This is a genomic window from Rubneribacter badeniensis, from assembly GCF_002899695.1.
In the GTDB taxonomy this organism is placed as follows: domain Bacteria; phylum Actinomycetota; class Coriobacteriia; order Coriobacteriales; family Eggerthellaceae; genus Rubneribacter; species Rubneribacter badeniensis.
Genome location: NZ_PPEL01000012.1, coordinates 1 through 46,443, shown reverse-complemented (window position 1 = coordinate 46,443; position 46,443 = coordinate 1). Strand labels below are relative to the sequence as shown.

Genomic DNA, 46,443 nt, shown 5'->3' with positions numbered 1-46,443 from the left:
GGGAATGTGACATTATCCCCGTCCCTCTGTCACCCCGCCACCCCATCTCCCCGCCGCCCGCCGTTCGGTGGAACTACGGGACGACGAAACTACGAGACACCCCGGTAAAGATGGCCGCTCGTGGTGCCGGACACCTTGCCGATGGCGTTGCCGCTGGCATGGGCGACGCTGCGGGCGCGCACGGCGCGGGCGACGGCTCTCGTCGTCTCCTCGACGTTCATGAGTGTGGCATCCACCATGAGGACGCTCACCCCCGCGTGCACGAGATCGGGAACCGCATGCGCCACGTCAAGCTGCACGCCGTTGTACAGGTGGCTGCGACCGAGCGCGTCGGTGACGACGGGGAACTCGTACTCCTTGCGGTCGCGCAGGAAATGCGGGCTCTTGCGGCGCGGGCACGCGTCGCACTCCTCGTCGCAGGGGCCTTGGCTCATGAGCAGGCAGTGCTCGGTGACCATGAGCTCTTGGGATCCGATGATGGTCAGGCCGAGCTCCACGGGAGCGTCCTCGGCAAGGTCGGCGATCTGGCCAAGCGTGAGCTCGGGCGAAAGCCATACGCGCGAAGCGCCGAGATCGGCCGCAGCGGCGAGGGACAGCGTGTTCGTCACAGGCACATGGGGACCGAGTTCGACCTCGCATCCAAGATCGGCGGCGCGCACGAGCGCGCCGAGGCTCTCGGCCATCACGGGCTTGCCGGGCTTGACGAAGCGCCATGCGTCGAAGCCGAGCCTTGCCTCGCGCGTACCGGGAACCGGATCATGCTCGATCACGGGCAGCACGGGAATGACCTGCTTCGGATAGCCGGCCTGCTCCGCAGTGGCGCTGCGCTGGCCGGCGATGACGGCCTCGCCCCGCTTGTAGTTGAGCGCAGGCACGTAGATGAGGTCGGCTCCGGCGCGCTTCGCGGCGCGCGCGCACGCGGGGTTCGTGGCCCACACGGCGATGCGGCAGCCGCGGGGCCGCGCGGGCGGCAGCGCGGGGCGCGCGCTCACTCGCGGCAGCGCACGGTCGCGCGATCCGGCGAGCAACTTGCCGCGCAGATCCTCGAGGGCGGCGGCGCGCACGCGATGCAGCTGGGAGAAACCGACGCCTGCGCCCTCGTCCAACTCGACCTCAAGTTCCGTCAGCTCGAACGGCGTTTGGCCGAGGCGGTCGATGTGGGCGCGCACGTCTTCGACGGCGACGGGCTTGGTGCGGGCCGGCTCGACGGCCTCGCCTTCGGCCGTGCCCACGATGTCCAGAGCGTCCGCGCCCATGCGCCGCGCAGCCTTCGGAGCAAGCGAGAACTCCACGCGCAGGGGCTTGCCAAGGCGCAGCTTCGCCAGGCCGCGCACGGGCACGCGGGGAAGCTGCGGGTCGTCCTCGTAGGCGGCTTGCGCGCTGCGCACGCGGAATACGCGGTCGCCCTTCCCCACCGGACGGTTGGGAGAGACGCGCACGTTGCCGTCGCGATCGAAGGCCACTTCGTCGAGCGTGTAGGCGAAATGCCCCTTGTTCGTCCAGAACTCCAGCACGTCGCCGCGCGCAAGCGTGCGCTCGGCGGCGATGGCGGCCACCCCGTTCTTCACGGAGGCCACGCGCCCCACGAGCACGCCGCGGTTGTTCGGACGGCCGTAGCTCATGATGTCGTTGCCGCGCTTGCCCTCGAGATACGCCGTGGTGAACCCGCGCGAGAACGCCTCGGCGAGCGCGCGGCGCTCGTCGTCGGTGGCGCGCACGGAAGGGTCGTCTGCCCAGGAGCGCCCGTCCGCACCGCCTTCGGCTCCGTCCACATCCGCACCGCTTCTGCAAGCCGCATCCCGCGCGGCGAGCACGCGGTCGAGCACGGCGCGGTAGACGCCCACGACCGCGAACACGTAGTCGGGCGACTTCATGCGGCCCTCGATCTTGAGCGAGGCCACGCCCGCGCACACCAGCTCGGGCAGCAGGTCGATCGCGCACAGATCCTGCGGAGAGAGCAGATGATCGCCCGGAGAGGGGAGGTTTTTCCGCTGCGCCTTGTTGTGCAGCGTGTAGGGAAGCCGGCACGCCTGGGCGCAAAGGCCGCGGTTCGCCGAGCGCCCGCCGATGAGCGATGACATGAAGCACTGCCCCGAGTAGCACACGCACAGCGCCCCGTGGGCGAACGTCTCCACCTCCATGCCGAGGCCGTCGGCCACCTCGGCGAGGTGCGCGATCTCGGCAAGCGAAAGCTCGCGCGCGAGCGTCACGCGCCGGGCCCCAAGCCTCGCCGCCGCTTCGATGCCGGCGGCATTGTGCGTGTTCATCTGCGTGGAGACATGCAGACGCGCCTCGGGCAGCGAGCGCGAGAGCTCGGCGGCCACGCCGATGTCCTGCACGATGAACGCATCGGCACCCGCCCGATAAGCCTGACGGGCCGTCTCGAGCGCGCGCGAGAGCTCGGAGGGCAGCACGGCGGTGTTGAGCGCCACGTACACGCTCGCGCCGCGTAAGTGGGCGTAGTCGCACGCCTCGGCAAGCGACTCGAGCGTGAAGTTGTCGGCGCCGCGGCGGGCGTTGAACGATTCGAGCCCAAGGTACACCGCGTCGGCCCCGGCGCGCATGGCGGCGCGAAGCGCCTCGGCGTTGCCAGCAGGCGCGAGAAGCTCAACGGCTTTCGGCTGAGATGTCTGCATCATGCGTCGCATTTCCTTACCTATATATAGTAGGGGGATCGAAATCAAGCGGAACAGAAAGGGTTCCGCATTCCGGGTTCCTTGTGTGCTCCCACAGGGTAACGATTCGGTTTCAACGGTAAGCTAGTATAATCGAATCATGAAGATACGGAGAAAACAGCGCGAAAAGCGCACCCATGGCCCGAAATGGGCCCTCCTTGTCGTGGGAGCCGCATTGTGCTTCGTCGCCTACTGGGGCGTGCAGGGCGTCCTGCGCATCATGGAAAGCTGGACGGAAGACTTGCCGCCCATCGAGAACATCGACTTCACGAACTACTCGCAGGAGTCGGTCATGTACGCGGGCGACGAGTCCACCGTGCTCGCCGAGTTCCGCCTTGAGAAGCGCGAACCGCTCGAGAGCGCCGACCAGGTGAGCCCGTACGTCCTCAAGGGGACGGTGGATACCGAGGACGTGCGCTTTTACGAGCACGACGGCGTGGATCTGCTCGGCATCGCCCGCGCGCTCGTGAACAACCTGACCGGCGGCGACCTCGAAGGCGCGTCCACCATCACCCAGCAGCTCGTGCGCAACACCATCCTCACCGACGAGGCCACCGACATCTCTTTCGAACGCAAGATCCGCGAAGCCGAGCTGGCCGTCGACATGGAGAAGCGCTTCAGCAAAGACGAGATCCTGCTCATGTACCTCAACACCATCAACTACGGAGACGGCTGCTACGGCATCGAGGCGGCGGCGCAGAACTATTTCCAGGTGTCGGCGGCCGATCTCACGCTCGCCCAGGCGGCCACGCTCGTAGGCATCCCGCAATCGCCGACGTATCTCAATCCGAAAGAATATCCCGACGCGTGCCTCAAACGGCGCAACACGGTGCTCGACCGCATGCTCTCCGCGGGCGACATCACGCAAGAGGAGCACGACGCGGCGCAGGCCGAAGAGCTCAACCTCAACCCAGCGCCCGCCACGCCCGAAGACGGCATCTACGCGTACCCGTACTTCACAAGCTACGTGCAGCAGCTGCTAACGAGCGACCCTGCGAAATACGGCATGACCGAAAGCAACCTTTTTGAAGGCGGCTACACCATCTACACCTCGCTCGATCCCGTCTTGCAAGAGGAGGCCGAAGAGGCTTGCGCCGAGCAGAACGCGCGCATGGCCGGCATGGGTCCGGACCTGGAATCGGCGCTCGTGGCGATGGAGCCCGAGACGGGGCTGGTGAAGGCCATGGTGGGCGGCCGCGACTATTACGAGAGCCAATGGAACATCGCCACGCAAGGCGGGCAGCCCACCGGCTCGACGTTCAAGGTTTTCACGCTGGTCGCCGCCATCGAGCAGGGCATCGATCCCGATACGAAGATCGATTGCACCTCGCCCATGGACCGTCCGGGAGCCGAGCCGCTCGAGAACTTCGGCGGTGCCGATTACGGCATCCAGACCATCGAGAACGCCACCGCGCTCTCGTCGAACACCGGCTACTACCGCCTCACCGAAGAAGTAACCCCTGCCGCCATGAACGAGATGGCCACTCGCCTGGGCGTGGGCGGTGAGTTCGTGCCCAACAACACGCCCACCGCCGTGCTCGGCACGGAGAACTGCACGCCGCTCAGCATGGCGAACGCCTACGCCACGCTGGCGACCGGCGGCGTGAAGCACGACCCCGTGGTCATCACGAAGATCGTCGACCAAGACGGCAACGTGATCTACGAACCCGCCGACACGAGCGCTCGCGTGCTCACCGAAGAGGTGTCCGGCGCGGTGACGAAAGTGCTGCGCTCGGTGTTCGAATCGAGCAACGGCACCGCCTACGGCTTCGGCCCGTCGAACGGCCAACCCGTCGCGGGCAAGACGGGCACCGTGCAGGAGTTCCGCGGCCACTGGCTTGTCGGCTACGCGCCGCAGCTGAGCTGCGCCGTATGGCTGGGCAATCGCAACTACGAGCAAACCGACGCGAGCCTGACCGCGAACCAGCTATGGCAGGACTTTATGTCGCGCGCGCTTGCGGGCCAAGAGATCGAAGAGTTCCCCGACACCGAGGAGCCCGAGTACAAGAACGACTTCAACGAAGAGCAGGCCGACAAATACGGCAGCGACAAGAAGAATGAGGCGAAAGACCCGGCGAAGGCGCCCGACGTGACCGGCAAAACGCTGAGCGACGCGCAGACGCAACTGGGCGGCTACAACGTGTACCTGGTCGAAGAGTACTCCGACTCGGTTCCCGCCGGAACGGTCATTGGGCAAAGGACCGACGGAGACAAACTCGTCCTTGTCGTATCGAAGGGAAAAGACCCAGGACCGACGATCGAACCCGAACCCGAACCGGAGCCGGAACCCGAGCCGTCGGACCCGGAACCCACACCCGAGCCCGATCCAACACCCGACCCCGACCCTCCCCCGGCTTTGACCTAACACGCATCTCTCTGAGACGTCGACTACCCCCTTCCTCCCCACGAAGAAAGGCCCGCCGAAAGCGGGCCTTTCTTCGTGTCATGCGCACCATCGCATTGTCATGCAGCGCGCTCCAAGCGGGGAGTTTCTGGTAAACGGGCCGCCGCCGGGCTACTGCTTCTCAGCCGCTTTCTGATCGCCCTCCTCAAGCTGAGCGATGCCCGCATCGTACTGGCTTTGAATTTCGCCAATACGTTCGTCGTACGATGCCCAATCGAAGGGTTGCTCGTCAGTGGCACTGTCGATCTCGGTGTAAAGGTCAACATAGGAACTGAGGGCTTCCTTGAGCGTGCCCGTTCCATCGACGTACGCCTGCTGGATGTCCTTGAGATCTTCGGGCGCTTCAAGCTTGTTCAGGTCGTCGATGGACTTGAACGCGTTGTCTGCTTGCGTGCGCATGCCCACCACGTCGCCGCGCGAGACAGCATCGGTGAAGCTCGCAAGCTTCTCTTGCAAGTCCTCCATGGTTTGGTTCACTTGCGACATGTACTCGCGATTGGCGGACTGCCGCTGAGCCGCGGACGTGTCCTGCTGCATGCAGCCTCCCAGCGTCGCGCCCGCCAAGGCCGCGGCGCATAGCACAGCGCACACCCTGAGGAACCTAGTCTGCTTCATGTATCCTGCTCCCTACGTTGTAATCGATGCCTTGTACCGTATCAAACTACGCGAGCCATGCGCTCGAACCAAAGTTGCGAACGAATCCGCGCATCAAAGAGCGCAGCGGCCGGGGCGTCGCCGCCGCCCGTCGATCCTCCCGAATCGCCTCCCGAATCGCCGCCGCCCGTCGAACCGCCATCGGACCCTCCGCCGGTGTCTCCTCCCGAACCTCCTTCGGAACCTCCCCCGGAATCGCCTCCGGATCCACCGGAATCCGAACCGGAACCGCCAGTGCTGCCGTCGGAAGAGCCGTCGCCTCCCGTATCGCCACCCGACGATCCCCCGCCCGTCGAAGAGTCGCCAGACGTCCCTCCTTCGGAGCCGTTCGCCGCGGAACCGCCCTGATCGCCAGAACCGCTCGTGTCGCCGTTGTCATATCCCGAGTTCGAATCGTTGGACGACCCCGACGACACGTTGCTGCCGCTGTGACCACCGCCTCTACTGCTGCTGTACCCGCCGATGTGGTAATCCGCATTGGAGTAGTCCTGATACGGAGGGTCGCCCGCATCGGCGAACTCTTCGAGCGGAGAGAGCGTGAGCGCCTGATTCATGAACGAACTGAACACGTCTCCTGCGCTTTCATGATTCGGAAGGGTGACTTGGTTGCCTGGATCGCCGAACCAGATAGACGTCGAAAGCTGAGGGGTGATGCCGCAGAACGTGATGTCCAGATAGCTCTCGCTCGTGCCGGTTTTGGCGGCCACCGTCTGCCCGTTTGCCAAGCGCGCATCGGCACCGGTTCCCTCGGCCCCTGTGACCACCGTCTTCATGACCTCGATGGCCGCATGAGCCACTTCCGGAGAGATGACCTGCTCACTCGAGGTTCGGCGCAGCTCGCTGCCCTCTTCTGCCGTGTTGTCGACAAGCACCTCGCCGTTGGCTTTGGTTATCGTCAGGATGGGATTGGGGTCGTTGCGCACGCCCTCGTTCGCGATGACCGCATAGGCAGAAGCCATGTCGAGCATCGTCACGTTGTTGGAGCCGAGCGTCATGGACGGCGTGATGCTGAGCGGCGACGTGATGCCCATGCGCTGGGCGACCTCGGCCACCTTGTCCATGCCCACGGCCATCTCCAACCGCACGAAGCCGGTGTTCGACGACACCTCGAAGGCGCGCGCGATGCTGCGCGTGCCGTAATTTCTGTTGTCGATATTTTCAAGGTCGGTGTACTCGGTGTTCGGAATGCTCGCAGGGGACGAGCAGTCGATCATCGTGTTGGGATCGATGCCCGCCTCAAGGGCGGCGATGAGCGTGAACGTCTTGAACGACGAACCGGAAGGACGACCGGGATGATCGGGATTGGTGCCTTCCCCGGTGGCAAGGTTCACTTGCGAGTCGCCACCGACCATGGCCTTGATGTTTCCCGTGGACGGCTCGATGCACACGAGCGCCCCCTGGATGGTATCGCTGTCAGTTTCCCCGTGGATCTTCTCCAGTTTTGCCGCGACCGCCGCCTCGGCCTGCTCTTGCATCGCGGGATCGAGCGTCGTGACGATGGTCAGGCCGCCGCCGCTCACCTCGTTCGCAGAGTAGCGATAGGGGCCATCGGGGTCGGTGAGCAGGTTCTTCACGTAACGGACGAAGTGCGGGTACTGGTAGATGCCCTCTTCAGCAGGAAGCGATTCGTTCACCACAAGCGGCTCGGCTTGCGCCGCGTCATGCTCCTCCTGGGTGATGTAGCCGTTCGATAGCATGCGGTCGAGCACGAGGTTGCGGCGTTTGAGGCAGTTTTGACCATCGTCGACAAGAGGGTTGTTGAACGAAGGGGACTGAGGAACGCCCACAAGCGCTGCCGCCTCGGCAAGCGTGAGATCCGCGGCATCCTTCGAGAAGTAGCGCTGCGCCGCGGCCTGGATGCCGTAGGTGCTGTTACCGTAGTTGATGGTGTTGAGGTACATGAGCAGAATCTCGTTTTTCGAGTACTTCTCCTCAAGCTTCACCGACAAGTACATCTCGCGCACCTTGCGCTTGAGGGAGATGTCGTCCATTTCGTCAACGAGGATGGTGTTGCGCACAAGCTGCTGGGTGATAGTGGACGCGCCCTCGCGGCCCGACCCCGTGATGTTCACGACGAGCGCACGGGCGATGCCCATGAGGTCGAAGCCGCCGTGGTCGTAGAAGCGCTCGTCCTCGGTGGCGACGGTTCCCTGGAGGACGTACGGGCTGATCTCGCCCAACTCCACAGGATCGCGATTCTCCAGCTGGAACTTCGCGAGCACCGTCCCGTCTTCGGTCCTCACCTCCGACGGCATCGCCACATTGAGAGAATCCATGTTCTCGTAGTCGGGCAGATCCTGCAACCACGACGATCCGAGGGCCCACACGCCCGCGAAACCCGAGACGACAACCGCCACGAGAACGGTGACGACAGCGAGCAGCCCGATTTTGGGATGCTTCTTTTTGGCGCTAGGCCGGTTCTTAATCGAGCGTGAAGCCACGTGACACCTCCAAAAAACTCCGCTCATTGTATCATCGGGCCTCGCACGCCCATGAAACAACACAAGTTTGTTGGAAAAAGGTCATGACGCAAAAGCCCCGATCGGAGACGCAGAAGCGCATGAAGCAAGGGGGCTTCGCGCATAGCCGAGCGGCCCTCGTTGGATTGGAAGACGTCAGATCGGCGATCCCGCGATGCGGTTGCGGGAGGGCAACCCCGATCAGGAACCGCGCATACGGATGAGCAAGGAGAAAGCGGGGCGAAAGGGCGACGCGGCAGGGCGAAAGGCGTCTTCGCCGCAGGACGCAATACGGCCCCTTCGCCGCGGCGATGCGCGGATTCTCATCTCCGTCGCACCAAGCGGCCCCTCCCGCCTCGTCCACAACGGAGCAGGAGGGGCCGCACCCAGCTACACCGACGCCTCGTCGGCGGCGAACACTTCTTTTGCCTGTGCAAGCTGGACGCGCACGGCCGCATGTCCCGTGCCGCCCTCGGTGGTGCGAGCGGCCACGATGCTCTCCAAGTCGAGCGCGCCCGTGATGTCGGCCTCGAACAGCTCGCACTCGGCTTTGAAGTCGGCGAGCGAAAGATCGCCGAGGCCGCAGCCGCGTTGCTCGCACACAAGCACGAGATGCCCCACCACCTCGTGGGCGCGCCTGAACGGCAGCCCCTTCTTCGCCAGGTAGTCGGCCACGTCGGTGGCTGCAAGGTAGCCCTTCTTCGCCTGGGCGCGCATGGCCTCGGGCACCACGCGCATCGTCTCGACCATGCCGGCGGTGCACACAAGGCAGTCCTCGAGCGTCCGCGCGGCGTCGATGGCGCCCTCCTTGTCCTCCTGCAAGTCCTTGTTGTACGCAAGCGGCAGGGCCTTGCACGTGACGAGCAGCGCTACGAGGTCGCCCACCACGCGCCCGGTCTTGCCGCGGATGAGCTCGGCGAAGTCCGGGTTCTTCTTCTGCGGCATGATGGACGAGCCCGTGGAGAACGAATCGGACAGCTCGATGAACCCGAACTCGGAGCTGGACCACAGCACGATCTCCTCGCACAAACGCGACAGGTGCATGCACGACACGCTGCACGCGTACGACAGATCGAGCAAAAAGTCGCGGTCGGACACGGCGTCGAGCGAGTTCGGGATGACGCGCGAGAAGCCCAGGTCGGCAGCCGTCATCTGCCGATCGAGCGGGTACGTGGTGCCCGCGAGCGCCGCCGCGCCGAGCGGGCTCGCGTCGGCGGCGCGACGCGCAGCAACCAAGCGCTCGAAATCGCGCGCGAGCATCCACGTGTAGGCCAGCAGATGATGCGACAGCAGCACCGGCTGGGCGTGCTGCAGGTGCGTGCAGCCGGGGAGGATGACGTCGAAGTGCGCTTCGGCCTGCATCATGAGCGCGCGGCGCAACGCGAGGTTGGCCCGCATGAGGTCGGAGCAGCGTTGCTTGGCGAACAGGCGCGTGTCGGTGGCCACCTGGTCGTTGCGGCTGCGCCCCGTGTGCAGTCGCGCGCCCGCATCGCCCACGCGCTCGATGAGCGCGCGTTCCACCGCCATGTGGATGTCCTCGTCATTCACATCGAAGGCGAACCTCCCCGCCTCGATATCCGCTTTGATGCCGTCGAGGCCGGCTGCGATGGCGTCGGCATCCTCCTGCGCGATGACGCCCTGCGCCGCCAGCATGCGCGCATGCGCCTTGGAACCCGCGATGTCCTGCGCGTACAACGCCTTGTCCACCGGCAGCGACGCTCCGAAGCGCTGCGTGAACGCATCCGCTCCCTCGGTGAACCTGCCCGACCACAGTGCCATGCCGCTCCTCCCTTACGCCTGATCGGACGCGACGGCGTCCCGCTCGGCCGCCGCGCGCTCGGCTGCGGCCACCTGCTTCCAGATGGGCGTCACGCCCTCGTATTTGCCCCGCTTGAGCGGGCCGGCCTGCTTCTCGGCATCGAACAGCTCCGCGGGCGCGCCCTCCTGCCGACGGTTGGAAGCCCAGGTCTTTCCGGAGAGCGTTTGCAGCTGTATGAAGCCCTTGGCGGCGGTGTGGTCGAACGCGTCGTCCGCATCGTAGGTGGCCAGAGAATAGTCGTAGAGCGAGTACGCGCTCTTGCGGCCGACCACCGTGCACGAGCCCTTGTAGAACTTGAGCCGCACCGTTCCCGACAGGCAGCGCTGCGTGTTGAGCAGAAACGCGTCAAGCGCCTCCTTGAGCGGCGAGAACCACTGCCCGTTGTACACGCACGTCGCCCATGCCTGCTCGATGCCCAGCTTGTAATGCAGCACTTCGCGCTCGAGCACCAAATCCTCGAGCGCCTTGTGCGCCATGACGAGGGCGAGCGCCGCGGGGGCCTCGTAGCACTCGCGGCTCTTCACGCCCACGAGCCGGTTCTCGATCATGTCGAGGCGGCCGTAGCCGTGCGCGCCGGCGATCTCGTTCAGGGCGTAGATGATGCCGAGGAAGCTTTTCTGGTTGCCGTCGATCATATAGGGCAGGCCGCGGGCGAACGTGAGCTCGACGTACTGCGGCTTGTTCGGAGCCTTCGCGGGATCGACCGTCATCGTGTAGATGTCTGCCGGAGGCTCCATCCACGGATCCTCGAGCACGCCGCATTCGATGGCCCGACCCCACAGGTTGTCGTCGATGGAGTACGGCGACGCCTTCGTAGCGGGCACGTCGACGCCGTGCACCTGCGCCCACTCGATCTCCTCGGGCCGGGTTTTGAGGTCCCACTCGCGCACCGGGGCGAGGATCTCGATGTCGGGATCGAGCATCGTGATGCTGGCCTCGAAGCGCACCTGGTCGTTGCCCTTGCCCGTGCAGCCGTGGGCGATGTACTTCGCACCGAACTTGTGGGCCGCGTCCACGAGGTGCTTCGAGATGAGCGGCCGCGAGAGCGCCGAGACGAGCGGGTACTTGTTCTCGTAGAGCGCGTTGGCTGCGAGCGCCTTCGCCAGGTACTCCTTGGCAAACGTGTCCCGCATGTCTACGACCACGCAGTCGAGCGCGCCGGTTTTAAGGGCCTTCTGCTTGATTTTCTCAAGCCCTTCGTGCTCCTGCCCCACGTCCCCGACCACGGCGATGACGTCGAGGCCCTTCTCCTCCTGCAGCCACTTGATGCACACGGAAGTGTCGAGGCCGCCTGAGTACGCGAGTACAACTTTGTCTTTCTGACCAGCCATGATGATAGTCCTTTCACGTTGTTGGTTTGCGTCTGCGGATATGCCCGGATCTCCGATGCGGATACGGATGGATACGGCTCCGCATGGCCCAAGCGGCGTGCGGATACACGAATTCCCGTGCGCATCGTGGCTTTTCGCGATGGCGTGAGCGCCGGGCAACCCTCACGACTTCATGCTGCTTGGCAGCGTTGGGGGAAAGAGGGAGAAAAGCGTCCCTCGCGCAAAGAATAGACGACTAACGTCGTCGCAGACGGTCGATGGCGCGTTCGACTTCGACGGCGGCCTCGGGGGTCTCTGCCGCGATCATGATCGTGTTGTCGCCGGCCACCGTGCCGAGCGCTCCGCGCAGGCTGGCTTTGTCGAGCGCAGCGGAGACGCCGGCGGCTCCACCGGAGAACGTCTTCACCACGACCATGTTGCCTGCCACGTGCACCTCTTCGACCAATTCCGAAACCATGCGCTGCAACCGCATCTCCTCGGGAAGGACGTAGTAGCCCTCGCGCGACTTCACCAACCCCATGTCCATGATGTCGCGGGAGATCGTGGCTTGAGTGCATTCGTACCCAGCGGCTTGCAGCTGCTGCGCGAGGTCGCGCTGCGTCTTGACATTATGCGCGCGAATGATGTCGCGGATAATGTCGTGCCGTTGTTGACGTTTCCTCATGCCCTCGATACTCTCTGTTCCCAGCCGAGAACGATCACATACGGTTCCGGTCACACCCTCTCGCATGCGGTATGCAGTTTAGGGCAAACAGCATGCGAAAATATGCAGTAAATAGTACCCTATCGATGGGTGTTTCGTCCCTAGAATTTCAAAATGCGCAGAAAGATTTTGCCAAGGGCTTGCGAGAGCTGCGTGGGTTGAGGGGGTTGCGGGATTGCGGGGGCTTGCGGGATTGCTGGTCTTGCGGGACTTGAGAAGGGTTGCGGGACTTCCGGGATTGCGGGACTTGAGGCTTGAGGGCTTGTGAGGTTGCGGGCTTACGGGACTTGCGGGCTTGTGGGGTTGCGGGCTTGTGGGACTTTCGAGGGCTTACTGCGCTTGAGGCTTGCGCTCGTTGTCGAGCTTCGGCCGGATCCCGCTTTCCTCCTTTGCGCTTTGTCGGGCCTCGACCGGATCCCGCTCCCCGCCGCCCAGGCTCTGCCTCGCCCCTTCTCCACCGGCCATGCGAACGAGGGCGATCGCGCAACTCGGATTGCGCCGAGTCTCGCCGCACCTTGCCGAACACCGCCCGGACCTTGCCCCGGCGCGCCGAACGGGCTTCGTCGGAACTGCGTCGGATCGGTCGGGATTGCGTCGGAAGCCCGCAACTCGCCCGAGGCTCGTCTGTAGGTGCGCTCAGGGTGTGCTTGGAGCACATCTGGGGCACGTTCGGAGTTCGCCTCTCTTCTCGGAGGCGGGGAGATTGCAGTTCGAGGGCCATCGTGCTCGATACGGTAACAAAATCGCGAAAAAACTTCCGTATTTTACCGTGACTTACAAGCTTCGGGCCTCTTTCAGTCCAAACGGTAAGAAATCGGGAAGTTTTACGATATATAGTACCGAAATCCCCTGCTTTGGCCCGTAGATACAGGCTTTTCGAGCAATCACAGGCCAGGCTACACTCATTTCGGTACTATATGGCAATTTTTTCTTGATTTCATTACCGAAACCTCCGCACAAGCGCCCCTGTCCCTCGTCTTTCGCGCACGAAAGACGGCGAAAACGGAAAATGCGCCACTCCCTTGCGCGAAGGCCTCATTCCCCTTTCCGCACGCAAGAGGACAGGAGCCGAGAAACCCCGCCCCCTTGCGTGAAGGCCCTTCCACACGGAGCGCGCCGTGAGGAAGGGGCCGGCGACGTAACTCAGAGGGTGGAAAGAATCCCGCCCAGCCTCTCGATCAGCGCATCGACGTCCTCGCGCGTGCAGATGAGCGGCGGGAGGAAGCGCAACGTGCGCGGGCCGGTGAAGTTGAGGAGCAGCCCCGCATCGAGGCCCTTGAGCACGACGTCCGGGGCGCTCGCATCCGCGTCGAGGTCGACGGCGATCATGAGTCCGAGGCCGCGCACCTGCTCCACGTGCGGCAACGCGTACATGCGCTCGCGCATGTACGCCCCCACCTGCTCAACCTGCTCGGCGATGCCGCCTTCCGACAGCTCGCGCACGGTGGCACGAGCGGCGGCGACGGCCAGACAGCTGCCGCCGAACGTGGAGCCGTGGTCGCCCGGTGTGAACGAGGCCGCCACTTCTTCGCGCGCAGCGCACATGCCCATGGGGAATCCCGAGGCGATGCCCTTGGCGATGGTGACGACGTCCGGCGTGATGCCGAAATGCTGGAAGCCGAAGGGGTGGGTGCCGCAACGGAACATGCCGCATTGGATCTCGTCGCACATGAGCAGCGCGCCGCGCTCCTCGGTGAGGCGACGGGCCGTCTGCAGGAATTCGGCCGTGCAGGGATGCACGCCGCTCTCGCCCTGCACGCACTCCACCATGACGGCGCAGATGGCATCCCCCTGCGCTTCAAACAGAGCCTCGAGCGCCGCCACGTCATTGATGGGCGTGCGGGCAAAGCCGTCGGGCAAAGGCCGGAACGCCTCCTGTTTCGCCGGCTGGGCCGTGGCGGCCAGCGTGGCGAGCGTGCGGCCATGGAAGCTCGCATCGAGCGTGACGATGATGCGGGGTGCGGCCTCGCGCGCAGCCGCAACAGCGGTCTCGTCGGCGCCCTCGGCCTCGGCGCGCGCGACGGCGCGCTTCTTGGCATGCAAACGCGCGAGTTTGAACGCGCATTCGTTCGCCTCGGCACCGGAGTTGGCGAAGAAGCTTCGCCACGGCGCGCGCTCGGCCTCGGGAACGCACGCGTTCAGCAGGTCGGACACAGCGCGGGCGACCTCGCCGCGATGCTCGATGTAATAGTAGTTGCTCACGTGCACGAGCGTGCGCGCCTGCTCCTCGAGCGCGGCGACGAGCGCAGGATGGCAGTGGCCGAGGCTTGCCGCCCCCACGCCCGACACGAAGTCAAGATAGGTGCGGCCCGCGTCGTCGACCACCTCCATGCCTCGTCCGGAGACGAGCTCGACGGGCTTGCGGGCGTAGGTTTGCATGAGGTAGGCAGATTCGAGTTCGCGCTCCTCGACGTAGGACATGACGTGGCTTCCCTTCTTCTTCGTTCGTCCTCTTCGTGCGCCGCCTCGCCGGCGTGGCGAGGCGCCCCTCCCGCCCCTTCACAGGGCAGAGGAGCGGGCTACTTGGACCCCGACGAGCCCTCGGCGGCGTGATGGCGGTTCTCTATGAGCTTCGAGGCGAAATTGCCGAGCGGATGGGTGTCGAACTTGCACGACTCCTCGGTGGAGTGCATCGTGGTGCCCACGCCGGTGCTGGTGAGCAGCTCGAGCAGCAGCGAGTGGGGCGTGACGCCGTTGATGATGTGAGCGCGGAACACGCCCGCATCGAGCGCGTGGATGCACGACTTCAGCTTGGGGATCATGCCCGTGGACACGATGTTGTTCTCCACCATATACTGGGCCTCGAACAGCGTGAGGTTCGAGATGAGCGAGTCTTTGTTCTCGAAGTTCTCGTAGAGGCCGTCGACGTCGGTGAGGAAGACCACCTTGTGCGCGCCGATGGCGGCGGCGATATGGCCGGCCACCATGTCGGCGTTCACGTTGTAGAAGCCGCCGTCCTCGCCGAGCGCGACCGAGGCGACGACGGGGATGTAGTCGCCGGCCACGAGATCGTCGAGAAGCGCGCTGTTGATGCGCGTGATATGCCCCACGCGGCCAAGATCGGGGCTCGCTTGCTCGGCCACAATAACGCCCGCGTCCGCGCCGGACACGCCCACGGCGAAGTTGCCGTGCTCGTTGAGCGCTTCGACCAGCTCTTGGTTCACCTTGCCCATGAGCACGGTGCGCACGAGGTCCATGGCCTCGGGCGTGGTGACGCGCTGGCCGTCCTTGAACTCCACGGGCAGCTGCATGTGCTCCATGGCCTCGGTGATGGCCTTGCCGCCGCCGTGGACGATGACGGGGTTCACGCCGACGATCTTCAAGAGCACGATATCGGCCATGACGTCGGCACGCAATTGCTCGTCCACCATGGCCGAACCGCCGTACTTGATAACGACCGTCTTGCCGGTGATGTTCTTGATCCACGGCAGCGCCTCGACAAGCACCTCTGCCGCTTTGTGCGATGCGCCCTTCGGGCGCGTGTCCTTCGCGTATTTCATGATCGGTAGTCTCCGTTGATCGTGATGTACTCGTGCGTGAAATCGCACGTCCAAACCGTAGTGCGGGCGTCGCCGACGCCGAGGTCGACGTCGATGACCACCTCGGGCCGCTCGAAGCGCCGCAAAGCCTCGTCCTCGTCGAATTCGACCGTGAGCCCGCCGCGACACACGGGCAGGCCCATGATGTCGATGGCGGCGTCCTCCTGGCGAAAGCGCGCGCCGGACTTGCCGAGGGCGGCCGCGATGCGGCCCCAGTTGGCGTCGTGGCCGCAGATGGCCGTCTTGACGAGCGGCGAGTTCGCCACGGCGCGGGCGGCTTTGTCCGCGTCCGCGTCGGTGGCGGCACCGGTCACGTGCACGGTGACGAGGCGCGTGGCGCCCTCGCCGTCGGCGGCCATCTGGCGCGCAAGGCTCTCGCACACCGCGGCGAGCGCGGCTTCGAAGCGCTCGAAGGCGGGCGTGCCCGGTGCGAAGGGCTCAGAACCCGGCGGCACCGCCTGGCCGCTGGCCATCATGAAGCACGAATCGTTCGTGGAGGTGTCGGAATCGACGGTGATCTTGTTGAAGCTCGCATCGACGGCGCGCTTGAGCACCGCATGGAGGTCGCGCGGCAGCACGGGGGCGTCAGTGGCGAGGACCGCGATCATCGTGGCCATGTTCGGCATGATCATGCCCGAGCCCTTCGTCATGCCACCGACCGAGAAGACGCAGCCCTCGTAGCCGATGCCGTCGCCGGAGAACGTGACCGCGCACTCCTTCGGACGCGTGTCGGTGGTCATGATGGCGCGCGCCGCGTCCGCGCCGCCGACAGCCGAAAGCGCCTGGACGGCGGCGGGCAAACCGGACGCGAACGGCCCGAGCGGCAGATGCTGGCCGATCACGCCCGTCGACGCCACGAGCACTTCGCTTGCGGGGCAGCCCACGGCGTCGGCGGCCAGACGCGCCGACTCGCGCGCGGCCTCAAGACCGCGCTCGCCCGTGGCGGCATTCGCGTTGCCCGAGTTCACGACGACGGCACGCGCCGTGCCGCAACCCTGGCCGTCAAGATGCTCGCGCGACACGACCACCGGTGCCGAGCAGAAAACGTTCTGGGTGAACACCGCCGCGCAGGCGCACGGCTCGTCGGCGACGACGAGCGCGAGGTCGAGCCGCCCGGGATCCTTGCGAAACCCCGCGTGCACGCCCGCGGCCTTGAACCCGCGCGGCGTGGTGACGCCGCCACCCGGAACCAACGGCAGCGCGCAGGGGCGCTCTGCGGCGGTCGCGGCGGCGCGCAGGGGAGCAGGTGCGCCGTCGCCTTGCTGTCGGTCTGAGCGGTTGGGAACGGGCTGCTTGCCCGCTGTCTGATCTTCGCTGCTCATGGTTGCCTCTTTCTCCTTGCGGCTTTCGGCATCGGTCTACACGGGTGCCGCGACGACATCGAGGCCGGCGGTTTGCGGAAGCCCCAGCACCGCGTTCGCGCACTGCACGGCTTGGCCAGCCGCGCCTTTGACCAGGTTGTCGATCGCGCACACGGCGATGAGCACGCGGGCGCGCTCGTTCACGGCCAGACCGATATGGGCGCCGTTCGTGCCGACCACCGACGAAGTCTTCGGCATGACCCCCTCGGGCAGCACGCGCACGAAGGGATTTCCCTCGTAGAACGCGCGATAGCGCTCGAGCACGGAGGCGGCGTCCGCAGGGGCGTCGGACGAAAGCGGCAGGTTGACCGTGGAGAGCAGTCCGCGCTTCGCCGGCGCGAGGTGCGGCGTGAACACGAGGCGCCCTTTGAGGTCGAGAATTTGCTCGATCTCGGGCGTATGGCGATGCGTGGCCACGCCGTACGCTTCAAGGTTCTCGTCGGCAAAGCAGAAATGCGTGCGGGCGGTCGCCTTCTTGCCCGCGCCCGTGACGCCCGAAATGGCGTCCACCACGACCGCGCCCTCTTCGGCGACGAACCCCGCGCGCACGGCGGGCGCGGCGGCCAATGAAGTGGCAGTGGGATAGCAGCCCGCACAGGCCACGAGCGCACCCTTGCCCGCTTCGCGGGCCTCGGCCGCACGGGCAAGATCGTCGGGGAAGAGCTCGGGCAGACCGAACGCGGTGCGCGCGAGCAGGTCGGGGGCGGTGTGGGGCGTGGCGTACCAGCGCTCGTAGACGGCAGGGTCTTTGAGCCGGAAATCGGCCGAGAGGTCGACAACCGTCGCGCCTCGGTCGACGAGCCGGGGGGCCATCGACAGCGCCGCCGTATGCGGAACGGCGAGGAACACGAGGTCGCACGCATCGAGAGCAGGGTCGTCATGGGTGGTGAAGGCGAGGTCGGTGGCGCCGGAGAAGCCGGGGTATTCGCAAGAGACGGGCGTGCCGGCCAGCTCGTTCGAGGTGACAGCGACGAGCTCGAGGTCGGGATGGCGCAGGGCGATCCTCGTCAGCTCGATGCCGGCGAACCCCGCCGCGCCTACGATGCCCGTCGTGATCGCCATGTCGATCGCCTCCGTTCAGCCCGCCATGGGGCAGCTCGTTTCGTGTCGGCGCTTCGCTCGATTTGTGCAAGCGCACAAATCGAAGCCGTTTGCACCGCTGTCGATCATCCTAAGAAAGAAACGAGGGTTTGACAAGGTTCGCAGCGAAAATAGCCGAGCGAGAAGCAAAGGAGATGCGGCAAGAGGCGGCGAAAAGGGCGCGCCGGAAGGGGAAGGGCCATGGCGTGTCCGCACGACCGCTATGGGAACGTGCAGGCGGGCTGCGATGAGAAGCGCGAGCGGGCCGCGCTTTTGCCGCGCATGCGCCGGGAGGGAGGCCCCGCCCTCCCCGGAAACGCGCGCCCATCGGCAACGCATCCGGACCTTCGGCGCGGACAGGGGCAAAGAGCCGTGCGGGATGGCCGGTCGGCACCCCTTCTCAAGGTGACTTGATGCCGATCCCCTCCCCCGCTCGATCCCATCGGATCGGGATCGGTGACGGAGGAAGGGGGGGGGTGCCCCAATTGCCCCTGCCGGGAGAAACACGGAGGGGGGCAGCGAATCGCAGCTCGAACGGGCAGGGACGAGCCAGGTCGGCGCGGCGCGCTTTGCCCATGCGTCTCCGACCTCGCTGGCAGAAGGGCAGCTCGCTTGCGCCCTCTCCACCCAAGGCGAGGGTTTCGGCCATCGTCAAGCCCCTCTCCTGCGGAATCCGCACACAAGAGCCCCTCCCTTTCGGAATCCGCGCACAAGATGCGCGCGCCTTTTCGGGTGGGTTTTCCGCTCGCCATCGGTTCGGCGGCGATCGTGCAGAAAAATCGTCCGAAAATGGACACGAAACCGCGCTCTGGCACGAAAAGGTGGGGTTTGGAAGCCCCTGTGAAGGCCCTTGTCGGCAAAAGGCCAGGTCGCGAGTTTCGGACACGCGTCCGAAGAGGCCGATCCGTGCCAGAACGCGGTTTCGTGGCCAAAATGAGGCTATTCGCTCGCACGAGACGTTCGCAAAAGACTCCCACCCGACAGCGGCGCGCCGAAGCGCCGAGCAAAGCATGGGGTACAATCAAGAAAGCAAGAAAAAGCGACCGCAAGGAGACGCCATGCAGAAGTTCATCGCGGAGGAGTCGTTCTGGAAGCTGTTCCCCGAGGCGGCGATCGGAGTGATCGTCGCACGCGGGATGAAGCCTGCCAGCGAGGTGCCCGCCGAGGATGCGGCGGCGATCGCCGCGCTTCTGAGGGAGGCGAACGCGCAAGCCGACCGCCATCTCACAAGCAACACCATCTCGCAAAACGAAGTCGTGCGCGTATGGCGCGACGCGTATCAGCAGTTCAAAACGAAGAAAGGCGCGCGGTGCTCCATCGAGAACCTGCTCAAGCGCGTGCTGAAAGGCAACCCCGTCGGCTCCATCACGCCCGCAGTCGACATCTACAACGCCGTGTCGCTCAAATACGCGCTGCCGGTGGGAGGCGAGGACATCGACACGTTCGAGGGCGACCTGCGCCTCGGCATCACGGAGGGAGGCGACGCCTTCCGCGCGCTCGGGGAGGACGAGGACGATCCCACGCTGCCCGACGAGCTGTGCTACCGCGACGACGCGGGGGCGGTGTGCCGCTGCTGGAACTGGCGCGACGGCCAACGCACCGCGCTCACCGACGATTCGGAGAACGCGTTTCTCATCATCGAGTGCGTCGATCCGTCGCGCATCGACGACCTGCGCGCGGCGCTCGATGAGTTCTCCCAGCTCATAGAACGCTATCTCGGGGCCTCCATCGAGGCGCACGCCATTGTGGATCGCTCGAATCCCGAAGTGGTCATCGTCGACTGACAAGCGGAAAAGCCCCTACTCCTTCTTTCCGAAGATCCCGCCGAGGAGGCCGCCGAGCGGAGAGCCCTCGCCCACGAGGCCACCGAGCTTTTCCCCGATAGCGCCCAGGTCAAGCCCCTCTAAACCGGCGCCTCCTTCGGTGATCATCGACTTCACGTGCTCAACCACTTCGGCGATCTGTCCCTCGTCGAGCGCGTGCCCCGTGAGCTGCTCGATCGCGCCCTTCGGATCGGCGATGAACTCCTGCGCCTTCTCGGGGGCCTCTCCCACCGCCGCCATCACCTGCTCGGCAATTGCCTTGACGTCCATGCTTCCTCCTTCGATCAACATCGTTCGACAGAGGCACTATAGCAGGAGGGCCCGCCGATCACGTCGACGAGCCCTCCCCCTCAACTAGCTTTTGCACAGGGGAAACGGAGGCGCGATGCGTCCCGTTGCGCCTGCGAACAGCCGCGCGCACGCAACAGCCGCCCCTGGCCCGCCTCCCAGCTGCGCGCAGCTCTCGCGCGCGCCCGCAGACGCCGCCCTACACCGCGGCGAGCGCCTGGTCGACGTCGGCGATCAGGTCTTCGGTGGCCTCGATGCCGCACGAAAAGCGCACAAGGTCGGGCGTGATGCCGGCGGCGGCCAGCTCCGCGTCGTTCATCTGGCGGTGCGTCGCGTTCGCGGGATGCAACACGCAGGTGCGCGCGTCGGCCACATGCGTGGCGATCTGCGCCAGCTTGAGGTTGGCCATGAACGTCTCGGCCGCCGCGCGCCCGCCGGCCACGCCGAAGCTCACCACACCGCTCGCTCCGGCAGGCAGGTACTTCCGCGCCAATTCGTGCTGCGTATCCCCCGGCAGGCCCGGATAGCGCACCCACGCCACCTTCGGATGCGCGGCCAAGTGCTCGGCCATCGCCAAACCGTTCTTGTTGTGCTGCGCCATGCGCAGATGCAGGCTCTCCAGCCCCAGGTTCACATAGAACGCGTTCTGCGGCGACTGAATGGCCCCGAAATCGCGCATGAGCTGCGCCGTCGCCTTCGTGATGAACGCCCCTTCCAGCCCGAAGCGCTCCGTGTACACCACGCCATGGTAGCTTTCGTCCGGCGTGGTGAGGCCGGGGAACTTGTCGGCGTGCGCCGTCCAATCGAAACGTCCGGAGTCCACGATGGCCCCGCCCACGCTCACGCCGTGGCCGTCCAGGTACTTCGTGGTGGAATGCGTCACGATGTCGGCGCCCCATTCGATGGGGCGGCAGTTCACCGGCGTGGGGAACGTGTTGTCCACGATGAGCGGCACGCCGTGCGTGTGCGCGGCTGCGGCGAAGCGCTTGATATCCAGCACCGACAGCGCGGGGTTGGCGATCGTCTCGCCGAACACGGCCTTCGTGTTCGGACGGAACGCAGCTGCAAGCTCCTCGTCGGTGCAGTCCGGCGCGACGAACGTACACTCGAGGCCCATGCGACGCATCGTGTGGGCGAGCAGGTTGTACGTGCCGCCGTAGATGGCCGAGCTGGCCACCACGTGATCGCCCGCACCCGCGATGTTGAACACGGCGAAGAAGTTCGCAGCTTGCCCCGATGACGTGAGCATGGCCGCCGTGCCGCCCTCGAGCTCGGCGATCTTGGCCGCCACGGCGTCGTTGGTGGGATTCTGCAGGCGCGTGTAGAAGTACCCGGCCTCCTCGAGGTCGAACAGGCGGCCCATGTGCTCGCTCGTGTCGAACTTCCAGGTGGTGGACTGGTAGATGGGCAGCTGGCGCGGCTCGCCGTCGCCGGGACGGTAGCCGCCCTGCACGCAAGTGGTGCCGATGGATTCGCTCATGGGTATGCTCCTTGAGTGCTCGATAAGGTGGGATTTTGCGTCCGGCCCAGTATAGCGAACCAGCCCCGCCCCGCGGTAGCGCCCTCTTTTCGATACTTCGATATCGTGTATTCAGATAATCAAGTAATCACAACCGCACATTACGAACCACCCGACGTTACAACCCCTTCTTGCACGCCCCACTCCCGGCGTCACGCCCCCTCTCGAGCGTCTCCCACCCCCGACACCATAGACCCCTTCTCACGCCCACCTCCACCGCCGACGCCGCCAACGCACCGGGGCTCCTTGCCGAGAACGAATCCAAGAAACCACGGCATCCGTTTCCTTGTTGAACATTTTTCTCATCGCACTGAGTAAACTTACTCAGTGCAAAAGCTGCGGCACCGGTTTCTTTGCGGCGCTTCGCGATCGGCGCGATTCCGCTTCGACCGCAAATCGAATCTGCGAGAAACGTACGCAGACGGTTTCCGCGCGATCATGCGCGACTGGACTGAATACGAGCGATGCGAGCACGCCCAGTTGCGCAGCACCGTTCCGGCGAAACGACGCGCAATCAATCCTGCCGCGCCACGCATCGGAAGCCTGTCCCCCTCGATTCGGTGAGCGACAGCCCTTCGACGTACGTCGATTGACCCCGCCGATAACGCATCATCGATTATTGAGATATGCGGGCCATCTGATTGTCCGGTATCATGGGCACGTTGCACACGAACGCCATCCCGCGCTTAGCGCGGCTTATCGGAGGTTTCCCCATGCCCATCAAGATACCCGACGCACTGCCCGCCACCGACGTCCTCGAAGGTGAGAACATCTTCGTGATGACGGAGTACCGAGCCATCCATCAGGACATCCGCCCGCTGAAGCTGGTGCTGCTCAACCTCATGCCCACCAAGATCGTCACCGAGACGCAGATCTTGCGCAAGCTTTCGAACACGCCCTTGCAGATCGAGGTCAGCCTGCTGCAAACAGCCAGCCACACGGCGAAGAACGTCTCGGAGCAGCACCTCGACGCGTTCTATACCACGTTCGACGAGATCAAAGACCAGCATTTCGACGGCATGATCATCACCGGAGCGCCCGTGGAGCTACTCGATTTCGAAGACGTGGACTATTGGGATGAGCTCACCCGCATCATGGCGTGGTCGGCTGCGAACGTGCACTCCACGTTCCATATCTGCTGGGGCGCGCAAGCCGGCATCTACTATCACTACGGCATTCCCAAATACGAGCTGCCCGAGAAGATTTTCGGCGTGTTCGATCATGACGTGGTGAAGCCGTCCTCACCGCTCGTGCGCGGGTTCAACGACACGTTCAAAGCGCCGCACTCGCGCTACACCGAGGTGCATGCGGCCGATATCGAGGCGCATCCCGACCTCGAGCTCATCGCCGTGTCGAGCGAGGCCGGCGTCTACATCGCGAAGAGCACCGACAGCCGCCACTTCTTCGTGTTCGGCCACCCTGAATACGACGCCGAAACGCTCATGGCCGAGTACAAGCGCGACATCGCGAAGGGCCTCGACATGCCGCTGCCGCGCCACTACTTCCCGAACGACGACCCCGCGCAGACGCCGCACGCCACTTGGCGCGCGCACGCCCAGCTTCTGTACACGAACTGGCTGAACTACTACGTGTACCAAACCACGCCTTACGACCTGGCCAAAGCGGGTGGTGTCGAGGGGCGGGGCGAGCAAGCCGAGAACAAGAGGGCCGAGCGGGCCGAGCAGGACGGCCAAGGCGATCGGGACGGCCTCGATGGCTGACGGGCCCCGCTACCGTGTGCGGCCCGTCACGACGCCGCTGCCTTCGCATGCGAGCGCGCGCCCGCACGACGCAGACGGGAACGCGCGCACGCGCAGCGGGAGCACGCATGCGGACACGGATGCGCGCGACGCGTTCATCCGACCCGCAACGGAGGACGACGACGGATACGACCCCTTCTCCGACCGCCCTCCCGCACCCGAGCCCCAATTCCAAGAGGACCCCTGGAACTGACGGGGCCGCCCGAAGGCGGCCCCGATTCGCATGTTCGCGCCGAACTGCCGTTCGCTTGCGTCACCAAAGACCGAATACCTGGTCGAGAGCATTTTCGAAAGAATCCTCGTCAACCGTCCATACGCCATTGACGAGCGTGAAGTCGAGCGCGACATACGATTCGGATTTTTCCGCCGCAGCTTGGCTTTGGGCTTGCGGCAGCAATTCCGCCACCTTCGCTTTCCACTCCTCCTCGGAGGCAACCGCGTCGCCATCGAGCGCCAAAAGCTCCTCGTACAGCGCCTCCGTCACCCCGTAGATGCTCCGCGCTTCGACGGTGGCGAACGCCAAGCCGACGCCGTCCGAATGCGCGTAGGCATCGTTATCGCCAATCGAGAACGTCAAGTCCTCCATCAACCATGCGGAGAACTCGGCGGGATCGATGCCCAGATCGGTCAAGGTGTAGCCGGTTGAACTCTCGAACGCGCCCTCGGCCTTTTCCGCAACGAGCGCCGCGACGCCCGCATCCCCGCCGGCCATCTTCCCCAACGCCCCCTCGGCAGCAGAGCGCACCGCCTCGACTTCGGTGTCGATATCGCTTGAATCAAGCGGAACGACCTCCGTCGCGCCTCCGTACACGGCCCCATGAGAACCGGAGTGCTCGATAACCATCATCACGAATGCGCCGAACATCAAGTACGCGACGATCGCGAGCACGCTGAGCACGATGCCGACGATGCCGCACGCCTTGCCGCCCGTTGCCTTCCCGTCCTTGCCGAACGACTTGACGAACTGCGATGCCAAAACGATGGCCGCGATGCCAAGCCCGATGCCGAGGATGACCGTTCCCGAGAAAACGATGGCCGCAATGCCGCAAACGAGCGCCGCAACCGCCTTTCCGCTGCCCGGCGCACCGGAAGCGGAGGGGGAAACGGGCGGTTGCGGAGGCGCGTACCCACCACCAGGAGGCATCGGCGCAGATTGACCGGGCGCAGGCGGCACCGGTTGCACGAGGGGAACCGGAGCCGATGCGGGAGGCGGCGGGGGCGGGGTCGGCGACTGCGGAGACGGCGCGGGTGCTTTGGGTTTCGCGGGTTCCGCAGGACCCACGGGCTCCGCAGGTTCCGCGGGCTTCACGGGTTCTGCAGGTTCCACAGAACCTACGGGCTCCACGGGCTCTGCAGGCTCTACAGGCTTACGAGAATCGTCCGGCGACACATTGGAATTGTCACTCATGGGATGCTCCTATTTCATCGCTTCTCATGCTGCCATCAGCATACCATACGATTCCGTTTTATCCCAGATCAAGCGCAAGAACGACCCCCCCCCCGCTTTTTCCCTCGTTTATATCAGATTATTTTACGTATTTTATTGCGCATATATTCTTGCATAATTTTATGTAGAATGTATAATACAAGGCACGTAAACCGAGCACGTCAACGGACCGAGGAGGACGCGATGCCCATCAGCGTCACCGCGACGGAAGTCGCCCGCAATTTCAACGGCGTTATGGAAAAGGCGCGGGCGGCTGGAAGCGTCACCGTCATCAAAAACAGCCACCCCATCGCCCAGATCATTCCGATCAACGAGGTGAAGGAGGAAGCAAGTATGGTAAAACTGGCAGAAGAGTTCATGGACGAATACGACGATATGTTTGTTGAGCTCGCGAAATGAGCAGGGAAACGCGATACGTGTCTCGCGAAGACGCGCTTGCCATACACCAACGATCTATCGCAAGGTACGGAGGAATCGACGGATTGCGCGATGAAGGATTGCTCGATTCGGCGCTCGCTCAACCTGGTCAAACGTTCGACGGCGTTGAGCTTTATCCGTCGTTAGCGGAGAAAGCCGCCCGCTATGCGTACGGCATCATAAAGAATCACCCTTTTGCGGATGGCAACAAGCGCACCGGCGCGGCCGTTCTCGCCGTTTTCCTTAGAGCGAACGGCGCTCGATTCAAACCGCGACTCGAAGACATGCAAAGAGCCATCCTGGCCGTCGCAGACGGAACGATGGACTGCGACGAACTCGCCAACTGGATAGCCGAACAGCTTTGACAGCGGGAGGCGGGAGCGCTGCGCCGTACCGCAACGCTCCTGCCTCAACGCGCTCACGGCGCAGATCAGGCGGGGAAGGATGAAGAAGCCTGCGGTGCAACGCTCCAAGCGACGAACTCGTCTGCGTCCAATTCGCCGAAACCGCGCACCACACGGTCGCAAATTGCGGCGAGATCTTCGTAGGTGCCTGCGAGGTCGCTATCGTACACGCCCATCGTACGGTAGCCGGCAGCGCGCAGCGTGCGCGCCGCATAGGAAGAGTCCTCGAATCCCCAGGTGGAGCGCAGAGGAGTGCCCATGAGGGCGCGCGCATGATCGTACACGGCAGGTTCCCGCTTCGACTTCCCCACGTCGTCCACCGACACGACGGCATCCAGATACGGCAGGAACCCGGCCGTCTCAAGGCCAGCTTGGAGGTAGGCTTGCGGGCTCGACGACGCCACGCTCATCGCCACGCCGCGCTCGGCGAGCGCTCGTACAAACGCGAGCGCACCCGGCCGTTCGCAAGCCCGCTCGCGATAGTACCCTAAAACGAACTCGTCGATCATGCCCACAACGTCGGCGGCGCTCGCTCCCAATCCAAAACGTTCATGGAAGAATGCTCCCGATTCCGGCACCGTGAGAGTGTTCAACTCGTCGGTGTCAGCCTTCGTCAGCCGCACACCGGCACGTCGGGAAAACTCGTCCTCCATCTCGTGCCATACGCCCGACGAATCGAGCAGCGTTCCATCGCAATCGAAGATGACGCCGATGCGTTCGCTCGTCACGTTTCGTACTCCTTCGCTTCGTCACTTCGCGCCGTACTGCGCATAGTACTTGTCGAGCGCAGCTTTCACCGCGTCGTCAATGACCACGCGCCCCTGCACCTCGCGGTTGTGCAAGCACTCAGTCACCTCGGCCATGGACACGATGGACGCCACCGGGAAACCGTACTTCTCCTGCACTTCCTGCTGCGCCGTCACGACGCCCCCCTTGCCCACCTCCATGCGGTTGAGCGACACGATCAGGCCCTTGATGTCCACATCGGCCGCACCCTTCAGGATGGGGTACGTCTCGTCGATGGATTTCCCGGAGGTCGTCACGTCCTCCACCATGACCACGCGATCGCCGTCATGCAGCTCGGAACCCAGCAGGTTGCCCGCATCCGCGCCGTGATCCTTGACCTCTTTGCGGTTGGAGCAGTACCGCACCTGCTTACCGTACAACTCGGAGATGCCCATCGCGGTGATCACCGACAGCGGAATGCCCTTGTACGCCGGACCGAACACCACGTCGAAGTCCAGCCCGAAGTTGTCGTGGATGGCGCGCGCATAGAAGAGGCCGAGGCGGTGCAGCTGGTCGCCCGTCACGTAGGCGCCCGCGTTCATGAAGAAGGGGGACTTGCGGCCGCTCTTCAAGGTGAACTCGCCGAACTTGAGCACCTCACTCTCCACCATGAACTCGATGAACTCCTGCTTGTACTGCTCCATGGCCGTCCCTTTCTCCGAATCGTCCGCGCGGCGGGCGCGCTTGTCGCAACCATGATACTAGAAGCCGTTCCCCTCGGGCACGTCAAGGCTTGCGCTTCGCGGCGACGACGCTCCCTCCGTCCGTCAGTTGCCATCCCCGATTCTAAGGTTGCACCTTTCGGCCTCACTCGCCATCATCGGCCCCCTCTTCTTCAAGCCATTCTGCGAGTTTCGTCTGCAGAAGCTTCTTATCGGGCAGGTACAGGCGATACTCCGCAGCGTAAATGTGCGCATCTTCGGGAAGCGTCAACTCCACAAGTGCCTGGTCGCTGCGCTTGCAGAGCAGGATGCCCACGGTGGGATTCTCATCGGGAAGCCTCATATGGCGGTCATAGTAGTTCACATACATCTGCATCTGGCCCAGATCTTCATGGGAGAGCAGGTCGGCCTTGAAGTCCACGAGCACGTAGCAGCGCAGAAATCGGTTGTAGAGCACGAGGTCGAGGTAATAGTCGCGCCAATCGAACTGGAAACGCTTCTGCCTGCGTTCGAAAAGGAAACCCTTGCCCATCTCGAGCAGGAAATCCTGCAGATGGTCAACTACAGCGGTCTCGAGGTCGGTCTCGTGGTAGACGGCCTTGTCGTCAAGACCCGCGAACTCGAGCACATAGGGGCTTTTAATGAGGTCGGCCGGTCTTTGAGGTGCCGTCCCCTCGTTGGCCAAGCGCATAACCTCGTTCTTGTCGCGGCTGAGGGCGAGACGTTCGTAGAGGCTAGAGCCGTATTGGCGTTTGAGAGTCTTCACATCCCAAACGTTGTCGATGGCCTCGCGCTCGTAAAAGTCGCGCTCGGCTTTGCTTTCTATGCGCATGAGCACTTGGTAATGAGACCAACCGAGACGAAAGGGGAAAGATTCGAGCGTGTCGGGAGATTGTCTAAATCCCGTTTGGACAATTCCGGCGAAGTCTTCGGCGGGCAATTGCCTCAACGGAGATGAGACAATCTGGCTCTCGCGCTCGCGATAGACGAGGTAGAACTGCCGCATGTTGGCGACAGTGGCGCGGGAGAAACCCCTTCCGAACTCCGCGGTGAGATAAGCGGAAAGCCTGTCAAGCACCCGGGCTCCGTAGTCTGCGCGCTCTTTGCCCCGTTGTTCCTGTTCAACGATGTAGCGGCCCAGTTCAAAGCTCGTATAAACCGTCACGGCATTGGCGAACTGGCCGATGTAGCCTCGGGCGTTTGAAACGAGCGCTTTGGAGCGGTCGAAAAGCTCTTGAAGGTTGTCGCCCTTTGCGAGATCCCCGTCGTTTTTCCCAGTCACGGCCAAACCTCCCCTCCAAATCGCAGCTTGAGATGCTCGAAAGCGATTTTACCAGACGGCGCGAACGCACCTATGATGTTGCGCAGGATGAGACGCGAAGGCGACCTCTGCAAACGCAAGCGGGCACGCGGATCGCCCGATCAGGGCCGCAACCGCCCGCGCACCCGCTCGCGTTCCCGTCCCATGCCCCTTTGCCCGCTCGCAGGCGCACCGCGCGGTGCCTTGAGGCGTCAGTCACGCGACACCAGGGTGCGGGCGCGGGCGCTCGAGCGCTCCAGCCGGTCCTTCGCGGATCTCAGCTCGTCCACATCGGCAGCCGACAGCGCGTCCAGCTTCTTGCCGACAAGCTTGCGCAACGCAGCCGCATCGGCTTTGATCTGCTTCTTCTCGTCCTTCTCCAGCTGCTTGCCCACCTGCGCGAGCGCTCGGTCGGCTTCGCTGAGCAAGCTTTGCGCCTCGTCGCGCGCGGCCATGAAGTCGCGACGCAGGCCGTCTTGGGCGGCGTACTGCTCGGCATCGCGAATGGCGCGCTCCACCTCGTCGTCGGACATGCGCCCCGAATCGTCAATGGTGATCGACTGCGCCTTGCCCGTGTCCAGGTCCTTCGCCGACACGGTGAGGATTCCGTTCGCGTCGATGTCGAACGTCACCTCGATCTGCGGCACGCCGGCCGGTGCGCGCTTGATGCCCTTCAGCCGGAACGTGCCGATGGCCTTGTTGTCCTTCGCCAAGGGCCGCTCGCCTTGCAAAACGCGGATCTCCACGCTCGTCTGGAACGCAGCCGCCGTGCTGAACACCTGCGAGTAATGCACGGGCAGCGTGGTGTTGCGCTCGACGAGGCGCGTGGCCACGCCGCCCACCGTCTCGACGGACAGGCTGAGGGGCGTCACATCGAGCAGAAGGATGCTGTTGTCGGCTTTCACCAAGCCCGTCGACGCGCCGGAAAGCGTGGCCGCCTGCAAAGCGGCTCCCATGGCCACGCATTCGTCCGGGTTGATGGACGCGGACGGCTCCTTGCCCGTGAGCCTACGCACGTGCTCCTGCACGGCGGGGATGCGCGTGGAGCCGCCCACCAGAAGCACGCACCCCAGCTCGGACGCGGCGATGCCCGCGTCGTTGAGGGCGGTCTGCACGGGCCCCGAGGTGCGCTCCACCAAATCGCGCGTCATGTCGTTGAACGCGGCGCGCGTGAGCGTTGTTTCGAGATGCGCGGGACCCGCGGGGCCTTGCGCCAGAAACGGAAGGTTGACCTGCGTGGATTCGAGCGCCGAGAGCTCCTTTTTCGCCTCGCGCGCCGCCTCGGCCACGCGTCGCAACGCCATCTTGTCGCGCCGCACGTCGATGCCGTGCTCGCGCTGGAACGCATCGAGCAGATACGCGATCACGCGCTCGTCGAAGTCGTCGCCGCCCAAGTGGTTGTCGCCCGACGTCGCCAGCACCTCGATGACGTCGTCGCCGATCTCGATGATGGACACGTCGAACGTGCCGCCGCCCAGGTCGTACACCATCACCTTCTGCGGCTCCCCGTTGTCCAGCCCGTACGCGAGCGCGGCGGCCGTGGGCTCGTTGATGATGCGCAGCACGTCGAGGCCGGCGATGCGCCCGGCGTCCTTCGTGGCCTGGCGCTGCGCGTCATCGAAGTACGCGGGAACCGTGATGACGGCTTGCGTGACCTCCTGATCGAGAAACGCCTCGGCGTCGCGTCGGAGCTTGCGTAGGATCATCGCCGACAGCTCCTGCGGGGAGTAGAGCTTGCCATCGATGTCGGCCCACCAGTCGCCGCCCATGTGGCGCTTGACCGATTCGATGGTGCGGTCGGGGTTCATCGCCGCCTGACGACGGGCGACGGTGCCCACGAGGCGCTCGCCGTCCTTCGAGAACGCCACCACGCTCGGCGTGGTGCGCTCCCCCTCCACGTTAGGGACGATGACCGGCCGCCCGCCTTCGACGAACGCCGCGCAACTGTTCGTCGTTCCGAGGTCGATTCCGATGGTTGCCATGAGCGTGTCCTTTCGAGTTGGGTTTGCGGATGAAAATCGCAGGTAGTCACGGGTAGTTACAGGTAGTCACGGGTCGTTCGTAACGCCAGCGGGGGTTTCCGTGGTGCCCCAGATCGTGGGGATGGCGAGGGCGTTGCGTACTTCGGTACGCGAGTCATCGGCATCGCCGCGAGATGGGGCGCCACGGAAAGCCGCAGCGTCGAGCAGTTTCGGTGGTCGGCAGACCGCCGAAACCTACAACGGCATGCCGCAGAAGCGGCACAACGTGGGGCCCAAACACCAGATGCCGCAGCAGACAAGACCGGGATCAATGCCCATGCTGAATCCCTGTGCCTCGCTCTCCTGCTGATAAGCCTGTCCCGCCTGCTGGAACTGCCGCTGCGCACGCTGGTAGTCGAGGTTGTCCGGATCCATACGAACTGCGCGCCTGATCTGCTCGAGCGCCATGAGCGTGTTGCCCGCGGCGTCGTTGGCGAGTGCGCTGAGGTAGTACCAGCGCGCCGAGCGGCCGTCGCTCGTCACCGTGTTGAGAATGTCGACCGCCTGCTGCCCATGCCCCGCGTTGATGGCGTCGATGGCGCTGCGCATCTGGGCGCTGTCGCCCGCGGCGGCTTCGGGATGGATGGGCTCCCGCGCGCCGTAGCCCGTCCCGCCGAAGCCGAACAGGTCGTCGAAATCGAAGCCGAAGCCGCCCGACCAGCCGTAAGGGCCTTCCGTGCCGTAACCGTAGCCGGAGCCGCCCGCACCCTGCCCCGCGCCGCCGTAACCTGTGCTCGGGCCACCCGCACCGCCGTACCCCGCACCCGGACCGCCCGCCGCCGCGCTCGCGCGTCGATCGCGCGCCGCGTACTTCTCCGGGTTCATGATGCGGTCGTACGCCTCGTTGATCTTGTTCATCCGATCCGCCGCGTCGGGATCGTTCGGGTTCAAGTCGGGGTGGTTCTCTCGCGCCTTCTTGCGATACGCCTTCTTCACCTCGTCGGCGGACGCATCGCGGCTCACGCCCAGCACGTCGTAGGGGTTCTCAACCACGGCGCTTCTCCTTGTCGTCTTCCTTCGCACGGTACTTCTGCCACACGCCCGCGTACACCACGCTGCGCAAAAGGCGCAGGTCGCGTTCGAGCGGCAACCGCTCGAACGCCTCGGCCACGCCGGCCATGAGCACGGTCAGGTCCTCGCACACGTCCTGCGCGTCGGCCTCGATGTCCACGAGCGGGTTGTAGCTGCCCGAGGCCTTGTCATCCTCGTAATCCATCGCCGCGTCCATCACGTACACGAACTTTCCCAATCGCGCGCCAAGCCGCCGCAGGTCGTCGGCCCAAAAATCGTCCGGCCGGTACACGAACAGCTCGCCCATCAGAGCGCCGAAGCGGTTGGCGGCGGCGTCGGGTGCCGGCTTGGCACCCACGTGAGAGGCCGCGCCCGTGGAGCCAGCAGAGTCCGCAACGCCCTCGGCGCCCGTCCAGCCTTCCGCACCCGCAGTGCGCATGGCGCTCGCATGCGTTGTGTCCCCCGCTTCCGCAGCGCTCGCATGCTCCACATCCCCCGCGCCAGCAGCGCCCGCCGCCCCGACCACGCCCGCGTCAACTCCCGCGTCCGCAGCGCTCGCACGCGCCGCCGCCTCGATGGCGGCGATGTCGGCCATGCCCGCCTCCACGGCCTCGCACATACGCGGGTTCCGCGCGCGGACGCCGCGGTACGGCCCGGCCAGTGCGCACGCGGACGCACGCGCCCGCACGCTGCGATCGTCGCGCCAATCGTCCAAGGCTTTGTGGTACGCCAGCGCCACCGTCGCATCGGCCGCGTAGTCCACGCACGCAGTGCGCACGAACCGGTGCGGCTTCGCCGGATGCGGCACGCAGCGCCCTGCACCCGCGCGTTCCTGAGGCTCGTACAGCGACCCGAGCAGCAACGCGAGGAACACGAGGTCGTACGTGAGCGCGCACCGGCAGCGCTGCCCGCAACGCTCGCCGATGGCGCGGCACAGTCCGCAGTACGCCTCGTGGTAGCGCTCGCGCTCGGCCTCGCTCAGCCCTTCCCAGGCGGGCACCACGTAGCCGAACATCAGCGCACCAGCTTTCGAGACAGCTCGTCGAGCGCCCGGAAGCCCCCGATGATGGCGTCGAACGTCTCGGGCGGCTCGGCGGCGAACGTGTCGCCGTAGCGACGCTGCACCTCTTCGTCGATGCTCGCGAGCAGTGCGCGCCCCTCGTCGGTCACCCGCAACCGCAGCGAGCGTCTGTCCGTCTCGCTGCGGCGCCGCTCGATAAGCCCGCGGGCTTCCAGCCTACGGCACACGGAGGCGAAGTTCGTGCGCAGTATCCCCGCCTGGTCGCTCAGCCGACCAGGCGTCAGCCCCGGCTCGCGCGCAAGCTCCACGAGCACGTGCATCTGCTGCAGCGTCAGCCCGTGCTGCTGGCAGATAGGCGCCATCGTCTCATGCAGGATCTTCTGCACATCGCACATGACCGCGAACAACTCGCGCTTGAAAACGCTGATCTCCACGATGCGCCCTTATGACTTCATCGTGCTCTCGGTCTTGCACTTGGGGCACACCACGCGCAGCGTGCCCTTGCCGCGCGGCACCGAAAGCACCTGGCCGCAGCCTTTGCATGTGAAATAGCGCGTGGTCTTGCGGTTCGCCCACGCCTTGCGCGCAAGCGAGAGCTGCTTGCGCGGTTTTTCCACCGCGCGCTCGAATGCGGCGTTCTCGCGGTCGCGCGCGGCAACGTTCTTCGAATACGAACGGAACAGTGCGTACGCGAGCGCGATCAGCGCCACCCACGAAAGCACGTCAAGCCCCGGAACGATGGAAACGAGCAGCAGCACGATGCCCACGACCATGAGGAAGCTCGACAGGGTGTCGGCGCCGCGCCGCCCCTGCATCATGCCCGCGAGCTTCCATTGCAAACGCTCGAGAAAACCCTTCACGATACTGCCCTCTTTCCGTCTCTTCGTCTTCCCCGCGCCCCGCCCGCCTTGCGGGAGAGGCGCGCGCCGTCTGCGACACGCACGGCGGCGATCGCGCGGAACCGCCGTGTGCGGCAGCGCGCGAAGCTCTCACATGCGAGCGCGCCCTCGCAGGGGCGCGCCGGGATCGCTCTCTCGAGCATATAGTATTAAACTAAAACTATCTCTTCGCCATCGCACCGCGTCTGTCAACGAACCGACACGTTGCGGTCACAAAGCGGCCACAGGCTGTCCATCGAAGCGCCGAGCCGCCCGCGCCGGCAACCCGCGCACCGCAAAGCGCCGAGCCCGTCCGTGCCGGCCACCTCTGCGTCGCAAAGCGATGCCCGCCACCGAAAGGCAGCGCGCTCGCTACCCCGCCCGCTGCGCCTCCCCGGAAGGGTGTCGCGGCAGCGGGGAGGGGTCGCCGTCCTGCGAGATCACCCCCCCCCAAAAAAAACGCCCATCCCCCTGCATGATCGCAACCGCAAGCGCGTAGTCCCGCAGCGCGCTCGGTGCTCCGCTCGCGCCGCCAACGTTCGCGCCACCCACGTTCAACAGGCGCAACATACGCCGCGCGAAGCCTAGTCCTCCACGCGGATGACGCTCGGCTCGTCGCGCAGCACGTCGTCGAGCTCGGCGATCTCGGCCAGCACGTCGCGAACGCTCTTCTCGCGCGCCGTGTGCGTGACGTACACAAGATCCACCGAGCCGCCGTCCTTCTTGCCGCGCTGCACCACCGAGTACACGCTCACGTTGTGCTTCGCGAACACGCCCGCCATGGCGGCCAGCACGCCGGAGCGGTCGGCCACCTTGAAGCGGATGTAGTACTTCGTCTTGAGCTCGTCCATCGGCACGATGGGCAGATCGTCGGTGCAGGTGCAGCCCACGATGGGGCCGATGCCCTGCTGCACGTGGCGCGCCACTTCCAGCACGTCGCCCATGACGGCACTCGCGGCCGGCCCCGCGCCCGCGCCCTCGCCGAAGAACATCGTCTCGCCCACGGCGTCGCCCGTCACGTAGATGGCGTTGTACACGCCGTTCACCGTGGCCAGCTGGTGCGACAGCGGCAGCATGGTGGGATGCACGCGCACGTCGATACCCTGCGGCGTACGATGCGCGAGCGCCAGCAGCTTCACGCAGTAGCCCATGTCGCGTGCGGTGTCCAAATCCATCGTCGTGACGGAGCGGATGCCCTCGGTGTGCACGTCGCCGATGGTCACGCGCGAGTTGAACGCGATGGACGCGAGGATGGCGATCTTCGCAGCGGCATCGAATCCGTCCACGTCGGCAGAGGGATCGGCCTCGGCGAAACCCTTTTCCTGAGCCTCGCGCAGGGCGTCGTCGTAGCTCAAGCCGTCCTCCACCATGCGGGTGAGCATGTAGTTCGTCGTGCCGTTCACGATGCCCATGACCGAGCTCACCTCGTTGGCGATGAGCGAGTGCTTCATCGGGTCGATGATGGGGATGCCGCCGCCCACGCTGGCCTCGAACGCGATCTCCCGACCGGCCTCCTCGGCCGCATGCATGACCTCCTCGCCGTGCGTGGCCATGAGCGCCTTGTTGGCCGTGACCACGTTCTTGCCCGCGCGCAGCGCGCCGAGCACCACATCGCGCGCCACTGTGGTGCCGCCGATGAGCTCGATGACGATGTCGATGTTCGGATCGTTCAGGATGTCGCGGTAATCCTGCGTGAAGAGGTCCTCCACGCCGTGCGCGATAGCCTGCTCGGGGTTGCGCGAGCACACGCGCGCCAGCTCCACATCGATGCCGTAATGGCGCTTGAAGTCTTCGCGATGGCTCTTCAGGATGTCGATGCACCCGCCGCCCACCGTGCCCGTGCCCACGAGTCCCAGTTTAACCGTCATGTCAGTTCCCTTCCTCGCCAACAGCGTCGCGACGACGCGCTTAGCGCACTACTGTAGGGCAACATCGCCGCCGGATGCCGCATCCCGGAAAGAAAAGCGGCGAACCTCCACCATGCCGCCCGACAGGGGACGGGAAGAGAGCGTTGGGAAGAAACGAGGATCGGCAGATGCGCAAGCCTTTCCCAGACAGACAGGCGCCCTCGCGAACGGACGCACAGCTGACTCGGGAGACGAATCGCGAGATCGCCTCGAAGCCATCCGCTCAACTCACGAAGCTCCATCGGGCGCTCCCGCATGGCTCGACAGGGCCCGCCTGCCTCAAGACGCCAGATAGGCGACGGAATCCTGGAGGACGCCCTCGTCCAACGCCCCTGCGAACCTCACGCGCCCGTTTTCCAGCACCATAACGAGATCGCAGCACTCCGCGACGAAAGGCGGCGGCGCACAACGCACGAAACGCTTCCGAAAGGCACGTCCACCCGGCTCGATTGCGGCCATGCAGCACGAGCGCCCCAACCCTGTCGCAGCCCTCGTGCGACGCGCGCCGGCCCTCTCCTACACGTCCCGCGCCATCAGGTCGTCGTACGTTTCCCGGCGCGTGGTCACGCGCGCTTCGCCGTCTTTCACGAACACGACAGCAGGACGCGGCTGGCCGTTGTAGTTGCTCGACATGGTGTGATTGTACGCGCCCGTGCCGAACACGGCCACGATGTCGCCGAGGTCGGGGCGCTGCATGGGCATGTCGACGACCACGGCATCGCCGCTTTCGCAGTGCTTGCCCGCGATGGTGACGATCTCGGTGCGCGGGTGCGCCGCCTTGTTGGCGATGACCGGCTCGTAGTCGGCGTGATAGAGCGCCGTGCGGATGTTGTCGGACATGCCGCCGTCCACGGCCACGTACTTGCGGATGCCCGGCAGCGTTTTGATGATGCCCACGGTGTACAGCGTCACGCCCGCGTTGGCCACGAGGCTGCGACCCGGCTCCACGAGCAGCCGCGGCAGGGGCACGCCATGCTTCTCGCACGCGGCGCGCACCGCCGCCGTGACGGTTTCGGCGAACTCGTCGATGGAGGCGGGCTTATCGGCAGCCGTGTACGCAACGCCCAGGCCGCCGCCCATGTCCAGCTCGCCCAGTTCGACGCCGTAGCCCTGTTTGATGCGCGCCATGAGATCCACCATCACCTCGACGGCCTCCGGATACGAATGGAGCGCGAATATCTGCGACCCGATGTGGCAGTGCAGACCCGCCAGACGCACGTTCGGCGCTGCGAGCACGTCGTGCACGCAGCGGTACGCGAAGTCGTCCCGCATGGTGAAGCCGAACTTCGAGTCCTCGCAACCCGTGCGGATGTACTGGTGCGTGTCGGCCTCCACACCCGGCGTGATGCGCATATACACAACCTGTTCGACGCCCAGTTCGCCGGCAATTTGAGAGATGCGGCCAAGCTCGATGCGGCTGTCGATGATGATGCGCCCCACGCCCGCGCTTATGGCCTCGCGCAGCTCCTGCGGTGTCTTGTTGTTGCCGTGCATGAAGATGCGATCGGCGGGAAAACCCGCCGCCAGCGCGCACGCCAACTCGCCGCCGCCCGACACGTCGAGGCACAGCCCCTCGGCGTTCACGATGCGCGCGGCTTCCTTGTTGAGGAACGCCTTGCTGGCGTACACGACGGCGGAGTTTTCGTGGCGGCTGCGGAAGGAGCGCAGGTAGGACTGCATGCGGGCACGCATGTCGGCCTCGTCCATCACGTAGAGCGCCGTGCCCTGTTCGCGGGCCAGTTCCACCATGTCGACGCCGCCCACGAACAGATGGTCGTCGCGCACCTCGGCCGTCAGGGGAAGCACGGCTCCCAGCTCCATGGTCGTGCGATTGTCGGGTTGTTTGCTCAAGTCGGCTGCAGGCAGTGCCACCGCGGTTCCTTTCCGTGCGTTCTGAGAATGCGCCTAGTCTACCATCGCCGCCAGCCGCTTTCATGTCCAACAGGTGAAATCTTAGAATTCCGCGAGCAAGGCCGCTGCGGGCCAGCTGGCGGCACGCCCTCGCCCCCCCCTACGACCGCGCTCCGAGATTATTCCGCATTTGGGAGGAAAGGCGACCGCCCGTCCAGATCGGTACGCCCGACAACGTCCTCCACCTACGCCGAACGGGCGGCGCGCATACGGTCGATGCGGTCGGCGATCCAGGTCTTGATGACCGCCTGGCGGTTGATGCCCAGGCGCTTGGCCTCGCGGTCCAACTCGTCGATCATCCACTCGGGGAAGTCCACGTTCACCCGCCGCAGGTCGGTGTCGAGGTCGGGGCGTCGAATGGTGGAAAGATCCAAATACTCGACAATGTCCTCCTCGCCCTCGTCAAATATGCGGTCGAATTCCTCAGCCTTGATGCTCTTCGCCATAAATCGCAACCTCCTTCTTCCGAGAGCGCCGAACCGAAATGATGCGCACCACCAAGCCGCGATACGTGATGATGGCCGTCCAATGCTTGCCGCCGATCATGCCTATGACGGCGTACCGAGCCTCATCCTCGTACGCAACGTCCACCTCCACGAAACGCGGATCCTCCCACAGCCGCTTCGCCTGCTCGAAATCGATGCCGTACTTGGCGCGGTTGCGGGCGCTTTTTACGGGATCGTACTCAAAAAGCATAAGCACGCCTCCATATTGGTATATATTGTATACTTTTTGCGCTCTGATCGCAACCACCAGCATAGCAGCCCGACCTTGCGCGGGAATGGCGTGCATCCAGCAGATCGCCGCCGTAACCCAGCGTGGTTCCGATGACGTTTCGACGCACGTCGAGCGCTCTTCTAGCGCAATTCCGTCGCGGTTCTCACGCACTTCCAGCGAATCCACAACAATGCGACCGACGACTTCGCCTACGCCGAGCGGGCGGCGCGCATGCGGTCGATGCGCTCGGCGATCCAGGTCTTGATGACCGCCTGGCGGTTGATGCCAATGCGCTTGGCCTCGCGATCCAGCTCGTCGATCATCCACTCGGGGAAGTCCACGTTCACCCGCCGCAGGTCGGTGTCGAGGTCGGGATACGACACCACGGCCTTATCGAGGTCAAGATAGTCAACGATATCCTCGTTCCCCTCGTCGAATATGCGGTCGAACTCCTCAGCGCTGATCCTCTTCGCCATACACCTCGACCTCCTTCTTCCTTGAGCGCCGAACAGAGATAATGCGAATCCGCTCGCCTCGGCGCGTGAACACCGCCGTCCAATGCTTTCCGTCGATCACTCCAAGCGCGACGTATCGCACCTCTCCGTATTCGCCCAGCGACGGAACCGTCACCACTTTGCCGCTCCACAGCCGCTTCGCCTGCTCGAAATCGATGCCGTGCTTGATGCGGTTGCGGGCGCTTTTCGCGGGATCGTATTCAAAAAGCATAGGCACGCCTCCATGCTGGTATATATCGTATACTCTTTGCGATCCGATCGCAACCATCAACTTACCAGCCGAATCTTGCGCCGGCATGGCGCACATCCAGCGAAACAGCGCCTCGATCCCATGCTGATCCCATGCGAGCGCCACGTAATCCCACCGCAGATCGCACGCAAATCCCCTGCATCTCCGACGCAAGTCCAACCCAAGTCTTTTGCGTTCCCAACGCGGATCAAACGCAAACCCCTCCCATGCGCCCTCACCGCAGACCGCACGCAAACCCTCATGCGCTCCTGGCACGGGCTCGACACAAGCGCCATGCAATCCCGACACGGACCCGACGCGAGCGCCATACAATCCCGATACGAACCGCATGCGTCCCCAACGCAGGTCCGACGCGAATCCAACGCGAGCAGTGCGCATCCCTCACGCGGATCTCACGCGCATCCAGCACGCCTCCGCTACACTCCTCCCGTCCCCGCTTCCGTCCCCGTGCCGCGCACCGTGCGCGCCCTGTCGCATCCGCTCTCGCACACAAGCCGCATTCCGCTTTATACCCTAGCAAAATCCTGTGATTACGCGGGACGGCACTCGCCCGCCGCGGGGAAACCGCTACAATGATCGCCGTTAGATACGAAACCCGCCGCGCACGCGCGGGCGGGCGCAACATCGAGGAGGGCCCCATGGCCAAGCAGGAACCGTCCATCGATCAGTGGCTTGCCGAAGCGAAGCAGGATCCGAAAGCCGCACAATGCGGCATGTTCCTCACGCACAACGGCGTGGTGCGCGTAACGCCCAAAAAGCACGTGCGCGAAGGCGTCGAAGGGCTGGGCGACGTTGCCCAGGTGGAGTTCTCCTACGATGCCGCCGGCGTCGACGCAGCCGTGGCCGAGGCGCTCACCTGGCCCGGCGTGTACTACGTGCGCGTGTGGCTCAACGAAGGCGTGCTGGAGGTGGGGGAATCCATCATGTACGTGCTCATCGGCGCCGATATACGCCCGAACTGCATCGACGCGCTGCAAAAGCTCGTCGGCAAGATCAAGAACGACCTCGTGGTGGAGAAGGAGATCTTCGCGTAGAAACGCAAGCAACCGCAGGAAAGCGAGCGTGAACGTGAACGCGAACGCACTTTCCGCAGTCTCCCACGCATAGCGGGCAGTCTTCCGGCGCACGCACCGCACACGCCGCACGCCCAGCCTGACCGAAAGCCCGCACGCAAACGCACGCGGGCCGCGGCAAAAGCCGCGGCCCGCAGGGAGGGAATACCCGAAACGGCTACGCCAGGGCGTCGGCCACCACTTCGCCGACGTTCTTGCCGAACACGATGATGTCGCACACCGCGTTGCCGCCGATGCGGTTGTCGCCGTGGATGCCGCCCGTCACCTCGCCAGCCGCGTAGAGGCCCGCGATGGGGTTGCCGGACGCGTCGAGCGCTTCGCACTTCTCGTTGATCTTCACGCCGCCCATCTCGTGATGGATGCCGGGAGCCACCTTGATGGCGTACATAGCGCCCTCGGCGAAGGCGATGCAACCCTCGGTGCGGCCGAACTCGTCGGCTGCACCGTCGGTGGTGATGGCGTTGTACGCGTCGATGGTGGCTTGGAGCGCGGCCGCATCCACCTCGATGGCCTCGGCCAACTCGGCCACGCTGCCGCCCTTCTGCACAAGCCCGGACTTCTCGTACTTCGCGATGGCGGTGTTCGCGTCGTACACCTGCTGGTCGAACACGCACCAGGCGAAGCCGCCGGGCTGCTCCAGCTCGGCCGCCGACACCTTGTCGCGCGTGGACATCTCGTCGAAGAAGCGGTTGCCCTCGCTGTTCACAAGGATCGCACCGCCGCCGCGCACGCCCTCGGCGATGAGTGTGGACGTCTCCTGCTCGACGGTCGGATGGATCTGGATCTGCTCCATCTGCACGAGCTCGGCACCCGCGTCTTCGGCCATCGTGTAGCCGTCGCCGGTCGCACCGGGCTGGTTCGTGGTGACGTAGCCTTCGAGGTCGGGGCGGTACTTCGTCACCATCTCGGCGTTCGCGCCGAGGCCGCCCGTGGCCAGAATGACCGCCTTGGCGTTGATCGTCGTGTCCTTGCCATCAAGGTCGACCTTCACGCCCGTCACCGCGTCGCCGTCCTTCACCAGCTCCTTGGCCTCGCAGCTCATCTTGGTGGGGATGCCGCGCTCTTCCGCTGCGGCCACCAGGCCGGGAACGAGGGTCAGGCCCACTGCCGAACCGTCCGTCGGACGATGGCAGCGCTTGACGGACATGCCGCCGGTCAGCGTGATGTTGTCCAGCTTGATGCCCAAGCTGTCAAGCCAGTCGATGGCACCGGCCGAATTGTCGCACATGAACTGAACGAGCTCGGGATCGCCCGTGTTGTGGCCGCCGTCGAGCGTTTCCTGGGCGAACAGGTCGTTGCTGTCCTCGATGCCCTGCTCTTTTTGGAACTTCGTCTCCGAGGCGTTCATGCCGCTCGACGAGAAGTTCGTGTTGCCACCGTTCACCGCCATCTTCTCCAGGATCACGATGTTCGTGAGCCCCTTGTCGTACGCGGCGATGGCCGCCGAGAGGCCGGCGCCGCCCGCGCCGATGATCACCGCGTCGTACGACTCACTCGTGCCTTCGCCCGCTCCCGAGCCGCCGGCGGCCGTGTCGCCCGACGGCGCGCAGCCCGTCAGGCCGAAGCTGCCCAGCACGCCCAGAGCGCCCATCGCGCCCACGCCCGCAACGAAGCTGCGACGCGTCAGGCGGTGGGGACGCGTCGTTGCGCCCGTCGCATTCTTGTCATGGTTCGTCATACCATCGTCCTCCCTCTTTATCTCACCTTGCGACCCCGCCTTTCGTGCCGAAGCCTGGCGAGGGCCGCGCCGAAACGTTGTCCACCATACTCAAATGCTTCCTGAAGCAAACACCCAAAGTGGGTGTTATTGACAAAATGGCTTATACTGAATCAAAGGAGTAGCATTTTTAAGGAGAGGAGGGGCGCTCGTGGAGAAGAAGGCTCCGAATACGGAGGGGGGGGGCATGGATGGCGGCTGCCTTCTCGAAACCCGGCGTTATGCCCGGCATCGGCCTCTTTCTTCTGTTCGCAGGCATTTGGACGGGCGATAGCGCGCTTATCGGCCTTGCGCAGCCGTCGGGAGGCTACCTGCCCATCCGCGTGTTCTCGCTCGCAGCGTACGCCGCGTTGTTCATTGCGCTGAGCGGCGGGAAGGCTGTTCGGAGCCCCGGTCGCCCGCCGCGACCCTCGCGCGCGCATCGCCCGTCGCAACTGTTGCGGCTGTTGCGCCCGTCATGGCTTGCGCGCTCGTCGCGCGCGCAAGCGAGCCCATCGGCACACCCAACACGCTTCAAACGGTGGGCCGCCTTGGGATGCGGGCTGTTCGCATTGGGAGCCGTAGGCGTGCTCGCGCTTCGAGGACAGGATGCCGGCGCGCTCGTTTTGGTTCCGCTCGCGTTTGCGAAGTGCGTCGGGCCCCTTTTGAGCATCCCCCTCCTCGCATCGTTCTCGACGTTGCCGCGACGCACGGCAACGAGCGTCTCCACGATCTCGCTTGCGTGCGCGTTCGCCGTTGAGCCGATAGCTCGAACCGCGGTCGCCGCGACCGAGTGGGGCCCGGAAGCGCTTTTGGCGGCTGGCGCCGTCCTGCTCGGCGCGGCAGGGTGGGCATGCTCGCGCGCGGCGGCACAGGCTGTCCCGCCAACGACCCAAGCCGACCCGCGCGCGATAACGGGCGACGCCGTCACGCGCTTCCTTCCCATCGAAGACGCCATCCCATCCCGCCGCGCCGAACAGGGCGATGTCGCCGCCGCACGCGCCGATGATCCGGCAACGCGAGGACGCGGCGAAGGCCGACAGACGGCCCCTCACGTTCGGCGGCGCGTTTTCCGGCATGCACCTTCCGACGGCCTTCTCACCAGAAGCTCATTGGTCGGCATCGCGGGAACGGTCATGCTGCTGGGATTCATGCGAACGGAGGGATTCCCCGGAGCCGGCATAGGCGCGGCACCGGCCCTCATCGTGCTGGTCGCAGGCCTGTTCGCAACCGGACGCCTCCCCGCGCTTGAAGCGCACGAGCTGTTCCGCGCCGCCGTCGTGTGCACTGCGGCCGGATTCTTGCTCGATCCCGTCCTCTCCCCCGTCGCGCCCGATGCGGAACAGCTGCTTGCCGGAGTGGGCGCCACGTTGTTCGAGATCGTTGTGTGGACGACCTCGGCAATTATCGTCGGCTCGTGCGGAAACCGGCTGCGTGCCGCTGCGGCGACGCGCTTGGCAGCCGTTTCAGGCCATCTGCTGGGAGCGCTCGTCGCCATGGCGGCGACAGCCGTCGGCGACGCGATTCCCCAGGCCGAGGAGGCGGCGTCGCTCTTTCTCGTGTTCGCGTACGTGGTGGGGCTGTTGTACCTGTCGGGCGACAAAACGCTGCGAAGCGTCCTGTCCGCGCAGGAGCGCCCCCGCGAAGACGCGGGTCGCCGCGCAGGCGCGACCTCGGCGGCGACGACGGACAGCGCTTCGGCGGGCGCGAGCGACCTCGCGTCCGCGCCTGCGCCCACTCCCGCCGATTCCGCGCCCGCCCACAACCTCGCACCCGCCGACCTCCTGTATTGGAAGCGCCCCTGCGCCCTCGTCGCCGAAGCCTGCGGGCTCACGCCGCGCGAGACGGAAGTGCTCGAGCAGCTTGCGCAAGGGCGCGACCTCGCCTTCATGGAAGAGCGCTTCACGATCTCGCGCAACACCATCAAGATGCACACGAAGCGCGTGTACGCCAAGCTGGGCGTGCACAGCAAGCAGGAACTGATCGATCTCGTGGATTCCGTGCGCGAACGCGAGCGGTTCGCCGAGGGCGACCGGTAAAGCCGCGTGTCGCCCGCCTTCCGACCTCTACGCCGTCGCCCACCACGCACTGTCGTCCGTCACCGCACATGCCGAGCTGGCGCGACATAACGACACCGGCGCCGCCCTTTCCCGCAAAAAAACACCACGCGCTCCTCCTACGGAGTCTCAACGCCATGGCAAACGTCCGGCGGCACTTGCGCGCGAGCGGGCGCGCCGACACGCGCTTTCCCCTAGAGTGGTCGCACCCTATCCGACAGCGCGCCGCACGCTCGGCGCGCGCACGAGAAGAAAGGCGGCAACCATGGGAAAGTTCAGACGCTTTTGCATGATCGTGTTCGTCATTGCTGCCGTGCTGGGCGTCGGCGTCCTCGCATCCTTGTGGTTCGCGTGGGAGCCTTTGTTCCCCGCAATCGCATGGCTGATGGGCATGCCCTGGTTCTACGTGGTGGAGGCCGTGTTGCTGGGCATCACCGCAGTAGGCCTGCTGGTCGTGCTCATCCGCGCGATCTCGGCGCCGGGCAAGCACTCGCAGCTTGAGCTCGAACGCGGCAACGGCAGCATCGCCATCACGCAAAACGCCATCCAATCCACGGTGAAGCACGTCGTGGAAGGGCATCGCGGCATGTCTGTCAACTCCGTGAAGGTGGACATCGCGAACAGGCGCGAGCCGCGCATGACCATCCACGCGAAGATCGACCCGGGTCGCAACGCCGAGCTGGGACAGCTTGGCGCGAAGCTGCAAGACGAGATCGCCGCGACGCTCGAGGCGTTCACCGGCTACCCGGTCGACAGCGTGCGCATCACGTTCGTCGGCGACGCGGACGTGGTCACGCCCGCGTTCACGCAGCAGGCTACGAAGCACGACGCGGACGCGCAGCGGCAACACCCGATGCAGCCGGTTCCGGCCCATGCCGTGGGCAAGAGCGCGTAAGGAGGTGTCCGCATGAGCCAAGCAGTGATGGAACGGCGCGTCGCGAACGCGCCGAGCGCAGCGGAGAAGCCCCCGGCGTCCACACCGAAGAACGGTCGTGAACCCGCACGTCCCGCGCAGCGCGACACGCGACCCGTCGTGCGGGTCGTCGGCACACGGCACGGCGACGCCGCGCACGATGCAACCTCGAGGGATCGCACCGACCGCACCGACCACAGCGCATCCCCCGCCGTCAGCATGCGAGATGACGCCAAGGCCACCATCGACAGCGCGCGCGGCAGCGGCGAAGCCACCGCCGACAGCGCGCGCGGCAACGGCAAAACCGACAACGCGCGCGCCATGCGTGAAAGTGCGGTCGAGAGCGGCGCGGACAAGCCACACGGCGACGAGCCGGAAAGCGCCGCCAAGCCCGTCAACGAGGCCGGCAAGGCCGACGGGTCCAAGGAGAACGCCGACGCCGCCCCCGACACGGACGAACAGCGCAGCCGCGGCGTGTACGCCAGCGTCAAACGCGCGGCGACTTCTGCCGTGGAGCAGCACGGCCATGCGGTGCTCTACGGGATCGTCGGCTTCGTCGCGGCGGCGCTCATCCTCATCGTGGGCTTCTGGCCCACGGTGCTGCTGGCGCTGTTCGCCACCATCGGCGCCGCCATCGGCATGTACCGCGACGGCGATCGCACCACCCGCGAGCGCGTGAGCAGCGTCCTCAAGCGCTTCACCTGATCGACCCGCACAAGCTGGCGGCGCACGTCCCGCAGCTGGCGGCATGCGACCACCCGTCCGCAACGCGAACGTCCGGCACGCCCCAGCCGTCCGACGTGCGCCGCCAGCAGCGCAGCGTTCAATCCGACAGAAAGGAAGCACCATGACCCAGAGCACTTTGAACCCCACCAGCACCAAGAGCACCTACGACCCGTACTCCTCCGTAGACGAGAAGAACAAGGACAAGAGCGATTCCTTCGACCTGCGCGATCTTGAGGACGTCTCGGCCGAACCGGTGTACAAGCTGGTCATCAACGAGAACGTCGTGGAGAAGATCTCCTCGCTCGCAGCCCAGAAGATCGACGGCATCATCGATATGAAGGGCAACGTCCTCTCCCGCATCCAGGAGGGCCTCGGCGGTGCCGACAAGACGAAGGGCGTCGATGCCGACATCGTGGACGACGCAGGCGCCAAACTCGACCTCGACGTCATCCTCGAGTACGGGAAATCCGCTCCCCAGGTGTTCGACGAGATCAAGAAGGTCGTCGGCGACGACCTCAAGGACATGACCGGCCTCGAGGTGATCGAGATGACCGTGAACGTGGTCGACGTCATGACGCCGGACGAGTACGCCCAGAAAAACGGCGGCTCCAACAGCGGCGACGGGCAGCAGGACGGCTCGTCCAACTAAAGGACGCCGCCTCGGCGCCGTGCTGCGGAGCCGCCCCGTCCGCGCTCCGCACCCCACCTTCCAAGCCCGCCGCGCACCACGCGCGGCGGGCTTTCGTATGCGAGCCGAAGCTGCGGTCCGCGAACACGACCGCGCCATGCACGAGGAATCAGCGCACAGGAAGGGCCGAACGCACGGAGTCGGAGTGTGACGCGAGCGCAGCGAGGGGGGGGGGCAGCAAGTCGCACGCATTCCGAAGCGAGCAAGCCGACAGGTACGCTGAGCGCGCTATCGAGCAAAGCTGCGACACGTGAGGAGAAGCCGGCGATTCGCTTCGATCACGGACGGCGCGACGCCCCGTGGCTCCACGCGCCATCCCGCCATCTACCCCCGCCCGTGCACGCCCGTGCACGCAAATCCTCCATTTTTGGCCACGAAACCGCGTTCTGGCACAAATCGGCCCCACTCCGACGACGCATCGGCTCTTCCGAGATCGCCGACCTGGGCTTTCGCCACGGCAGAACATGCTTTTGCTACAAAAATGGACAGTCGCCGTGCCAGAGGGGGTGCGGACAAAAAGTTGGACACTCCGGTGTCCGGATTGGAGTCCGCATGTACCCGTTGGAGACCAGGGAGCTCGCCGTGGAGGCCGTCGCGGCGGGGTTCAGCCTGACCGAGGCGGCCGAGC

The 46,443-nt window shown here is 65.1% G+C and carries 38 protein-coding genes; 10 read left to right on the top strand and 28 right to left on the bottom strand.

From position 1 onward, the window contains the following. Positions 1–89 precede the first annotated feature (89 nt). Positions 90–2,639: a U32 family peptidase gene (locus C2L80_RS03995; RefSeq protein ID WP_239938693.1), complete on the bottom strand. Its 2,550-nt coding sequence runs from the start codon at positions 2,637–2,639 to the stop codon at positions 90–92. A gap of 199 nt (positions 2,640–2,838) precedes the next feature. On the opposite strand from C2L80_RS03995, the gene C2L80_RS03990 reads away from it, so the two are divergent. Beyond that, a complete protein-coding gene (locus C2L80_RS03990) occupies positions 2,839–5,040 on the top strand; it encodes a transglycosylase domain-containing protein (RefSeq protein ID WP_224759160.1) in 2,202 nt (733 codons plus the stop codon). 150 nt (positions 5,041–5,190) lie between these two features. On the opposite strand, the gene C2L80_RS03985 is transcribed toward C2L80_RS03990, so the two are convergent. The 9 genes from C2L80_RS03985 to argC all read right to left on the bottom strand — a co-directional run bounded on the left by C2L80_RS03985 (position 5,191) and on the right by argC (position 18,007). After that, on the bottom strand, positions 5,191–5,694 hold the full coding sequence (locus C2L80_RS03985; RefSeq protein ID WP_103262690.1) for a hypothetical protein: 504 nt from the start codon (positions 5,692–5,694) through the stop codon (positions 5,191–5,193). A gap of 41 nt (positions 5,695–5,735) precedes the next feature. Further along, positions 5,736–8,174 carry a transglycosylase domain-containing protein gene (locus C2L80_RS03980; RefSeq protein ID WP_103262689.1) on the bottom strand — a complete coding sequence of 813 codons (2,439 nt, stop codon included), beginning with the start codon at positions 8,172–8,174 and terminating at the stop codon, positions 5,736–5,738. Positions 8,175–8,582: 408 nt separating this feature from the next. Beyond that, positions 8,583–9,971 carry an argininosuccinate lyase gene (gene argH, locus C2L80_RS03975; RefSeq protein ID WP_103262688.1) on the bottom strand — a complete coding sequence of 463 codons (1,389 nt, stop codon included), beginning with the start codon at positions 9,969–9,971 and terminating at the stop codon, positions 8,583–8,585. 12 nt (positions 9,972–9,983) lie between these two features. After that, the gene (locus C2L80_RS03970) at positions 9,984–11,342 is read right to left on the bottom strand and encodes an argininosuccinate synthase (protein ID WP_092199510.1); all 1,359 of its coding nucleotides are present in this window, start codon (positions 11,340–11,342) and stop codon (positions 9,984–9,986) included. A 235-nt stretch (positions 11,343–11,577) separates the two neighbouring features. Continuing rightward, the gene (locus C2L80_RS03965) at positions 11,578–12,006 is read right to left on the bottom strand and encodes an arginine repressor (RefSeq protein WP_087197105.1); all 429 of its coding nucleotides are present in this window, start codon (positions 12,004–12,006) and stop codon (positions 11,578–11,580) included. 1,182 nt (positions 12,007–13,188) lie between these two features. Then, on the bottom strand, positions 13,189–14,466 hold the full coding sequence (locus C2L80_RS03960; RefSeq protein ID WP_103262687.1) for an aminotransferase class III-fold pyridoxal phosphate-dependent enzyme: 1,278 nt from the start codon (positions 14,464–14,466) through the stop codon (positions 13,189–13,191). Positions 14,467–14,564: 98 nt separating this feature from the next. Continuing rightward, positions 14,565–15,545, bottom strand: a complete 981-nt coding sequence (argB, locus tag C2L80_RS03955) for an acetylglutamate kinase (RefSeq protein WP_087197101.1) — start codon at positions 15,543–15,545, stop codon at positions 14,565–14,567. Continuing rightward, complete coding sequence (argJ, locus tag C2L80_RS03950; RefSeq protein ID WP_087197100.1) at positions 15,542–16,906, bottom strand: bifunctional glutamate N-acetyltransferase/amino-acid acetyltransferase ArgJ; 1,365 nt, start codon at positions 16,904–16,906, stop codon at positions 15,542–15,544. Before argJ ends, argB begins: the two co-directional genes overlap by 4 nt. A 36-nt stretch (positions 16,907–16,942) precedes the next feature. Further along, entirely contained in the window at positions 16,943–18,007 is a 1,065-nt protein-coding gene (gene argC, locus C2L80_RS03945; protein WP_087197098.1) for an N-acetyl-gamma-glutamyl-phosphate reductase, read from the bottom strand. A 1,076-nt stretch (positions 18,008–19,083) separates the two neighbouring features. On the opposite strand from argC, the gene C2L80_RS03940 reads away from it, so the two are divergent. After that, positions 19,084–19,809 (top strand): B3/B4 domain-containing protein, encoded by a 726-nt coding sequence (locus tag C2L80_RS03940; RefSeq protein ID WP_087197096.1) that lies wholly within the window; start codon positions 19,084–19,086, stop codon positions 19,807–19,809. A 15-nt stretch (positions 19,810–19,824) separates the two neighbouring features. Here the strand turns inward: C2L80_RS03940 and C2L80_RS03935 are convergent, their stop codons facing one another. Together C2L80_RS03935 and C2L80_RS03930 are read right to left on the bottom strand one after the other, a co-directional pair. After that, complete coding sequence (locus C2L80_RS03935; RefSeq protein ID WP_087197095.1) at positions 19,825–20,118, bottom strand: hypothetical protein; 294 nt, start codon at positions 20,116–20,118, stop codon at positions 19,825–19,827. Positions 20,119–20,335: 217 nt separating this feature from the next. After that, positions 20,336–21,616, bottom strand: coding sequence for an O-acetylhomoserine aminocarboxypropyltransferase/cysteine synthase family protein (locus C2L80_RS03930; RefSeq protein ID WP_087197093.1), 1,281 nt, complete (start codon positions 21,614–21,616; stop codon positions 20,336–20,338). Between the two features lie 752 nt (positions 21,617–22,368). On the opposite strand from C2L80_RS03930, the gene metA reads away from it, so the two are divergent. Next, positions 22,369–23,376, top strand: coding sequence for a homoserine O-acetyltransferase MetA (gene metA, locus C2L80_RS03925; RefSeq protein ID WP_338049463.1), 1,008 nt, complete (start codon positions 22,369–22,371; stop codon positions 23,374–23,376). Between the two features lie 292 nt (positions 23,377–23,668). On the opposite strand, the gene C2L80_RS03915 is transcribed toward metA, so the two are convergent. Then, complete coding sequence (locus C2L80_RS03915; protein WP_087197090.1) at positions 23,669–24,559, bottom strand: DUF4190 domain-containing protein; 891 nt, start codon at positions 24,557–24,559, stop codon at positions 23,669–23,671. 486 nt (positions 24,560–25,045) lie between these two features. On the opposite strand from C2L80_RS03915, the gene C2L80_RS13820 reads away from it, so the two are divergent. Both C2L80_RS13820 and C2L80_RS03900 read left to right on the top strand, forming a co-directional pair. After that, positions 25,046–25,261: a type II toxin-antitoxin system Phd/YefM family antitoxin gene (locus tag C2L80_RS13820; RefSeq protein ID WP_087197085.1), complete on the top strand. Its 216-nt coding sequence runs from the start codon at positions 25,046–25,048 to the stop codon at positions 25,259–25,261. Next, positions 25,258–25,644, top strand: a complete 387-nt coding sequence (locus tag C2L80_RS03900; protein ID WP_087197083.1) for a type II toxin-antitoxin system death-on-curing family toxin — start codon at positions 25,258–25,260, stop codon at positions 25,642–25,644. Before C2L80_RS13820 ends, C2L80_RS03900 begins: the two co-directional genes overlap by 4 nt. 65 nt (positions 25,645–25,709) lie before the next feature. On the opposite strand, the gene C2L80_RS03895 is transcribed toward C2L80_RS03900, so the two are convergent. From C2L80_RS03895 to C2L80_RS03820, 14 genes are all read right to left on the bottom strand, one after another. Further along, entirely contained in the window at positions 25,710–26,411 is a 702-nt protein-coding gene (locus tag C2L80_RS03895) for an HAD family hydrolase (protein ID WP_087197081.1), read from the bottom strand. Positions 26,412–26,432: 21 nt separating this feature from the next. Beyond that, positions 26,433–27,113 carry an orotate phosphoribosyltransferase gene (gene pyrE / locus C2L80_RS03890; RefSeq protein ID WP_087197079.1) on the bottom strand — a complete coding sequence of 227 codons (681 nt, stop codon included), beginning with the start codon at positions 27,111–27,113 and terminating at the stop codon, positions 26,433–26,435. A gap of 163 nt (positions 27,114–27,276) precedes the next feature. Further along, positions 27,277–28,413, bottom strand: coding sequence for a PDDEXK nuclease domain-containing protein (locus C2L80_RS03885; RefSeq protein WP_087197128.1), 1,137 nt, complete (start codon positions 28,411–28,413; stop codon positions 27,277–27,279). A gap of 230 nt (positions 28,414–28,643) precedes the next feature. Then, on the bottom strand, positions 28,644–30,413 hold the full coding sequence (gene dnaK, locus C2L80_RS03880) for a molecular chaperone DnaK (protein WP_092201064.1): 1,770 nt from the start codon (positions 30,411–30,413) through the stop codon (positions 28,644–28,646). A gap of 234 nt (positions 30,414–30,647) precedes the next feature. Then, positions 30,648–31,445, bottom strand: a complete 798-nt coding sequence (locus C2L80_RS03875) for a J domain-containing protein (protein ID WP_092201061.1) — start codon at positions 31,443–31,445, stop codon at positions 30,648–30,650. Next, the gene (locus C2L80_RS14265) at positions 31,438–32,478 is read right to left on the bottom strand and encodes a DUF5685 family protein (RefSeq protein ID WP_239938690.1); all 1,041 of its coding nucleotides are present in this window, start codon (positions 32,476–32,478) and stop codon (positions 31,438–31,440) included. Before C2L80_RS14265 ends, C2L80_RS03875 begins: the two co-directional genes overlap by 8 nt. Next, the gene (locus C2L80_RS03860; RefSeq protein ID WP_103262686.1) at positions 32,478–32,918 is read right to left on the bottom strand and encodes a MarR family winged helix-turn-helix transcriptional regulator; all 441 of its coding nucleotides are present in this window, start codon (positions 32,916–32,918) and stop codon (positions 32,478–32,480) included. Before C2L80_RS03860 ends, C2L80_RS14265 begins: the two co-directional genes overlap by 1 nt. Positions 32,919–32,927: 9 nt before the next feature. Further along, entirely contained in the window at positions 32,928–33,344 is a 417-nt protein-coding gene (locus C2L80_RS03855) for a hypothetical protein (protein WP_103262685.1), read from the bottom strand. A gap of 602 nt (positions 33,345–33,946) precedes the next feature. After that, positions 33,947–35,230 carry a homoserine dehydrogenase gene (locus C2L80_RS03845; protein ID WP_092201055.1) on the bottom strand — a complete coding sequence of 428 codons (1,284 nt, stop codon included), beginning with the start codon at positions 35,228–35,230 and terminating at the stop codon, positions 33,947–33,949. Between the two features lie 555 nt (positions 35,231–35,785). Then, positions 35,786–37,141, bottom strand: coding sequence for a diaminopimelate decarboxylase (gene lysA / locus C2L80_RS03840; protein ID WP_092201052.1), 1,356 nt, complete (start codon positions 37,139–37,141; stop codon positions 35,786–35,788). A gap of 224 nt (positions 37,142–37,365) precedes the next feature. Further along, a complete protein-coding gene (gene brnA, locus C2L80_RS03835; protein ID WP_092201049.1) occupies positions 37,366–37,626 on the bottom strand; it encodes a type II toxin-antitoxin system BrnA family antitoxin in 261 nt (86 codons plus the stop codon). Further along, a complete protein-coding gene (locus tag C2L80_RS03830) occupies positions 37,604–37,876 on the bottom strand; it encodes a BrnT family toxin (RefSeq protein ID WP_092201046.1) in 273 nt (90 codons plus the stop codon). Before C2L80_RS03830 ends, brnA (C2L80_RS03835) begins: the two co-directional genes overlap by 23 nt. 230 nt (positions 37,877–38,106) lie before the next feature. Then, on the bottom strand, positions 38,107–38,373 hold the full coding sequence (gene brnA, locus C2L80_RS03825) for a type II toxin-antitoxin system BrnA family antitoxin (RefSeq protein ID WP_092201043.1): 267 nt from the start codon (positions 38,371–38,373) through the stop codon (positions 38,107–38,109). Beyond that, on the bottom strand, positions 38,351–38,623 hold the full coding sequence (locus C2L80_RS03820) for a BrnT family toxin (protein WP_087197057.1): 273 nt from the start codon (positions 38,621–38,623) through the stop codon (positions 38,351–38,353). The genes brnA (C2L80_RS03825) and C2L80_RS03820 overlap by 23 nt, the downstream gene beginning before the upstream one ends. A 677-nt stretch (positions 38,624–39,300) precedes the next feature. Between C2L80_RS03820 and C2L80_RS03815 the strand changes: the two genes are divergently transcribed. Then, positions 39,301–39,696 (top strand): molybdenum cofactor biosynthesis protein MoaE, encoded by a 396-nt coding sequence (locus C2L80_RS03815; RefSeq protein ID WP_092201076.1) that lies wholly within the window; start codon positions 39,301–39,303, stop codon positions 39,694–39,696. A gap of 196 nt (positions 39,697–39,892) precedes the next feature. Here the strand turns inward: C2L80_RS03815 and C2L80_RS03810 are convergent, their stop codons facing one another. Then, positions 39,893–41,413, bottom strand: a complete 1,521-nt coding sequence (locus C2L80_RS03810; protein WP_193602623.1) for a flavocytochrome c — start codon at positions 41,411–41,413, stop codon at positions 39,893–39,895. A 1,154-nt stretch (positions 41,414–42,567) separates the two neighbouring features. Between C2L80_RS03810 and C2L80_RS14075 the strand changes: the two genes are divergently transcribed. The 4 genes from C2L80_RS14075 to C2L80_RS03790 all read left to right on the top strand — a co-directional run bounded on the left by C2L80_RS14075 (position 42,568) and on the right by C2L80_RS03790 (position 45,776). Further along, entirely contained in the window at positions 42,568–43,470 is a 903-nt protein-coding gene (locus tag C2L80_RS14075) for a helix-turn-helix transcriptional regulator (protein WP_087197124.1), read from the top strand. A gap of 283 nt (positions 43,471–43,753) precedes the next feature. Further along, complete coding sequence (gene amaP / locus C2L80_RS03800) at positions 43,754–44,383, top strand: alkaline shock response membrane anchor protein AmaP (RefSeq protein WP_087197052.1); 630 nt, start codon at positions 43,754–43,756, stop codon at positions 44,381–44,383. A 27-nt stretch (positions 44,384–44,410) separates the two neighbouring features. Then, positions 44,411–45,106, top strand: a complete 696-nt coding sequence (locus C2L80_RS14260) for a DUF2273 domain-containing protein (RefSeq protein WP_239938688.1) — start codon at positions 44,411–44,413, stop codon at positions 45,104–45,106. 142 nt (positions 45,107–45,248) lie between these two features. Next, positions 45,249–45,776 (top strand): Asp23/Gls24 family envelope stress response protein, encoded by a 528-nt coding sequence (locus tag C2L80_RS03790; protein ID WP_087197050.1) that lies wholly within the window; start codon positions 45,249–45,251, stop codon positions 45,774–45,776. Positions 45,777–46,443: the final 667 nt, after the last annotated feature.

Excerpts from the sequence above, each read along its gene's own strand:
- C2L80_RS03985 (WP_103262690.1), bottom strand. The coding sequence starts at position 5,694 with ATGAAGCAGACTAGGTTCCTCAGGGTGTGCGCTGTGCTATGCGCCGCG.
- C2L80_RS14075 (WP_087197124.1), top strand. The coding sequence starts at position 42,568 with ATGCTGCTGGGATTCATGCGAACGGAGGGATTCCCCGGAGCCGGCATA.
- C2L80_RS03900 (WP_087197083.1), top strand. The coding sequence starts at position 25,258 with ATGAGCAGGGAAACGCGATACGTGTCTCGCGAAGACGCGCTTGCCATA.
- C2L80_RS03815 (WP_092201076.1), top strand. The coding sequence starts at position 39,301 with ATGGCCAAGCAGGAACCGTCCATCGATCAGTGGCTTGCCGAAGCGAAG.
- C2L80_RS03940 (WP_087197096.1), top strand. The coding sequence starts at position 19,084 with ATGCAGAAGTTCATCGCGGAGGAGTCGTTCTGGAAGCTGTTCCCCGAG.
- C2L80_RS03845 (WP_092201055.1), bottom strand. The coding sequence starts at position 35,230 with ATGACGGTTAAACTGGGACTCGTGGGCACGGGCACGGTGGGCGGCGGG.
- C2L80_RS03930 (WP_087197093.1), bottom strand. The coding sequence starts at position 21,616 with ATGAGCGAATCCATCGGCACCACTTGCGTGCAGGGCGGCTACCGTCCC.
- C2L80_RS14260 (WP_239938688.1), top strand. The coding sequence starts at position 44,411 with ATGGAACGGCGCGTCGCGAACGCGCCGAGCGCAGCGGAGAAGCCCCCG.
- C2L80_RS03960 (WP_103262687.1), bottom strand. The coding sequence starts at position 14,466 with ATGTCCTACGTCGAGGAGCGCGAACTCGAATCTGCCTACCTCATGCAA.
- C2L80_RS03935 (WP_087197095.1), bottom strand. The coding sequence starts at position 20,118 with ATGGACGTCAAGGCAATTGCCGAGCAGGTGATGGCGGCGGTGGGAGAG.
- C2L80_RS03830 (WP_092201046.1), bottom strand. The coding sequence starts at position 37,876 with ATGCTTTTTGAGTACGATCCCGTAAAAAGCGCCCGCAACCGCGCCAAG.
- C2L80_RS03915 (WP_087197090.1), bottom strand. The coding sequence starts at position 24,559 with ATGCCTCCTGGTGGTGGGTACGCGCCTCCGCAACCGCCCGTTTCCCCC.
- argJ (WP_087197100.1), bottom strand. The coding sequence starts at position 16,906 with ATGAGCAGCGAAGATCAGACAGCGGGCAAGCAGCCCGTTCCCAACCGC.
- argH (WP_103262688.1), bottom strand. The coding sequence starts at position 9,971 with ATGGCACTGTGGTCGGGCAGGTTCACCGAGGGAGCGGATGCGTTCACG.
- C2L80_RS14265 (WP_239938690.1), bottom strand. The coding sequence starts at position 32,478 with ATGTTCGGCTACGTGGTGCCCGCCTGGGAAGGGCTGAGCGAGGCCGAG.
- argC (WP_087197098.1), bottom strand. The coding sequence starts at position 18,007 with ATGGCGATCACGACGGGCATCGTAGGCGCGGCGGGGTTCGCCGGCATC.
- C2L80_RS03820 (WP_087197057.1), bottom strand. The coding sequence starts at position 38,623 with ATGCTTTTTGAATACGATCCCGCGAAAAGCGCCCGCAACCGCATCAAG.
- C2L80_RS13820 (WP_087197085.1), top strand. The coding sequence starts at position 25,046 with ATGCCCATCAGCGTCACCGCGACGGAAGTCGCCCGCAATTTCAACGGC.
- brnA (WP_092201043.1), bottom strand. The coding sequence starts at position 38,373 with ATGGCGAAGAGGATCAGCGCTGAGGAGTTCGACCGCATATTCGACGAG.
- metA (WP_338049463.1), top strand. The coding sequence starts at position 22,369 with ATGCCCATCAAGATACCCGACGCACTGCCCGCCACCGACGTCCTCGAA.
- pyrE (WP_087197079.1), bottom strand. The coding sequence starts at position 27,113 with ATGGAGCAGTACAAGCAGGAGTTCATCGAGTTCATGGTGGAGAGTGAG.
- C2L80_RS03995 (WP_239938693.1), bottom strand. The coding sequence starts at position 2,639 with ATGATGCAGACATCTCAGCCGAAAGCCGTTGAGCTTCTCGCGCCTGCT.
- C2L80_RS03965 (WP_087197105.1), bottom strand. The coding sequence starts at position 12,006 with ATGAGGAAACGTCAACAACGGCACGACATTATCCGCGACATCATTCGC.
- dnaK (WP_092201064.1), bottom strand. The coding sequence starts at position 30,413 with ATGGCAACCATCGGAATCGACCTCGGAACGACGAACAGTTGCGCGGCG.
- C2L80_RS03970 (WP_092199510.1), bottom strand. The coding sequence starts at position 11,342 with ATGGCTGGTCAGAAAGACAAAGTTGTACTCGCGTACTCAGGCGGCCTC.
- C2L80_RS03810 (WP_193602623.1), bottom strand. The coding sequence starts at position 41,413 with ATGACGAACCATGACAAGAATGCGACGGGCGCAACGACGCGTCCCCAC.
- brnA (WP_092201049.1), bottom strand. The coding sequence starts at position 37,626 with ATGGCGAAGAGCATCAAGGCTGAGGAATTCGACCGCATATTTGACGAG.
- amaP (WP_087197052.1), top strand. The coding sequence starts at position 43,754 with ATGGGAAAGTTCAGACGCTTTTGCATGATCGTGTTCGTCATTGCTGCC.
- argB (WP_087197101.1), bottom strand. The coding sequence starts at position 15,545 with ATGAAATACGCGAAGGACACGCGCCCGAAGGGCGCATCGCACAAAGCG.
- C2L80_RS03790 (WP_087197050.1), top strand. The coding sequence starts at position 45,249 with ATGACCCAGAGCACTTTGAACCCCACCAGCACCAAGAGCACCTACGAC.